Raw genomic sequence first — 54,380 nt, forward strand, 5'->3', positions numbered from 1 at the left:
CGGTGACGCGCGAGGCGAAGGGCTGGCAGCACTGCACCAGCTTGGTGGCGGCGCGGGCGTGCAGGCCGCGCTTGTTGGTGAGGGTCAGCTGGCGTTGCGGCACGCGTCAGTTTCCTTGCTTTCCCTGGCCGTCGGGCGCTTCCTCCGCCCCTCCGGAACGGCGGGCCAGGGTGTCGTGGATGCCCAGCTCGCGGTGGCGCAGCCGCACGTTGGGGTGGTGCTCGGCCAGGCGCGCCGCGAGGCGCTCGGCCAGGTAGACGGAGCGGTGCTGGCCGCCGGTGCAGCCGATGGCCACCGTCAGGTAGCTGCGGTGGCTGGCCCGGTAGGCCGGCAGCCAGCGCTCGACCCAGCCGAGGATGTCGTCGAGCATCTCGGCGACGATCGGGTAGCCCTCGAGGAAGGCGATGATATCGGGGTCGCGGCCGGTGGCGCTGCGCAGGCGCGGGTCCCAGTAGGGGTTGGGCAGGCAGCGGGCATCGAAGACGATGTCGGCATCCAGGGGCACGCCGCGCTTGAAGCCGAAGGACTCGATGGTCAGGGTCAGCTGTTCGGCACGGTGACGGGCCACCTGGTCGCTGATGCGTCCGCGCAGCTCGTGGACCGACAGGCGCGAGGTATCGATCACCAGGTCCGCCAGGTCGCGGATCTCGGCGAGCGCCTGCTCCTCGGAGTCGATGGCCTCGGCCAGGGTCATGTGGCTGTCCCGGGTCAGGGGATGGCGGCGGCGCGTGGCGGAGTAGCGCTCGAGCAGGATGCGGGCATCGGTGGTCAGGTAGATCACCTGGCAGTCGATGCCGCGGCTGCGTACCTCCTCGAGCAGGCTGGGGAAGCGCTGCAGGGCCTGGGGCAGGTTGCGCGCGTCGATGCTCACGGCAATCGACGAGCGCGGTGACTCCGCGCCCTTGAGCTCGTCGACCAGCGACCCGAGCAGCATGGCGGGGAGGTTGTCGATGGCGTAGTAGCCGAGGTCCTCGAGCGCCTGCAGCGCGATCGACTTGCCCGAGCCGGAACGGCCGCTGATGATCACGAGCTGCATGACGGGTCTCCTGGTCATTGAAGTGGCCGGGCGGCCCGCAGGGCTCAGGCCTGTCGTCGGATCGCCTCGATGAGTCGCTCGTGGAGCTCGCGCTGGCTCTCGCTGCGGCGCAGGGCGCTGCGGGTATCGGCATCGTTCATGATGCCGGCCACCTGGGCCAGCAGGGCCAGGTGGGCGTCGTCGGCCTCCTCCGGCACCAGCAGCACGAAGACCAGGTCGACGGGCTCGCCGTCGATGGCATCGAAGTCCACCGGCTCGGCCAGCTTGAGGAAGCCGGCGATCGGGGTCTTGCAGTGGGGGCTCCGGGCATGGGGAATCGCCACCCCGTTGCCGATGCCGGTGCTGCCCAGCCGCTCACGGCCGATCAGGCGGCTGAAGACTTCCTGGCTGTCGAGGCTGGGGGTGTTCTGGGCGATGAAGGTGCTGAAGAACTCCAGCACCCGCTTCTTGCTTCCCCCGGGCACACCGAACAGGGTGCGCTCGGGGGGCAGGATGGTTTCCAGTGTCATGGTGAATCAGCGGGCGCCGGCGCCCTGGGCGCGGGCCTGGGCCTTCTCCTTGTGCTTGACCAGCTGGCGGTCCACCTTGTCGGCCAGGGCATCGATGGCGGCGTACATGTCGCCGTCCTGGGCTTCGGCATGCAGATCGGCACCGGCGGCGTGCAGGGTGCAGGCGGCGAGCTGGCGCTCCTTCTCCACGGACAGGGTCACCTGGACATTGGTGATGTTGTCGTAGTGGCGCTCCACGCGAGCCAGTTTCTCGTTCACATAGCCACGCAGGGCATCGGTCAGTTCCACATGATGGCCGGTGATGTTGACTTGCATGACACGCTCCTTGCTCGTTGGTGGTGATTCGATTGTAACCCTTTTTCCTGCCTTGCATACCCCCCGCGCCGGCGTCGTCGAGCGGTGCGTTGACGCGGGTCAGCGAAGGCGCTTGCGCTCGCTGGAGGAGGGGATGCCCATGGCCTCGCGGATGACTGTGGAGAGCGCCACGGTGCGCCCGGATTCAACGCAGCCGCTTGCGCTCGCTGGAAGAGGGGATGCCCATGGCCTCGCGGATGACTCTCGAGAGCGCCACGGTCCGGCTTTACCTGAGCCGCTTGCGCTCGCTGGAGGAGGGGATGCCCATGGCCTCGCGGTACTTCGCCACGGTCCTGCGCGCCACCTGGATGCCGGCCTCGTCGAGCAGGGCGACCAGCTTGCTGTCGGAGAGCGGCTTGCGCGGGGGCTCCTCCTGGATCAGCTTGCGGATGCGGGCGCGAATGGCGGTGCTGGAGTGGGCGTCACCCTCGCCGTTGCCGCCGACATGGCTGGAGAAGAAGTACTTCAGCTCGAACACGCCCCGCGGGGTATGGATGTACTTCTGGGTGGTGACCCGGGAGATGGTCGACTCGTGCATCTCCACCGCCTGGGCGATGTCGGCCAGGATCAGCGGCTTCATCGCCTCCTCGCCCTGCTCGAGGAAGTCGAGCTGGCGGGCCATGATCTCGCGGCCGACCCGGAGCAGGGTGTCGTTGCGGCTGGAGAGGCTCTTGAGCAGCCAGCGCGCCTCCTGCAGGTGGTCCTTGAGGAACTGGTTGTCCTGGCTCTTGTCGGCGCGGCGGATCAGGGCGGCGTAATCGGGCTGGATCCGCAGCCGTGGCAGGGCGTCCGGGTTGAGCTCGATCTTCCAGCCGCGGCTGTCATGGCGGGCGACCAGGTCGGGGATCACGTAGTCGCTGTCCACGCTGGAGAAGGCGCTGCCGGGGCGCGGGTCGAGCGAGCGGACCAGGGCGATCACCGTCTCCAGGTCGTCGTCGTCGAGCCCCAGCCGCCGCTTGAGCAGGCGGCGGTCGTCGCCGGCCAGGGCCTCGAGGAACTGGCGCACCAGGCGGCGGGCCTGGGGCAGCAGGGGGGTGTCGTCGGGCAGGGTGGCGAGCTGCAGCATCAGGCATTCGCGCAGGTCGCGGGCGAAGACCCCGGTGGGCTCGAACTGCTGCAGGCGCAACAGCACCTGCTCCACCTCGCGGCTGCGCAGGCCGTCGAGGCCCTGGCGGCGCAGCCCGTCACGAATCTCGTCGAGGGGCTGGGCCAGGTAGCCGGCGTCGTCCACGGCATCGACCAGGCTCTCGGCGATCTGCTGCTGGCGAGGCTCGAGGTCGGTCATCGCCAGCTGCCAGGCGAGGTGGCCCCGCAGGCTCTGTCCCTCGGCCTGGCGCTCGAAGTCCGGCCCTTCCCCCCCGCCGGCGGGGGCGCCCAGGTCCTGGTAGGTGTCCGACCAGTCGCTGTCGGTGGAGAGTTCCGCGGGGATCTCGCTGGACCAGTCATCCTCGGGTGTCTCGGCGACCGCCTGCTCGCCGAACCCCTCCTCGAGCTCCAGCATCGGGTTGGACTCCATCGCCTGCTGGATCTCCTGGCGCAGGTCCAGGGTGGAGAGCTGCAGCAGGGCGATGGCCTGCTGCAGCTGGGGGGTCATGGTCAGCTGGGTGCCGACGCGCAGCTGAAGGGAGGCTTTCATGGCCATCGGTGAGGTCTGCTCTCTTCGCCGGAAAGCCTCACCCTAGTCCGCGGCCGGGCCCGATGCAAGCCTCCGGGAGAGGAAAAGGCAGCAATAAACGTGCCATGCGCAATCCTCATGCCGTCGCGATATAACGACATTTACATCAGCAACTTGTGGAAGATTTCGGCCTAGAGGCGGAAGTCCTCGCCCAGGTAGACCTCGCGCACCCGCTGGTTGGCGAGGATCGCGTCGGGGCTGCCCTCGGCGATGATCTTGCCGTCGCCGACGATGTAGGCGGTGTCGCAGATGTCGAGGGTCTCGCGGACGTTGTGGTCGGTGATCAGCACGCCGATGTCCCGGGCCTTGAGCTGGCGGATGATGCCCTTGATCTCCCCCACCGAGATGGGGTCGACGCCGGCGAAGGGCTCGTCGAGCAGGATGAAGGCGGGCTCGGTGGCCAGGGCCCGGGCGATCTCCACCCGGCGCCGTTCGCCCCCGGAAAGGCTCATGCCCAGGTTGTCGCGTATATGCGTCACGTGGAACTCCTCGAGCAGCTGCTCGAGGCGGGCGCGGCGGGCCGGGCGGTCGAGGTCCTTGCGGGTCTCGAGGATCGCCATGATGTTGTCGGCCACCGAGAGCTTGCGGAAGATCGAGGCCTCCTGGGGCAGGTAGCCGATCCCGGCCCGGGCGCGCTGGTGCATGGCGGCCCGGGAGAGGTCGAGCCCGTCGATGTGCACCTCGCCGGCATCGGCGCGCACCAGGCCCACGATCATGTAGAAGGAGGTGGTCTTGCCGGCGCCGTTGGGGCCGAGCAGGCCGACGATACGGCCCTGGTCGATGGAGAGGCTGATGTCCTGCACCACGCGGCGGCGCTTGTAGCTCTTGGCCAGGTGGCGGGCGTGAAGGGTCTTCATGGGGTCGCCTTACTGCTCGGGCTGGAGGGTCATGCGGATGCGCTGGCGTCCCTCGACGCCCTCGCCCTCGGCGCGGGCCTGGACCACGCGGCGGTCGAGGAAGTACTCGAGGTAGCCGCCGTCGAAGGTGTCGCCGCCCTGGTGCAGCTCGGCCCGGTCGATCAGCTCCACCCGGCGTTCGGCCACGTGGTAGATGATGGTGCGGCCCCAGCCCCGGACCACCGGCTCGGCCGGGTCGGGCTGCTGCTCGATATAGGCGCGCTCGCCGGTGGCGATGGCGCGGGAGAGCTCGCCGGCGGCGTTGCGGCGGATCTCCACCCGGTTGCCGGTGAGCTGCATGCTGCCCTGGCGGATGTCCACGTCGCCGGTGTAGACGGCGGTGCCGGCGCGGTCGTCCAGGTCGAGGCGGTCGGCCTCCACCTCGATGGGCGCGGAGGCATCTCCCTGCTGCGCCAGGGCCGGGGCGGTGGCCAGCGGCAGCAGCAGGCAGAGCAGCAGGGCGAAGGGGGGCTTCATGGCGGGGACTCCTCTCGGGTCTCGGGCGGATGGTGGCCGCGCACATTGTCGGTCAGCCGCGCCCGGTTGTCATGGATCCAGGCATCGAAGCGGTCGCCGCTCATGCGCTGGGGGGGCTGGCGCAGCAGGGCCGGGGTGTCGCTCCAGGCGTGGCCGGTATCGGCGTCGAAGTGCAGGACCTCGGTGTCGAGCTGCCAGCGCTCCTCGGGGGCGTGGAGCCGGGCGTCGCCGGAGAGCGTCAGCGGGTTGCCGCCGGGCCCCAGCACGCCGCTGTCGGCCTGGGCATACCAGACCCGGCCGGCGGTGTCGTGGAGCCGGGCGTCGGGGGTCTGCAGGCGCGTCACGTCGTCGTGGGGGGTATGCACCAGGCGTGGCGTGTCGAGGCGCTGGTGGGCCCGGCCCTCGGCGTCGAAGCGGGTCAGGCGGGCGCCCTCGAGGTAGTAGTCGGGCTCGCCCGCCTCGTCCCGGGGGACCGCCCCGTACTCCGGCCCGCCGCGCGGGTCGAGCAGGACGAGGGCACCGCCCAGGGCCAGCAGGATCAGCAGCAGCCAGACCCGGAAGGAGGGACGGGGCAGGGACCACGCCATGGGCTCAGTTGACCCCGTGGAGGTAGGTGTCGAGCACCGCGTCCCAGTGGCCCTGGGCCCTCAGCAGGGTGTCACAGATCTCGCGCACGGCGCCGTGGCCGCCGGCCCGTTCGGTCACCCAGTCGGCATGCTTCTGGATGTAGTCCGGGGCGGAGGGGACGCTGATGCCGATCCCGGCGCGCCGGATGGCGCCCACATCGGGCATGTCGTCGCCGCAGTAGGCCGCCTGGTCGAACTCGAGGCCGAGTCGGGTGCAGAGGTCGCGCAGCACCGGCAGCTTCTTCTCCACGCCCTGGAAGACGTGCTTGATGCCCAGGGCAGCGGCCCGCCGGCTCACCGTGGGGGAATCCCGGCCGGTGATCAGCGCCACCTCGATGCCGGCCCGCTTGAGCAGCTTGAGGCCGTGGCCGTCCATGACGTTGAAGGCCTTGATCTCGATGCCGTCGGCCTGGAAGTAGAGCTGGCCGTCGGTGAGGACGCCGTCCACGTCCAGGGCCAGCAGGCGGATCCGGCGCAGCCGGTCGACCAGGCGGGGGTCTTGCAGGGGAGAAACGTGGGTCATGGGGACTCCGGGAGGGTGGGGGATGGCATCAGATGACGCCGCTGGCCAGCAGGTCGTGCATGTGCAGGGCGCCGATCGGGCGGCCCTGGTCATCGACCACGGCCAGCGCCGAGATGCGGTGGTCTTCCATCAGGCGCACGGCCTCGGCGGCGAGCATCTCCGGGTGAGCGCGCTTGCCGGGGACGGTCATCACCTCGTCCACGGTCAGGGCGCCGAGGTCGCGGTGCTGGTCGAGGGTGCGGCGCAGGTCGCCGTCGGTGTAGACGCCGACCAGGCGGCCCGTGTCATCGACCACGCAGGTGAAGCCGAGCCCCTGGCGGGTGATCTCCAGCAGGGCGTCGCGCAGCGGGCTGCCCAGGGGCACCCGGGGCAGGCGGCTGCCCTGGTGCATCAGGTCGGCCACGCGCAGCAGCAGCCGCTTGCCCAGGCTGCCGCCCGGGTGGGAGCGGGCGAAGTCCTCGGCGGTGAAGCCGCGGGACTCCAGCAGTGCCACGGCCAGGGCGTCGCCCAGCGCCAGGGAGGCGGTGGTCGACGAGGTCGGGGCCAGGTCCAGCGGGCAGGCCTCGCGCTCGACCCCGGCATCCAGGTGGGCCTCGGCATGGCGGGCCAGGGTCGAGGTGGGCCGGCCGGTCATGCTGACCAGCGGCACCCCCATGCGCTTGAGCAGCGGCAGCAGGGCGGTGACCTCGGCGGTCTCGCCGGAATGGGAGAGGGCCAGCACCACGTCGCCGGGGGTGATCATGCCGAGGTCGCCGTGGCTGGCCTCGCCGGGATGCACGAAGAAGGCCGGCGTGCCGGTGCTGGCCAGGGTGGCGGCGATCTTGCCGGCGATGTGGCCGGACTTGCCCATGCCGGTGACGACCACCCGGCCTCGGCAGGCCAGGATCAGCTCGCAGGCACGGTCGAAATCGGCATCGAGGCGCTCGATCAGCGCGGCGATGGCCTGCTGCTCCAGCAGCAGGGTGCGGCGGGCGCTGTCGCGCAGTGTCGAGGGCGCGGGGCCCGGGGTGGCGTCTTGGGTCATGGCGATGATTGTTGCCTGTTGCGGGGTTTCACTCAAGCCGAGCGTCGGAGGAGATCGCGGCCGGCGCCGTTCAGCCGCTGATACTGGCCAGGCCGAGCCAGCCCAGGTAGCCGAGGTAGGCGAGCAGCAGCAGCATGCCCGGCAGCCGGCCCAGGCGGCCGCGGCGGTACCAGAGCAGCAGCATGCCCAGCGCCAGGGTGAGCAGCAGCATCACCGGGTAGTCGCGGCTGGCCGAGGCCGGGTCGGTGACGCCCGGGGCCAGCAGGCCGGGCACCGGCAGCACGGCGAGCAGGTTGAAGAGGTTGGAGCCGATCACGTTGCCGATGGCGATGTCGTGGTGGCGCTTCAGGGCGCTGGCCACGCAGGCCGCCAGCTCCGGCAGGCTGGTGCCGATGGCCACCACGCTCAGGCCGATGGCCAGCTCGCTGACCCCGAGCCCGCGGGCCAGTTCGCTGGCGCCCCAGACCAGGGCGCGGGAGCCGGCCACCATGACCGCCAGGGTGGCCACCAGCCAGAGCAGCGCCCGGGCCAGGCGCATGTCGGGGATGGTCCCGACCTCTGCCCCGGCCTCGGGGGCATCGGGGGTGTCGGCACGAAACAGCCACCACAGGCTGAACACCAGCAGCAGGAGCAGGAAGAGGGCGTCGAAGCGGCCGAGGACGCCGTTGGCCAGGGCGTAGCCGGCCAGGCCCGTGGCACCGAGCAGCAGGGGCAGCTCGCGGCGCACCAGGGAGAAGCGCACCGGGATCGGCGCCACCAGCGCGGTGACGCCGAGCACCAGGCCGATATTGGCGATGTTCGAGCCCAGCGCGTTGCCGATGGCCAGGTCGGGGATGCCGTCCAGCGAGGCCATCACCGAGACCACGATCTCCGGGGCGGAGGTGCCCAGGGCGACGATGGTCATGCCCACCAGCAGGGTGCTCATGCCGGCGCGATGGGCCGTTGCCGCGGCGGCACCGACGAAGCGCTCGGCGCTCCACAGCAGGGCAACGAGGCCGAGCAGCACGACGATCAGGGGAACCAGCATGGAGGGACCCTTCCTTGGTCGCGGGAAAGGGCGCCCATTAAACGGCCTGGGGGCGGCCGGTGCAAGCGGCAGGCTGCGTGGAGGTGGCGTTGCCGAGCCCGGTTAGGATACGATGTTCGATAATTCTTTGCTGGGATGACGAGCCGATGAGTGACACTCCCTTCGTGGTGGTGGAGGGGCTGCATTTCTCGCGGGGCGACACGGAGATCTTCCGTGGCGTCGACATGCGGATTCCGCGTGGCAGGATCACCGCCATCATGGGGCCCAGCGGCACCGGCAAGACCACCCTGCTCAAGCTGATCGGGGGGCAGCTCTCGCCCGACGCCGGCCGCGTGACGATCGACGGCGAGGAGGTGCACCGTCTGTCGCGCAAGGCGCTGTTTGCCCTGCGCCGCCGCATGGGCATGCTGTTCCAGAGCGGGGCGCTGTTCTCGGACCTGAGCGTGTTCGAGAACGTCGCCTTTCCGCTGCGGGTGCATACCGACCTGCCGGATGCCATGGTGCGCGACCTGGTGCTGATGAAGCTCGAGGCGGTGGGCCTGCGGGGCGCCCGGGAGCTGATGCCCGCGGAGCTCTCCGGCGGCATGGCGCGCCGGGTGGCGCTGGCCCGGGCGATCGCCCTGGACCCGGAGCTGATCCTCTATGACGAGCCCTTCGTGGGGCAGGACCCGATCTCCATGGGCGTGCTGGTGCAGCTGATCAAGCGGCTCAACCAGGCCCTCGGGCTCACCTCCATCGTGGTCTCCCACGACATCAAGGAGACCCTGACCATCGCCGACTACGTCTATGTGATCGCCGACGGCCAGGTAATGGCCCACGGCACCCCCGAGAGCCTCGACGTGGACCAGGACCCGCGGGTCAGCCAGTTCGTCCACGGCGAGCCGGACGGCCCCGTGCCCTTCCACTATCCGGCGGTGGACTACTTCAAGGACATCCTGAGTGCGGGGGGCGGGCGATGATCGCGCGGGTGATGCGCCTCGGGCGCCGCGGCTGCGACCTGCTCGAGGCCCTGGGCCGGGCCGGGATCTTCGTGGGCCAGTCCGCCGTCGGCGTGCCGTCCCGGGAGGGGTGGGCCCTCTGGTTGCGCCAGATGCACTTCGTCGGCGTGCTGTCGCTGGCCATCGTGCTGGTCTCGGGGCTGTTCATCGGCATGGTGCTGTCGCTGCAGGGTTACACCATCCTGGTCGATTTCGGCGCCGAGCAGGCGCTGGGCCAGATGGTGGCGCTGTCGCTGCTCCGCGAGCTGGCGCCGGTGGTGGCGGCGCTGCTGTTCGCCGGCCGGGCCGGGTCGGCGCTGACCGCCGAGATCGGCCTGATGAAGGCCACCGAGCAGCTCACCAGCATGGAGATGATCGGCGTGGACCCGCTGCGCCGGGTGGTGGCGCCGCGGCTCTGGGCGGGCTTCGTCTCCCTGCCGCTGCTGACCATCGGCTTCAGCGTGGTGGGCATCTACGGCGGCTACCTGGTGGGCGTCGAGTGGCTGGGGGTCTTCGAGGGCTCCTACTGGGGCAACATGCAGGCCAGCGTCGCGTTCATCGGCGACGTGGGCAACGGCATGGTCAAGAGCCTGGTCTTCGCGGTGGTGGTCACCTGGATCGCGGTGTTCCAGGGCTATGATCTGGTGCCCACCTCGGAAGGCATCTCGCGGGCCACGACCCGCACGGTGGTCTACTCCTCCCTGGCGGTGCTCGGTCTCGATTTCGTGCTGACCGCGGTGATGTTCGGGGGGCTCTCCTGATGCCTTCCACCCCTTTGTCTGGTCCCCCTGCGGTTGGCACGCTGCCTGTCGGTAGCGGGGCGTTGATGTTCGGAGAAACACGATGAAGCGCAGCAAGATGATGGAGCTCGGCGTCGGCCTGTTCATGCTGGCCGGCATCCTGGGCCTGGTGTTCCTCGGCCTGCGGGTCAGCGGGCTGACCTTCCAGGCCCCGGGAGACAGTTTTCGGCTGGAGGCGAACTTCGCCAATATCGGGGGGCTCAAGCCCCGCGCGCGGGTCACCATGGCCGGCGTCACCGTGGGTCGGGTGGCGGCGATCGAGCTCGACACCGACTGGTACGACGCCCGGGTGATCCTCGAGCTCGATGGCGACCTGGAGGGCAGGCTCTCCCGGGACACCACCGCGGCGATCCTCACCGCCGGCCTGCTCGGCGAGCAGTACATCGGGCTCTCGGTGGGCGGCGACCCCGAGACCCTGGCCGCGGGTGACACCATCCGCGATACCCAGTCGGCCATCGTGCTGGAAGAACTCATCCAGCAGTTCGTGTCCAACATGGTCAGCGATTGACGTGCGTGCGCGTCGATCTGGTTTGTCCCAAGGAGAGTTGACTGCATGAACCGTCTTTACCTTCCCCTCCGTTCGCTGCTGGCGGGCCTGCTGCTGGCCCTGTTCGCGCTGCCGGCCAGTGCCGCTCCCGAACGCACGCCCGAGCAGCTGATCCGCCAGAGCGTCGAGGAGCTCACCGGCCAGATCGAGGGGCGGCGCGACTACTTCGCCGACAACCTCGACGAGCTCAAGGCGCTGGTGGACGACAGCCTCGATGACATCGCCGACTTCCGCTACATCGGCGCCAGCGTGATGGGCCGCTACTTCCAGAACGCCTCCCCCCAGCAGCGCTCGCGCTTCGTGGAGACCTTCCGCCAGACCCTGATCGACACCTACACCCGGGGCCTGGTCACCTTCGACTACCGGGAACTGCGCGTGCTTGATGCCCAGCGCGCCCCGCGCCACGAGGACCAGGCCAGCGTCGACATGGAGGTGGTGGCCATGGACGGCACCGTCTACCCGGTCAGCTACTCGCTGCGCCTCTCCGGCGGCGAGTGGAAGGTCGTCAACGTGATCGTCAACGGCATCAACCTGGGGCTGACCTTCCGCAACCAGTTCGACCAGGCCATGCGTGACCAGGGCCGCGACTACGACGCGGTGATCGACGGCTGGTCGCCGGAACTGGCCGTCGAGGAGCTGGAGGAGGGCGGCGACGCATGAGCCTGCTGCTCGAGCATCGCGGGGCCCGGCTGGAGGCCACGGCCGAGGGCCTTCGGGTGAGCGGGCAGGTAGGGTTCGATGCCGCTGCCGCGCTGGCCGCCTCCGGCCGCGACTGGCTGGTCGGCCAGCCGGCGGGCACCCGGGTGGTCTTCGACCTGTGCGGCGTGGCGGGGGTCAGCAGCGCCGCGCTCAGCGTGGTGCTCGAGTGGATGCGCTGCACCCGGGCCGCGGGGCTCAAGCTGCGCACGGTGCGCCTCTCGGACTCCCTGCAGCGCCTCACCGAGGTGGCCGGGCTCGACCGCCTGCTGCCGGTGGAGCCGTCGGGCGCCTGAGGCGTCCCTGGCCGCCGGCATCGCCAAGCGCGGCGCTTTTCTTTACCATGTGTCCCTTGCTCGATCCGAGCCATCGGCCGCAGCGCGGCCGATGGCCTTCCCATCCCCAGCATCACAGGAGTGCCGGTTCATGCAACCCAGCGAAGTCAAGGCGCTGCTCGAGGCGCGCGTCGAGGGCTGCGAGTTCCATATCCAGGGCGAGGGCTGCAACTTCCAGGTCGTGGCCGTGGGCGAGGTCTTCGATGGCCTGTCGCCGGTCAAGCGGCAGCAGCTGATCTACGGCGCGCTGGCCGACGAGATCGCCAGCGGTGCCCTGCATGCGGTGAGCATCAAGACCTATACCCCGGCGCAGTGGGACAGCGCGCCGGAGAACGCCAGCGCCTGACGGGCGAACCTCCATGGACAAACTGATCATTACCGGCAACGGCCCCGTGGACGGCGAGGTGTGGGCCAGCGGGGCCAAGAACGCCGCGCTGCCCATCCTCTGCGCCACCCTGCTGGCCGAGGAGCCGGTAACCATCGGCAACCTGCCGCACCTGCAGGACATCACCACCACCCTCGAGCTGCTCGGCCACCTGGGCGTCGAGCCGGTGATGGGCGAGAAGATGACCATCCAGCTCGACGGCGCCCAGGTGAAGCACTGCGACGCCCCCTACGAGCTGGTCAAGAAGATGCGCGCCTCCATCCTGGTGCTGGGGCCGCTGCTGGCCCACTTCGGCCACGCCGACGTCTCGCTGCCCGGCGGCTGCGCCATCGGCTCGCGTCCGGTGGACCTGCACCTGCGCGGCCTCGAGGCCATGGGCGCCGAGATCCGCGTCGAGGGCGGCTATATCCGGGCGCGGGTGGAGGGTCGCCTGAAGGGCGCCACCATCTTCTTCGATACCGTGACGGTCACCGGCACCGAGAACCTGCTGATGGCGGCGACGCTGGCCGACGGCACCACGGTGCTGGAGAACGCCGCCCGGGAGCCGGAGGTGGTCGACCTGGCCGAGTGCCTGATCGCCATGGGGGCGAAGATCCGCGGCCACGGCAGCGATACCATCACCGTCGAGGGCGTCGAGCGCCTGCACGGTGCCTGCCACGATGTGATGCCGGACCGCATCGAGACCGGCACCTTCCTGGTGGCCGCGGCGCTGTCGCGGGGGCGGGTGCGGGTGCGCCGGACCCGCGCCGATATCCTCGAGGCGGTGCTGGCCAAGCTCGAGGAGGCGGGGGCCGAGATCACCACCGGCGACGACTGGATCGCGCTGGACATGCACGGCAAGCGTCCGAAGGCGGTCAACATCCGCACCGCGCCCTATCCGGCCTTTCCCACCGACATGCAGGCGCAGTTCGTGGCCATGAACGCGGTGGCCGAGGGCACCTCCCGGGTGGTGGAGACCATCTTCGAGAACCGCTTCATGCACGTCCAGGAGCTCAACCGCATGGGGGCGAAGATCGCCCTGGAGGGCAACACAGCGGTGATCGAAGGGGTCGAGCGCCTCTCCGGCGCCCCGGTGATGGCCACCGACCTGCGCGCCTCGGCCTCCCTGGTGATCGCGGCGATGATGGCCGAGGGCGAGACCCGGGTCGACCGCATCTACCACATCGACCGCGGCTACGAGTGCATCGAGGAGAAGCTGCAGCTGCTGGGCGCGCAGATCCGCCGCGTGCCGGGCTAAGGACGACCAAGGCGAGAGCATGAGCAAACAACTGATCCTGGCCCTCTCCAAGGGCCGCATCCTGGACGAGACCCTGCCGCTGCTGGCCGACGCCGGCATAGAGCCTGCCGAGGACCTGGGCAGGAGCCGCAAGCTGCTGTTCGACACCAACCTGCCCGACGTCAAGCTGGTGGTGATCCGCGCCACCGACGTGCCCACCTATGTGCAGCTGGGCGCCGCCGACCTGGGCGTGGCGGGCAAGGACGTGCTGCTCGAGCACGGCGCCGAGGGGCTCTACGAGCCGCTGGACCTGGAGATCGCCCGCTGCCGGCTGATGACCGCCGGCATCACCGGCGCCGAGCCGGCCCGCGCAAGGCGCCGCGTGGCCACCAAGTTCGTCGGCGTGGCCCGGCGCTGGTATGCCGAGCAGGGCATCCAGGCCGAGGTGATCAAGCTCTACGGGGCCATGGAGCTGGCGCCGCTGATGAACCTGGCCGACGAGATCGTCGACATCGTCGACACCGGGAATACCCTGCGCGCCAACGGCATGGAGCCCGGCGAGCTGATCGCCGACATCAGCACCCGGCTGGTGGTCAACAAGGCCGCCATGACCATGAAGCATGCGCGTATCAAGCCGCTGATCGAGCGCCTGGGCGAGGCCGTGGCGGCGCGCCGCGAGCCCGCCTCGGCCTGAGGCGACCTCGCCGATAGCGGCCCGCTCTTGATGCCATAGGGGCCCGCGGCTTGTTCGCGGCCCCATGGCGCGGCACAGTCTTCACGGATTCCCGTAATGGATGCCCACATGACCGACTCTCCCGTTTCCTCCGGCATCGCCCGGCTCGCCACCGCCGACGCGGGCTTCGAAGCGCGCCTGTCGTCCCTGCTCGCCTGGGAAGGCGTCTCCGACGCCGCGGTGCAGCAGCGCGTCGACGAGATCATCGAGGCGGTCAGGCGCCGCGGTGACGCGGCCCTGGTCGAGGCCAGCAACCGCTTCGATCGCCTCTCGGCGACGACCATGGCCGAGCTGACCCTCTCCGCCGAGCGCCTGCGCCAGGCCTATGACGGCCTGCCCGCCGCCCAGCGCGAGGCGCTGGCCCAGGCCGCCGAGCGGATCCGCCTCTACCACGAGCGTCAGAAGCCCGAGTCCTGGCACTACACCGAGGCCGACGGCTCCGTGCTGGGCCAGCAGGTGATGCCCCTGGACCGGGCCGGCATCTACGTGCCGGGCGGCAAGGCCGCCTATCCCTCCTCGGTGCTGATGAACGCCATCCCCGCCCACGTGGCCGGGGTGCGCGAGATCATCATGGTAGTGCCGACCCCGGATGGCGTGCTCAACGAGCTGGTGCTGGCGGCGGCCCACCTGGCGGGGGTCGACCGCGTCTTCACCGTGGGTGGCGCCCAGGCGGTGGCGGCGCTGGCCTACGGCACCGAGACGGTGCCGCGGGTCGACAAGATCGTCGGGCCCGGCAACATCTACGTGGCCACCGCCAAGCGGGCGGTGTTCGGCCAGGTGGGGATCGACATGATCGCCGGCCCCTCGGAGATCCTGGTGGTCTCCGACGGCGGCACCGCCCCCGAGTGGCTGGCCATGGACCTCTTCTCCCAGGCCGAGCATGACGAGGACGCCCAGGCGATCCTGGTGAGCTGGGATGCCGCTCACCTCGACGCCGTGGAGGCCGCCATCGACCGGCTGCTGCCGACCCTGGAGCGCGAGGCGATCGTGCGCGAGTCCCTGGCGCGCCGGGGGGCGCTGATCGAGTGCGCCAGCCGCGAGGAGGCGATGGCGCTGATCAACCGCATCGCCCCCGAGCACCTCGAGCTCTCGGTGGCCAACCCGGAGGGCTGGCTGCCGGAGATCCGCCATGCCGGGGCCATCTTCATGGGCCGCTACACCGCCGAGGCGCTGGGCGACTACTGCGCCGGCCCCAACCACGTGCTGCCCACCTCGGGCACCGCGCGCTTCTCCTCGCCGCTGGGGGTCTACGACTTCCAGAAGCGCTCCTCGATCATCCACTGCTCCGCCGAGGGGGCCTCGACGCTGGGCAAGGTGGCCTCCGTGCTGGCCCGCGGCGAGTCGCTGACCGCCCACGCGCGCAGCGCCGAGTACCGCATCAAGGAGTGAGCCCGGCCAACCGGACGGATTGGCCGATACGCAGGAGGCCCCGCCATGGCGGGGCCTCCTGCATTGCGGCGGACCGCGACGCGCGCGACAGGCTACTCCGGCCGGCGCAGCTCCGGTGCGGGTCGCTCGCCCACCTCCAGGGTGACCTGCAGCGTCTCGCCGCCACGCACCACGGTGAGGGGCAGCGTCTCGCCGGGTGCCACGGCGGCGATATCGGACATGGTTACCCGCGCATCGAGGATCGGCCGCCCGTCGATGGCCAGCAGCACGTCGCCCGGCTGGAGGCCGGCCTGGGCCGCCGGGCCGCCGGGCACGACGCCGGCGATCACCACGCCGCGGGGGGCCTGCAGGCCGAAGGAGGCGGCCAGCTCCGGGTTGAGCTCCTGGGCCTCGACGCCCAGCCAGCCGCGGATCACCCGGCCCTGGGTGACCAGCTCCTCGAGGATGTTGCGGGCCAGGTTGGCCGGGATGGCGAAGCCGATGCCCTGGGAGCCGCCGGAGCGCGAGAAGATGGCGGTGTTGATGCCCACCAGGGCGCCCTCGGGATTGATCAGGGCGCCGCCGGAGTTGCCGGGGTTGATGGCGGCGTCGGTCTGGATGAAGTCCTCGTAGGCGTTCAGCCCCAGGTGGCTGCGGCCGGTGGCGCTGATGATGCCCATGGTCACCGTCTGCCCGACGCCGAAGGGGTTGCCGATGGCCAGGGAGACATCGCCCACGGCCACCTGGGCGGAGTCGGCCAGCTCGATCACCGGCAGGTCGTCGAGGTCGATGCGCAGCACGGCCAGGTCGCTCTCCGGGTCGGTGCCGATCACCTCGGCCAGGGTCTCGCGGCCGTCGCGCAGGGCCACCTGGATCTGGTCGGCCCCGCCGATCACGTGGTGGTTGGTGAGCACATAGCCATCCTCGCTGACGATGACCCCGGAGCCGAGGCTCGAGAGCATGCGCTGGCGCGCCGGCATGTCGTCGCCGAAGAACTGGCGGAAGAAGGGGTCGGACATCAGCGGATGCTGGTCGCGCTCCACCACCCGGGAGGAGTAGATGTTGACCACGGCGGGGGCGGCGCGCTCCACGGCTGCGGCATAGCTCACCGGGCCCTGCTCGCGGCTGAGCGGCTGGGCCTGGCGAATCTCGGGCGCCGGCCGCGAGCCGGATTCCCGCGGCGCCTCGACCTGCGGCGAGACCGGCAGGGGCGGCGTGGCACCGGGTGACTGGAGCGTCGGCGGGGCGGCGGGCGGCGCCTGCCGCCCCGTCAGCTGCGGAAAGGCGTTGAGCAGCACCACGGCCAGCAGCACACCGATGAGGATCGGCAGCAGGAAGGGCAGCAGGGGGCGCAGGGGGCGGAACATGCGGTTGATCGTCCTTGTGGCGGGCGGTCGCGGGGGCAGGGGCCCCGCCGGTACAATGAGGGAATGGTAACATTCTCACCCAGTGGACGTATGGAGGTCCCGATGACGAATCGCGATGCGCTGGTGGCCGCCTGTGACCGGGAGCTGGCGCCGGAGCGCTTCAAGGACTACACGGTCAACGGCCTGCAGGTCGAGGGGCGCGACCGGGTGGCCCGGGTGATGAGCGGCGTGACGGCCTGCCAGGCGCTGGTCGACGAGGCGGTGGCCTGGCAGGCCGACCTGGTGCTGGTGCATCACGGCTACTTCTGGAAGAACGAGCCGGTGGCGATCACCGGCATGAAGCGCCGGCGCCTCCGGGCCCTGCTCGCCCACGACATCAGCCTGCTGGCCTACCACCTGCCGCTGGACGCCCATGCGGGCCTGGGCAACAACGCCGAACTGGGCCGGCGGCTCGACTTCGCGGTCGACGGCTGCGCCGACGGCGAGCTCGGCGAGGGGCTGGTGTGGCTGGGCACGCCGCCCGAGGGGCTCGACGCCCGGGGGCTCGCGCAGCACGTGGGGCAACGCCTGGCGCGCGAGCCGCAGCTGGTCGAGGCGCCGGGGGGTGGCGAGATCCGCCGGGTGGCGTGGTGCACCGGGGGCGCCCAGGACATGATCACGGCGGCCCGGGAGGCGGGGGCCGATGCCTTCATCTCGGGGGAGATCTCCGAGCGCACCACCCACCTGGCCCGGGAGCTGGGCATCCACTACCTGGCGGCGGGCCACCACGCCACCGAGCGTTACGGTGTCCAGGCGCTGGGGGAGTGGCTGGCCGGGCAGTTCGACATCGAGCACCGCTTCGTGGACATCGATAACCCCGCCTGAGGCCGGGGCAGGGCTATGGCCAATGGCGGCATCGCTAAAGGCTGTTCCGGCGAAAGGCCCCGGAGCGCCGGACCGACGAGGGGGCGCCATTAACCCCTCCCTGGGGGCTACCTAGACCATCCCTGGTCCACGGACCCCCTCTCCGGCCTTTCCCCGGCGCCTTTCGCTGACAAGATGCCGGTGACTGCGATAGCGCTGAAGGCCTTGGTGGTGAGGGGACGAGGTCAGTAGCGCGGCGGCTTCGGCGCCTCAGTAGCGCGGGGGCTGCGGTGCCCTGGCCTCGTCGTTCTTCAGGCCGAAATCCTCTGACAGGGTACCGCCGGTGCCGTCGGCGTAGTCGCGGGGGGTGGGCAGGGCCTCCTCGGTGTCGTTGGCGGCGGGGGCGGTCGTGACCTCCAGGCCCCGTGCCCGGGGCTTGCCGCCCAGGGCCTCGCTGTCCTGGGCCAGGCGTCGGGCCAGGGCCTCGCTGTCACGCTGCAGGGATTCAACGAGGGTGGACATCTCCCCGAAGTGGTCGCCCAGGCCCTCCTTCAGCGCGGCCAGCTCGCGGTCGCGCTCCGCGAGGCGCTGGCGCAGCCGCTGCTGGCCGGCGGCGCTGGCATTGAGCAGGTGATAGCCCAGTGCCCCGATGCCGATGCCGGCCAGCAGGCAGGCAATGGCCAGAATCCAGTTGATGTTGCTGTCGTCCACGTGTCTCTCCCTGCGGCTGTGGGACGATCCGGCGCGAAGCGGATCCGGAGTCCCGGGGCGGCTGGCCCCGGCAGCCCATTATAGGGCCGAGGTTGCGCGTCGGGTCAACGCGCCGGTGGCGATGCGAAGCGGCGGCGAGGGGCGTATAATGCGCTGCCTATCGAAGCCGCGACAGGCAGTCCCCTTCCATGAGTGCACCGTCGACCATGCCCGATTCCCGTGACGCACGCCTCACGCCCATGGCCCGCTACCGTGCCGACCTCGAGCGCGATGACTTCCAGTACGATGCCGCCCAGGAGCAGGCGGTGGCGCATCTCCAGCGTCTCTACGACGACCTGGTGGCCACGCCGCGGACGCGCCCCCGGGCGGTCCCCCCGGAGGGCGGTCTCAAGTCGCGCATGGCCGGGCTGTTCGGCAAGCGGGGCCGTCGCGAGTCCGCGCCGGCCCCGGCCCTTCCCGAGGTGACCGGGCTCTACTTCTGGGGCGGGGTAGGGCGCGGCAAGACCTACCTGGTGGATGCCTTCTTCGAGTCGCTGCCGTTCCCGGAGAAGATGCGCACCCACTTCCACCGCTTCATGCAGCGGGTGCACAACGAGCTCGAGCACTACAAGGGCGAGAAGAACCCGCTGCGGCTGATCGCCGCCAAGTTCGCCGACGAGGCGCGGGTGATCTGTTTCGACGAGTTCTTCGTCAAGGACATCACCGACGCGATGATCCTGGCCAACCTGCTCGAGGCGCTCTTCGAGCATGGCGTGGTGCTGGTGGCTACCTCGAATATCGTGCCCGATGACCTCTACCGGGACGGCCTGCAGCGGGCGCGCTTCCTGCCCGCCATCGAGCTGCTCAACCGCCACTGCGAGGTGGTCAACGTCGACTCGGGGATCGACTATCGGCTGAGGGCCCTGGAGCGTGCCGAGATCTTCCACGCCCCCCTGGACGAGGCGGCGGAGTCGGAGCTGGCGAGGAGCTTCCGCGAGATCGCCGGCCACGAGGGCGAGGCCGATGCGCCCATCGAGGTCAATCACCGCGTGCTGCACGCCCGCCGCCTGCATGACGACGTGGTGTGGTTCGAGTTCCGGGAGCTGTGCGACGGCCCGCGCAGCCAGAACGACTACATCGAACTGGCACGCGAGTTCCACAGCGTGCTGGTCTCCAACGTCACCCGCATGAGCGGGGCCACGGATGACCAGGCCAGGCGCTTCATCAACATGGTCGACGAGTTCTACGACCGGGGCGTCAAGCTGCTGATGTCCGCCGAGGTGCCGGCGGAGGCGCTCTACGCCGACGGGCGCCTGGAGTTCGAGTTCCAGCGCACCCTCTCGCGGCTGCAGGAGATGCAGTCCCACGAGTACCTGGCGCTGCCGCACAAGCCGTGAGCCGACCGTGCCGCCTCGGGCGTTCGCCAGGCGTTGCCCGTGCCGCGGCTCTCAGGTAGAATGCGCGCTCGCTCGACCGTTGACTCGCCTGCGGCCTGACCGCCGGGCGGGGCAACCAAGAAGAATAGGGATGGTTCCATGCCGGCTCGCCGGCGGCAGAACCCAATACACTGATCTCTGGTGATTCATCCATGAAGACGTTCACTGCAAAGCCGCAGTCCGTCCAGCGCGACTGGTACGTCGTCGACGCCACGGACAAGACGCTCGGCCGTCTGGCCACCGAAATTGCCCGCCGCCTGCGCGGCAAGCACAAGCCGGAATTCACCCCGCATGTCGATACCGGCGACTACATCGTCGTGATCAATGCCGAGAAGGTGAAGGTCACCGGCAACAAGGCCACGGCCAAGACCTACTACCGTCACACCGGCTATCCCGGTGGCCTGCGCTCCATGACCTTCGACAAGCTGCTCGACCATGCGCCGGAGCGCATCATCGAGTCCGCCGTCAAGGGCATGCTGCCGAAGGGTCCCCTGGGTCGTGCCATGTATTCCAAGCTCAAGGTCTATGCCGGCACCGAGCATCCGCACGCCGCCCAGCAGCCGCAAGAACTGAACATCTGAGGGAGTCTTCGCCATGACACAGCAGTATTACGGTACCGGGCGCCGCAAGACCTCTACCGCGCGCGTCTTCCTGAAGCCGGGCACCGGCAAGATCACCGTCAACAGCCGTGAGCTGGACCAGTACTTCGGTCGCGTCACCGGCCGCATGGTGGTGCGCCAGCCCCTCGAGCTGACCGATACCCTGAACCAGTTCGACGTCTTCGTCACCGTCAAGGGCGGCGGCGGTTCGGCCCAGGCCGGCGCCATCCGTCACGGCATCACCCGTGCCCTGATGGAGTACAACGAGGAGTTCCGCAGCCAGCTGCGCGAGGCCGGCTACGTGACCCGCGACGCCCGCAAGGTCGAGCGCAAGAAGGTCGGCCTGCGCAAGGCGCGCCGTCGTCCGCAGTTCTCCAAGCGCTGATCACCGGGTCAGCCTGCCAGCTGCGAGAGACACGCCCGAGTCGTTAGACTCGGGCGTTTTGTTTTTCGGATCAATGAATTGTCGGCGAGGTTCCACCTTGGTCAAGGGGTGTTGTCCTTGTATGGAACAGCGCATTTTCTTACTATAGAGCGCATTTGGTATCCGTGGTCGCGGGACGCTCTACTGCCCGTGATGGAACAGCGGGTAAGCTGATGGGAGAAACCTGAAATGGCAGATAACGGCGTAAACAAGGGTCGGCGCCGTTTCCTCGTTGGTGCCACCACCGTCGTGGGTGCGGTGGGTGCCGTCGGGGTTGCGGTCCCCTTTGTGGCTTCCTGGCAGCCCAGTGCCAGGGCAAGAGCGGCGGGTGCGCCCGTTCAGGCGGACGTGTCCAAGCTCGAACCGGGCCAGCGCATGACCGTCGAGTGGCGGGGGCGTCCGGTGTGGATCATCAACCGCACGCCGGAGATGATCGAGCGCACCGAAGGGTTCGACGGCTCGCGCCTCTCCGACCCCGAGTCCCAGGAACCGCAGCAGCCCGGCTACATCTCCGGCCCGCTGCGCTCCATCCGTCCCGAGATCGGCGTGCTGATCGGTATCTGCACCCACCTGGGCTGCTCGCCGCTCTTCCGTCCCGAACCCGATGCGGTGGACATGGACAACTGGCCGGGCGGCTTCTTCTGCCCCTGCCACGGCTCCTTCTTCGACCTGGCGGGTCGGGTGTTCCGCAATGTGCCGGCACCGACCAACCTGGAGGTTCCGCCCTATCGCTTCGAGACCGATGACATCATCATCATCGGTGAGGATGAGGAGACTGCCTGATGGCTAACCCGAACAAGGCGAGGGCGGAAAAGGGCCTGATGCGCTGGGTCGACGACCGCTTTCCCGCGACGCAGATGGTCCAGGACCACCTGACCAAGTACTACGCGCCCAAGAACTTCAACTTCTGGTACTTCTTCGGCTCGCTGGCCCTGCTGGTGCTGGTCAACCAGATCCTCACCGGCGTGTGGCTGACCATGAGCTACAACCCCTCCGCCGAGGGCGCCTTCGCCTCGGTCGAGTACATCATGCGCGACGTGGAGTGGGGCTGGCTGATCCGCTACATGCACTCCACCGGCGCATCGGCCTTCTTCGTGGTGATCTACCTGCACATGTTCCGCGGCCTGCTCTACGGCTCCTACAAGGCGCCTCGCGAGCTGGTGTGGATCTTCGGCATGACCATCTACCTGCTGCTCATGGCCGAGGCCTTCATGGGCTACCTGCTGCCCTGGGGCCAGATGTCCTACTGGGGCGCCCAGGTGATCATCTCGCTGTTCTCGGCGATTCCCGTGATCGGTCCCGACCTGGCCCAGTGGGTCCGCGGTGACTTCCTGATCTCCGGCATCACCCTGAACCGCTTCTTCGCCCTGCACGTGGTGGCGCTGCCCATCGTGATCCTGGCGCTGGTGGTGCTCCACCTGATCGCCCTGCACGAGGTCGGCTCCAACAACCCTGACGGCATCGACATCAAGGCCAAGAAGGACGAGACCGGCAAGCCCCTGGACGGCATCCCCTTCCACCCGTACTACACGGTGAAGGACATCGTCGGCGTGGCCGTGTTCCTGTTCGTCTTCGCGGTGGTGATCTTCTACTTCCCCGAGGGCGGCGGCTACTTCCTCGAGCGGCCCAACTTCGAGCCGGCGAACCCCATGGTGACCCCGGATCATATCGCCCCGGTGTGGTATTTCACGCCCTTCTACGCGATCCTGCGGGCGATCACCTTCGACCTGTTCGGCCTCGACGCCAAGTTCCTCGGCGTGCTGTTCATGGGTGGCGCCATCGCCGTGCTGTTCGTGCTGCCCTGGCTGGATCGCAGCCCGGTGCGCTCCATGCGCTACAAGGGCTGGATGTCCAAGGTGATGCTGGCCCTGTTCGCCGTCAGCTTCGTCATCCTGGGGATCCTGGGCGCGCTGCCGGCCACTCCGATGCGCACCCTGGTGGCCCAGCTGTGCACCGCGATCTACTTCGCCTTCTTCCTGCTGATGCCGCTCTACACAAGGCTGGAGAAGACCAAACCTGTTCCGGAAAGGGTGACTGGCTAATGAAAAAGCAACTGTTCGCACTGCTCTTCGCGCTGGTGCCCTTCACGGCCATGGCGGCGCCGGCGGCAGATGTTCCCTTCTCGATGACGCCTGACCTCAAGGACGAGGCCTCCCTGCAGCGGGGCATGCAGCTCTACGTGAACTACTGCATGGGCTGTCACACCCTGGAGCACCAGCGCTTCGCCCGGGCCGCCGAGGACTTCGGCATGCCCCAGGACCTGGTGGAGCAGAACCTGATCTTCTCCTCCGAGCTGGCCTACAACGACCAGATGCACAACGCCATGGGTCGTGAGGATGGCGCCAACTGGTTCGGGGCCGCGGCCCCGGACCTGACACTGCATGGCCGCCTGCGCGGCGGTGACTGGATCTACTCCTACCTGCTGAGCTTCTACCGGGATCCGAGCCGCCCGACCGGCGTGAACAACGCCGTGTTCGACCTGGTGGCCATGCCCAACGTGCTCGAGCCCCTGCAGGGCGTGCAGGAGAAGGTCTGCGCCGAGAGCGACCGTCCCATGGAGGGCGCCGAACTCGACCCGCTGACCGGCAAGTACCAGTCCTGCGACGTGCTGCAGGTCACCCGTCCGGGCGCCATGGAGCCGGACGAGTTCGAGGAGGCGGTCTATGACCTGACCAACTTCCTGGTCTATGTCGGCGAGCCTTCCAAGCTGCAGGCCCAGGCCCTGGCCCCCAAGGTGCTGATCTTCATCTTCATCTTCGGTGTCATCGGCTACCTGCTGAAGCGCGAGTACTGGCGCGACATCCACTGATCCGCCTCGGCGGAACAGACCGGGGGCGTATGGCCGCAGGCCATGCGCCCCCTGTGGTTTCTGCGCGGCCCGCGGCAAGCACCGGCCCTCACCGCTCCGGCTGTCGTGTTATCATTGCGGTTCGAACTGATGCGAGGATTGTTTCATGGGTGTAGTGGCCAAGCGGTCGTCGATGACCTTCTACTCCGGGGGAGCTGATCACTTCAGCCATCGCGTGCGTATCGTGCTCGCCGAAAAGGGCGTCGCGGTGGACATCGTCGAGGTCACCGATGAGCAGCGTCCCGAGGAGCTTGCCGACCTGAACCCCTACAACAGCGTGCCCACGCTGCTTGATCGGGACCTGGTGCTCTACGAGTCCAAGGTGATGATGGAGTACCTGGACGAGCGCTTCCCGCATCCCCCCCTGCTGCCGGTCTACCCGGTGGCGCGCGCCCAGAGCCGGCTGTGGATGCACCGGATCGAGCGCGAGTGGTGCCCGCTGGTCGAGCAGATCGAGCAGGGCCCCAAGAAGGAAGCCGAGAAGGCGCGCAAGGAGCTGCGCGAGAGCCTGATCGGCATCTCGCCGATCTTCGAGGACATGCCGTTCTTCATGAGCGACGAGTTCACTCTGGTGGACTGCTGCCTGGCCCCGATCCTCTGGCGCCTGCCGGCGCTGGGCATCGAGCTGCCGGAGAAGCAGGTCAAGCCGCTGCTCAGCTACATGGAGCGGGTGTTCGAGCGCGACGGCTTCAAGGCCTCGCTGAGCGAGAGCGAGCGCGAGATGCGCACCTGAACACTCTGCCGCCCTCGGCCCGTCCGGCGGGGGTGGCACCAGATCCAGGAGGGCCACACGATGCCATCCACTCGCCCCTACTCGAGTCGTCCCTATCTGGCCAGGGCCCTGTACCAGTGGCTGCTGGACAACGACCTCACGCCCTATATCGTCGTCGATGCCGAGCAGCCCGGGGTGGAGGTCCCCAGGCAGTTCGTACAGAACGGCCAGATCGTGCTGAACCTGGCGCCCACCGCGGTACGTGACCTGTTCCTGGAGAACGAGGCGATCGGCTTCGGGGCGCGATTCGGCGGCAAGCCGATGCAGGTGATGGTGCCGATCTCGGCGCTGGTCGCCATCTATGCCCGCGAGAACGGCGTCGGCATGGTGTTCGGCCATGAGCCGGTGATGCCCGAGGAGGCGCCGCCCCAGGAGGACGCGCCGACGCTCTCCAGCGTCGACGCGGCGCAGGAGGAGGCCGAGGCACCCGAGTCCGGCGCCGATGACGACGAAGCGCGCCCCCGCAAGGGCAAGCCGTCGCTGCGGGTCATCAAGTAGCCAACCCGGCTTTTTCGCGCCAGGAAGAAACGACACGGCAGGCCTTCGGGCCTGCCGTGTCGCGTTAGGTGCCGGGGTTGGGGCGCGGGCGGCTCAGTCGAGGTAGTCGAAGACCTTGACGATGCGCTGCATGCCGCCGACCCGGCCGACCGCATCGACGATGCGGTCGGCCTCGGCGCGGGTGACGATGCCCATCAGGTAGACGCTGGCATTCTCGGTCACCACGCGGATGCGGCTCGCATCGATGCGCTCGTTGGCCGCCAGGTTGGTGCGGATGCGGGTATTGAGCCAGGTGTCGGAGAGGCGCTGGCTGGCCGGCAGGTTGGCCGCCACGGCGAGCTCGTTGTGCACGTCGCGCACGTTGCGGACCTCGCGGGCGACCTCGCTGGCCGTCTCCTTGAGCTCTTCGCTGGGGACCTGGCCGGTGATCAGCACGATGCCGTTGTAGCTGTCGACGTTGATGCGCGCGTCGCCCAGGCGGGCATCGGTGCGGCGCAGGTTGTGGCTGATCTTGGTCTCGATGTTCTGGTCTTCGACCTGGGTGCCGGTGGTGCGCTTGCCGTAGTTCTCCTCGATGGTGCCGGGGTGGGTGACGCCGGTCACGGTGGTACAGGCCGCGAGGCCGAGGGAGAGGGTCAGCAGCAGTGGGGTGATCAGGGACTTCCGGGTCATGGGATTCACTCGCTTGTACCGAAGAGTTGTTCGTCGATCAGGTCGCACAGGCAGTGGATCACCAGCAGGTGGACCTCCTGGATGCGCGCCGTGGAGGTGGCGGGAACGCGGATCTCGCAGTCATCCTGGCCGAGCAGCGAGGCCATGTTGCCGCCGTCGCGGCCGGTCAGCGCCACTACCGTCATGTCGCGGTCATGGGCGGCCTGGATGGCCTGGATGACATTGGCCGAATTGCCGCTGGTGGAGATGGCCAGCAGGATGTCGCCGGGCTGGCCGAGGGCGCGGATCTGCTTGGAGAAGACCTCGTTGTAGCTGTAGTCGTTGGCAATGGAGGTCAGCGTCGAGGTGTCGGTGGTCAGGGCCAGCGCGGGCAGGCTCGGGCGCTCGCGCTCGAAGCGGTTGAGCAGCTCGGAGGAGAAGTGCTGGCTGTCGCCGGCGCTGCCGCCGTTGCCGCAGGCCAGGATCTTGCCCTCGCTCACCAGGCACTGGACCATCATCTGGCTGGCCACCTCGATGAAGGGGGGCAGCACCTCGCTGGCATAGGTCTTGGTGTCGATGCTGGCATTGAAGTGGCCGAGAATGCGCTGCTGGAAATCCATGCTGGGTTCCTGGTCCGGTTGCTTCCCTAGGGGCGGTTGGGGGTGGCCGCTCAGTGGGCATCGAAGGCGTTGTCCACCCACTCGAACTCGAGGGTGGGCGGATGCCCGGTGACGGCCAGCACATCGAAGCGGCACGGACATGATAGCCCGTTGCGCTGGAGATAAAAACGCGCCGCCCGGATCAGTCGGCGCTGCTTGGCGGGAGTGACGGTCTCCAGCGGGTGGCCGTGGCGGGTGTCGGCGCGGTGGCGGACCTCGACGAAGACCAGCACCTCGCCGTCGCGCATCACCAGGTCGATCTCGCCGCCCTTGGCATGCTGGTTGACCGCCTCCAGGACCAGGCCCCGCTCGACCAGCCAGGCCGCGGCGTGGCGCTCGATGGCCTCGCCGCGGGCGCGGGCATCACGGGGCCCGGTCATCGCCGAAGATCCCGGGAATCAGGATCGGCTGAGGCACGCCGTTGAGGAAGCGGGCCCAGGGCAGCTGGCGCTGGATGCGGCCATCCTCGCCGGCACGCAGGGTGCCGGTGGCGCCGAACAGCTCGCTGTCGGGCAGCGCCTGGAACTGTGGCAGGCGCAGGGCCAGCTCATAGGCGTCGACGCCCATGGCGCGCAGCCGGAAGAGTGTCGAGTCCTCCTCCTCGCGCAGCTGACGATAGCTGTCGCTGAAGGGCAGGGCGTCCACCCCGCCCACGGCGGCATCGGGGATCTGCCAGGGGATGTCGAGGAACTGGACGTCGTCCAGGTCGTGGTCGAGCTGCGGGTTGAGTCGGCCCTCGAAGAGGTGCGAGGTGGCGTAGACCGGCAGCTGGCTGGCGTCGTAGTAGTCCAGGGTCGGCGGCACCTGGCGGGCGTAGTCCGGCAGGCCCAGCAGGAACAGCATGTCGGGACGCGGGCTGGCGATGGCCCGGCGGGTGCTCTCGGTGGCCGGGGCCCCCGGGTTGTAGCGCACCGCGTTGGAGACCTCGCCGCCCTGGCCGTTCCACTCGTCCCAGAAGGCTTCCCCCACGCGCCGGCCCCAGTCGTTGTCGGGCACCAGCAGAGCCGCACGGCGATGGCCGTCTCCCCAGGCCCGGCGGGCCGCCTGGCGTGCCTCGTCCTCGGCGGAGAGGCCGAACTGGAAGAGGCCCTCGGCGCGGTTGCGCTCGCCGTGGCCGTAGTTGAGGGCCAGGGTGGGCAACGGCACGCTGTCGCGGCTCTCGAGCTCGGTGACCTGCTCCTTGTCGAGCGGGCCGACCACCACCTGGGCACCGCGGTTCTCGGCCTCGCGATAGAGGGCCGCCAGGTCGCCCCGGCTGGCGTCGAGGAAGCTCAGCTGGACACCGCTGGCACCGCTGCCGAGGGCGTCGCGGTGCCGGGTACGCATGCCGTCGGCGATGGCGCCGGCTACCCGGGCCAGGGGGCCGGACTCCGGCAGCAGCACGGCGACATGGCGCACCTCGAGACCACGCAGTTCGCGCAGGGCGAGGAGCTCGGCGGGCACCTGGCGGGCGGCGGGATGGCGCGGATTGCGCTCCCGCCAGTCATCTAGCCGGGCGAACAGGCGCTGGATGTCGCCGCCGCTGCTGCGGACCCGCTCCGCCAGGGCGACCCAGCCGCGGGTCAGCTCGTCGCCTTCGCGGCCCAGGGTGGAGAGCTCGCCGCCGTCCAGCCGGCCCAGCGAACGCCAGATCGGATCGTTGAGCGACACCTCGTCGGTGGCCGCCTGGACGGCCAGCAGGGCCTCGGCCGCCGCGCGGGGCTCGTCCACCTCGAGCAGCGCCAGACCGAGCTGCTCGCGAAGCCCCAGGGCCTCCTCGCGGCCCAGGTCCAGCTCGTCGAGACGCTGGGTCGCCTGGATCACCGCCCAGGGGTCCTCCTCGCGCTGCCCCAGGTCGGCCAGCAGCAGCGCCCAGTGGGTGAGGTCGCGGCCCTCGAGCCGGCTGTCGTCGATGTCGGTGGCGATCTCCAGTGCCTGGGTGGTCTGGCCCTGCCGTGCTAGGATGTCGGCCGCCTCCAGCCGGGTGCGGGCCGCCTGTTCCGGCGCCTGCTGCGCGGCCTGCTCGAGCAGGCGGGCGGGGTCGTCGTCGGGCAGGCGATCGACGCTGCCGGGCTGCATGGCGCAGCCTGCCAGCAGCGTCGCCACCAGCGCGGTGGCCAGCAGGCCGCGTGAGGGTGTCAGCATGAATCCATCCTTCGTCCGTTGTGTCAGGAGCTTGCCGTGGAGCCGCCAGTGTCAGACTCGAAGTCAGGTGTATTGTACGTGGTCGCCACGCCGATTGGGAATCTGGAGGACCTGAGCCCCCGGGCCGCCCGCCTGCTGGGTGAGGTGGCGCTGATCGCCGCCGAGGACACCCGCCATACTGCCGGGCTGCTTCGCCACCTGGGGCTCTCGGTGCCGATGCTGTCGCTGCACGAGCACAACGAGGCGGCCCGGGTGGAGCAGCTCGATGCCCGCCTGGCCGCCGGGGAGGCGCTGGCGCTGGTGTCCGATGCCGGCACGCCGCTGATCAGCGATCCCGGCTTCGTGCTGGTGCGCGAGCTGCGTGCCCGGGGGCGGCGGGTCGTGCCGGTGCCCGGCCCCTGTGCCCTGGTGGCGGCACTCTCGGCGGCCGGCCTGCCCACCGACCGCTTCGCCTTCCAGGGCTTCCTGCCGGCGAAGGGGGCGGGGCGTCGTGGCCGCCTGGAGACGCTGGCCGCGCGCGAGGAGACCCTGGTCTTCTACGAGTCCCCGCACCGCATCCGCGACACCCTGGCTGACCTGGCCACGGTGATGGGCGATCGCCGGGTCGTGCTGGCCCGGGAGCTGACCAAGACCTTCGAGACCTTCCTCGATGGCAGCGCCGAGGCGCTGCTCGCCCGCATGGAGGTCGACCCCGACCAGGCCCGCGGCGAGTTCGTGGTGATGGTGGCCGGCGCGCCGCCGCGCCAGGAGGACGAGGCGGCGGTGGTGGAGGGCGAGGCGCTGCTGGCGGCGCTGCTGGCCGAGGGCGTCGGCGTCAAGCAGGCGGCCTCGGTGGCCGCGCGGGTGCTGGGCGGCGCCAGGAAGGCCTGGTACGCCCGTGCCCAGGCCCTCAAGGATGCGGGTTGAGCCGCGATCAGGCATTGAGGGGCCTGCGGGGCGCTGTTATCCTTGCCGCGGGAGTCGGCCAGACAGTCGCCGCCGGAGTGATCCGGGGGAGGAAAGTCCGGGCTCCACAGGGCAGAGTGCCAGGTAACGCCTGGGCGGCGCGAGCCGACGGAAAGTGCAGCAGAGAGTAGACCGCCTACGTCTCCCTCGGGAGGCCGGCAAGGGTGAAAGGGTGCGGTAAGAGCGCACCGCGCGCCTGGCAACAGTGCGTGGCACGGCAAACCCCACTCGGAGCAAGACCAAATAGGAACCCCATGGCGTGGCCCGCGTCGGGTTCGGGTAGGTTGCTTGAGGGCCGCGGTGACGCGGCCCCTAGAGGAATGACTGTCCACGACAGAACCCGGCTTATCGGCCGGCTCCCCCCGATTTCCATCCCTGAGCGTCCGGCCCGGTGCCGTCCCGCCAGTCGCCGATCGAGAAGCGCATGACGTCATCCGCACCCGACACTCCCCCCCGCGGCTATCGCCATGCCAGCGTGCTGCTCGACGGTGCCGTCGAGGCCCTGATCCATGACCCCGACGGCGCCTACCTGGATGGCACCTTCGGCCGCGGTGGCCACTCCCGCGCGATCCTCGACCGCCTGGGGCAGGGCGGGCGGCTGCTGGCCATCGACCGCGACCCCCAGGCCATCGCCGAGGCGGCCGCCATCCATGACGATCGCTTCACCATCGAGCGGGCCGAGTTCGCCCGCCTCGGCGAGATCGCCGAGCGCCACGGCCTGCACGGCCGCCTGTCGGGCATCCTGCTCGACGTGGGGGTCTCCTCGCCGCAGCTCGACGACCCGGAGCGCGGCTTCAGCTTCCTGCGCGACGGCCCGCTGGACATGCGCATGGATCCCACCCAGGGCGAGAGCGCGGCGGCCTTCATCGCCCGGGCCGGTGAAGATGAGCTGGCCCGGGTCTTCAAGGAGTATGGCGAGGAGCGCTATGCCCGCCGGCTGGCCAGGGCCATCGTGGCGCGACGCAGTGAGCGACCCTTCGCGCGTACCGCCGACCTGGCCGAGGTGGTCAAGGCGGCACACCCTGCCTGGGAGAAGCACAAGCACCCGGCCACCCGGGTCTTCCAGGCGCTGCGCATCCGGGTCAACGGCGAACTCGAGCAGCTCGATGCGGCCCTGGAGGCCGCCCTCGAGGCCCTCGCCCCGGGCGGCCACCTGGTGGTGATTAGCTTCCACTCCCTGGAGGACCGGCGGGTCAAGCGCTTCATTCGCCACCACGTGCGCGGCGATACCCACCTGCCGCGCGGGGTGCCGATCCGCGACGACCAGCTCGAGCGGCGTCTCGAGGCACTGGGCAGGGCGCAGCGTCCGACCCCGCAGGAGGTCGACGAGAACCCGCGTGCGCGCAGTGCGGTGATGCGGGTGGCGCGCAAGCGGCACTGAAGGAGGCGACATGGTTCAGGGACGACCATCGACAACCGGCTTCGGGTGGCCGCCTGGCTTGCGGCCCGGTCCCCGTCTGGTGGTCGTGCTGGTGCTGCTGGCGGCCTGCCTGGCCAGTGCCCTGGCGGTGATCACCGCCAGCCACCTGACGCGCGAGCAGTACGGCCGCCTGCAGCAGCTGGAGCGCGAGCAGCAGCAGCTGCAGACCGAATGGGGCCAGCTGCTGCTGGAGGAGAGCGCCTGGTCCTCCCCGGCGCGCATCGAGCGGCTGGCCATGGAGCGCCTGGAGATGCGCCTGCCCGACGTCGATGAAGTCGAGGTGATCCGGCCATGAGCACCGAGGTCCGCAGCGGCGTGACGCCGCGCCGCCCACCGCCGATGGCGCCCATGGGCGGGCTGCGCTACGGCCTGATGCTGCTGATCGTGCTGCTGGCCCTCGGCCTGCTCGCCGGGCGCATCGTCACCCTGCACGTCCTCGACCGGCCCTTCCTGCAGGGGCAGGGCGATGCCCGCACGCTGCGCACCGATACCCTTCCCGCCCACCGCGGCATGATCGCCGACCGCCACGGCGAGCCCCTGGCCATCTCCACCCCGGTAGTGACCCTGTGGGCCAACCCCCAGGACGTTCCCGAGGACAGCATCCAGCGCCTCATGCTGGCCCGGGCCCTGAACCTCCCGCTGGAGGAGCTGGAGGCGCGCCTCGAGCGCTTCGCCTCGCGGGAGTTCATGTACCTGCGGCGGCAGATGACCCCCCAGGCGGCCCAGCAGGTGCTCGACCTGCGCGTCCCCGGGGTGTACGCCCAGAACGAGTACAAGCGCTACTACCCGTCGGGGGAGGTGGCCGCCCAGCTGCTCGGGGTCACCAACGTCGACGATACCGGCCAGGAGGGGCTGGAGCTCGCCTACCAGCCCTACCTGGCCGGCACCCCGGGGCAGCGGCGGGTGCTCAAGGATCGCCGCGGTCGCCTGGTGCGCGACCTCGAGGTCCTGCGCGATGCCCGGCCCGGCGGCGAGCTGACGCTGGCCATCGACCAGCGGCTGCAGTACATGGCCTACCGTGAGCTGAAGGCGGCGGTGGCCGAGCACGACGCCGATGGCGGCGTGGTGGTGATGATGGACGCCCGCAGCGGCGAGGTGCTGGCCATGGCCAACCAGCCCTCCTACAACCCCAACAACCGCGCCGGCCTCGACCCGCGGGGGCTGCGCAACCAGGCCATCGTCGATGTCTTCGAGCCCGGCTCGGTGATGAAGCCCCTGGCCATGGCGGCGATCATGGAGAGCGGCGAGTTCCCCCGCGACGTGGTGGTGGACACCTCGCCGGGGTGGATGCGCATCGACCGCTTCACCATCCGCGACATCCGCAACTATGGCGAGCTGGACCTGGCCGGGATCCTCGAGAAGTCCTCCAATATCGGCATGTCCAAGCTGGTGCTGGAACTCGACGACCCGCTGGTCCCCGACCTCTACCGCCGCCTGGGCTTCGGCCAGAGCCCCGAGACCGGCTTTCCCGGCGAGTCCACCGGCACCCTGCCGGCGCCGGTGCGCTGGTCGCGCAGCCAGTGGGCCGCGCTCTCCTACGGCTACGGCCTGTCGACCTCGGCGCTCCAGCTGGCCAGCGCCTATACCGCCCTGGCCAACGGCGGCGAACGACTGCCGCCGTCGCTGCTGCGGCTCGATGCGCCGCCGCCGGGCGAGCGGGTCATCGACCCGGCGGTGGCCCACGACCTGCTGCGGGTGATGGAGGCCTCGGTGCAGCCGGGCACCGGGGCGCGACGCGCCATGGTGCCCGGCTACCGTGTCGCCGGGAAGTCCGGCACGGTGCGCAAGACCGGCTCCGCCGGCTACGTGCAGGACGCCTACCGCAGCCTGTTCGCCGGGATCGCGCCGGTCTCCGACCCGCGCATCGTCACCGTGGTGATGATCGACCACCCCCGCGGCGACAGCTACTTCGGCGGGGCCGTGGCGGCTCCGGTCTTCTCGCGCGTCGTCGGCAGCGCCCTGCGCCTGCTCGACGTGCCCCCCGACCAGCGCAGCCGGTGAGGCCCGCCATGTTCCCTCGCCGCTGCCCTTGCCACGACAGGAGACGCCTTCCATGCAGGTGAGTGCATCGCACCTGGCCGCGACCCTCGAACGCCTCTGGCCCGGCGCCGCCGGGGAGCTCCCCGCGCTGCCGGCGGGGCCACTGACGCTGACGCTGGACAGCCGCCAGGCCGGCCCGGGACGCGTGTTCGTGGCCGTGCCCGGGGTCGCCGCCGACGGCCGCGACTTCATCGAGGCGGCCCTGGCCGCCGGCGCCTGCCTGGTGCTCTGCCACTCGGGCGACGCCCGGGCCCGCCCCGACGACCCGCGCGTGCTGGCGCTGGATGGCCTGCGCGAGCGCCTCGGCGAGCTGGGCCGCGCGCTCTTCGCCGTGCCCGAGTCCCTGGAGCTGATCGGCGTCACCGGCACCAACGGCAAGAGCTCGGTGACCCACTACATCGCCGAGCTGAGCCGGGCGCTGGGCGTCGAGGCGGGGCTGGTCGGCACCCTGGGCCACGGCCGCCCCGGCGCCCTGGCCGCCGGCGGGCTCACCACCCCGGGGCCGCTGGCGCTGCAGGCCATGCTGGGCGAGCTGGCGGGCGCGGGGGTGCGCCGGGTGGCCATGGAGGTCTCCTCCCACGCCCTGGAGCAGGGACGCCTCGACGGCTGCCGGGTGCGTGCCGCGGTGTTCACCAACCTGACCCGCGACCACCTGGACTACCACGGCAGCATGGCGGCCTATGCCGCGGCCAAGGCGAGGCTGTTCCGCCGCGACGAGCTCGAGCTCGCGGTGGTCAACGGCGATGACCCGCTGGCCCGGCTGATGCTGGCCGGCCTGCCGGGTGGCCAGGAGGGGCGGGTGCGGGTGCTGGCCACCGGGGAGGGCGAGGCGGTGACCTTCCGGGTCATCGACTGGCACCCCCACGCGACCGGCCAGCGCGCGCTGGTGGCCACCCCCGAGGGCGAGCGGGTGCTGGAGGCCGCCCTGCTCGGGCGCTTCAACCTGGATAACGTGCTGCTGGCCATCGCCACCCTCTACGGGCTGGGCCATCCCATCGACGCGCTGTTCACCGCCGCCGCCGGCCTGGCGCCGGTGCCGGGGCGCATGGAGCCGCTGGTGCGGCCCGGCGCGCCCACCGTGGTGATCGACTACGCCCATACGCCCGATGCCCTGGACAACGCCCTGGCCGCGCTGCGCGACCACCTGCCGCTGGACGGGCGGCTGTGGTGCCTGTTCGGCTGCGGCGGCGACCGCGACCCGGGCAAGCGACCGGAAATGGCCGCCGCCGCCGAGCGTCACGCCGACCGCCTGGTGGTGACCGATGACAACCCGCGCGGCGAGGCGCCGGGGCGGATCCGCGCGGCGGTGCTCGCCGGGCTCTCCGCGGCGGCGCGGGGGGCGGCCCTGGAGATCGACGGCCGGGGCGCGGCCATCGCCCGGGTGCTCGCCGCGGCCGGTGACGACGACGTGGTGCTGATCGCCGGCAAGGGGCACGAGACCTATCAGGAGGTGGCCGGCGTGCGCCACCCCTTCTCCGACCTCACCGAGGCCGAGCGGGCGCTGGAGCGACGCGCGACGGGGGAGGGGGCGTCATGAGCCGCTGCGGGCTGGCCACCCTGGCCGAGGTGGCCGAGGCGCTGGGCCTTGCCGCGCCGACGGAGGACCTGGCGATCGGCGAGATCGTCACCGATACCCGGCGGCTGGCCCCGGGCAGCCTGTTCGTGGCGCTCAAGGGCGAGCGCTTCGATGCCCACGACTTCCTGGGCCAGGCCCGGGAGGCCGGCGCCGTGGCGGCCCTCGTCGAACGCCCCGTGGACGACCCGCTGCCCCAGCTCGAGGTGGCCGATACCCGCCTGGCGCTGGGCCTGCTCGGCCGGGCGCGGCGGCGCGCCTGGGGCGGCCCCCTGGTGGCCGTCACCGGCAACAGCGGCAAGACCACGGTCAAGGAGCTGCTCGCCGCGCTGCTGTCGTGCCGCGGCGCCACCCTGGCCACCCGCGGCAACCTCAACAATGACTTCGGTGCGCCGCTGACCCTGCTCGAGCTCACGGTGGTGCACCGCCAGGCGGTGGTGGAGCTGGGGGCGAACCATCTCGGCGAGATCGCCTGGACCAGCGTGCTGGCCGAACCCCGGGTGGCGGTGATCACCAATGTCACCGGCGCCCACGTGGGGGAGTTCGGCGGCATGGGCCGGATTGCCCAGGCCAAGGGCGAGATCCTCGCCGGGCTGCCCGCCGACGGCGTCGCGGTGCTCAACCGCGACGATGCCTTCTTCGCCACCTGGTCACGGCTGGCGGCGCCCCGCGAGGTGCTCGACTTCGGCCTCGCGGACGGGGCGCGGGTCACGGCGTCGGCGCTGGCCTGCGACGACCTGGGGCGCTATGCTTTCACGCTTGTCGTCGACGGCCGCGAGCAGGGCCGGGTGCAGCTCGGGCTGCTGGGGCGCCACAACGTGGCCAATGCCCTGGCCGCCGCCGCCGCGGCGCTGGCCATGGGGCTGTCGCCCGCCGAGGTGCTGGCCGGCCTGGCCGGCGTGACGCCCCTGCCGGGACGCCTGTCAGCGGTGGCCGGCATCAACGGCTCGCGACTGCTGGATGATACCTACAATGCCAACCCCGGCGCGGTGAAGGCGGCGCTCGACCTGCTGGTCACGCTGCCCGGGCCGCACTGGTGCCTGCTGGGTGCCATGGGGGAACTGGGAGAGGCCTCCGACCGGCTGCATGCCGAGATCGGACGCTACGCGCAGGAACTGGGGATCGACTTCCTCGGCACCCTCGGCGAGGCGGCGACCGCCGCCAGCCGGGCCTTCGGCGAGGGCGGGTGCCATTTCAACGATCGGGAGGCGCTGACGCGCCACGTCCTCAACCATCTGCCGCCCGGCGCCAGCGTGCTGGTCAAGGGGTCGCGCAGTGCCGGCATGGAAAGGGTGGTAGCCGCACTGCGTACGGATGCATCAAGGTGAACGCGATACATGCTGCTTTATCTGGCTGATTTCCTGGCGCAGTTCTTCAGCGCCTTCAACGTCTTCAACTACCTGACCCTGCGCATGATCCTGGGCACGCTCACGGCCCTGGTGCTCTGCTTGTGGCTGGGGCCGGTGATGATCCGCCGGCTGGTCGAGCGCCAGATCGGCCAGGCGGTGCGCGACGACGGCCCCCAGTCACACCTCTCCAAGGCGGGAACGCCCACCATGGGCGGGGCGATGATCCTGATGGCCATCGCCGTCAGCACACTGCTCTGGGGCGATCTCGCCAACCACTACGTCTGGGTGGTGCTGGCCGTGACCCTGGGCTTCGGGGCGATCGGCTGGGTCGACGACTATCGCAAGGTGGTGGAGAAGAACCCCCGCGGCCTGCCGGCGCGCTGGAAGTACTTCTGGCAGTCGGTGATCGGCCTGGCCGCCGCCCTGCTGCTCTACGTCACGGCGGCCTCGCCGGTGGAGACCAGCCTGATCGTGCCGCTGTTCAAGGACGTGGTGCTGCCGCTGGGGGTCTTCTACGTGGTGCTGACCTACCTAGTGATCGTCGGCAGCTCCAATGCGGTCAACCTCACCGACGGCCTCGACGGCCTGGCGATCATGCCCACGGTGCTGGTGGCCATGGGCCTGGCGGTGTTCGCCTACGCCAGCGGCAACGGCGTCTTCGCCAGCTACCTGCAGATCCCCTTCATTCCCGGGGCGGGGGAGCTGGCGGTGTTCTGCGCCACCATCGCCGGCGCCGGGCTCGGCTTCCTGTGGTTCAACACCTACCCGGCCCAGGTGTTCATGGGCGACGTCGGGGCGCTGGCGCTGGGCGCCGCGCTGGGCGTGGTGGCGGTCATCGTGCGACAGGAGATCGTGCTGTTCATCATGGGCGGCATCTTCGTCATGGAGACCGTCTCGGTGATCCTCCAGGTGGGCTCCTACAAGCTGACCGGCCGGCGGATCTTCCGCATGGCGCCCCTGCACCACCACTACGAGCTCAAGGGGTGGCCCGAGCCGCGCGTCATCGTGCGCTTCTGGATCATCACCGTGGTGCTGGTGCTGATCGGCCTGGCCACCCTCAAGGTGCGCTGAACCTGGCACGTCGTCACGCCTCGGGCAAGGAGCTGTTCATGGTCAAGGTGCCGAAGGGCGTCACCCTGGTGGTCGGACTCGGGCTCTCCGGGCGGGCCATCTGCCGCCACCTGTCCCGCCAGGGGGTGCCCTACCTGGTGGCCGATACCCGCGCGGTGCCGCCCGGCAGGGACGACTTCCTGGCCGCCCACCCGGGCATCGAGCTCCACTGCGGGCCGCTCACCGACCTGGACCTCAGCGAGGTGGAGGAGGTGGTGCTGAGCCCGGGGATCGATCCGCAGACCCCGGGGCTGGCCGAACTGGCCGGCCGCACCCGCGAGGCCACCGGCGACCCCCTGCTGGTGGGCGAGATCGCCCTCTTCGTGCGCGCCTGCCATGCGCCGATCGCCGCCATCACCGGCTCCAACGCCAAGTCCACCGTGACCACGCTGGTCGGCGAGATGGCCCGCGAGGCGGGGGTGCGCGTGGCGGTAGGCGGCAACCTGGGCACGCCGGCCCTGGACCTGCTGGCCGATGCGCCCGACGCGGACCTCTACGTGCTGGAACTCTCCAGCTTCCAGCTCGAGACCACGCCGCGGCTTGGGGCCGAGACCGCGGCCTTCCTCAACCTCTCCGAGGACCACCTGGATCGGCATGGCGACATGGCCGGCTACCGCGCCGCCAAGCTCGGCATCTTCCGCGGCGCGCGCCACGGGGTGGTCAACGCCGAGGACCCAAACACCTGGCCCGAGGAGCGGCTGCCGGCCCAGGACCGCTTCACCACCCGGCCCCCGGAGGCGGGGGAGTGGGGCATCGGCCGCTACCGGGACGCCGACTGGCTGATGCACGGCGACGCGCCGCTGATGCCGGCGGCCGAGGTGCGCCTGGCCGGGCGCCACAACCAGGCCAACGCCCTGGCGGCGCTGGCCATGGGGCACCGGCTGGGCCTGCCGCTGCCGGCCATGTGCGCGGTGCTGAGGCGCTTCCCGGGCCTGCCCCACCGGGGCGAGCTGGTGGCCGAGGCCGGCGGGGTGCGCTGGATCAACGACTCCAAGGGCACCAACGTCGGGGCGACCCTGGCCGCCATCGCCGGGCTCGGTCCGACCCTCGAGGGCAAGCTGATCCTGCTGGCCGGCGGGGTCGGCAAGGGGGCCGACTTCCGCCCCCTGGCCGAGCCCCTGGCCCGCTACGGCCGCGAGGCGATCCTCTTCGGCGCCGATGCCGAGCGCCTCGCGCGGGCGCTACGCGGGCACCTGCCGCTCAGCGAGGTGGGGGAGCTCTCCGCGGCCATGGCCCGGGCGGCCCGGATCGCCGAGCCCGGTGACTGCGTGCTGCTGTCGCCGGCCTGTGCCAGCCTCGATCAGTTCGCCAACTACCAGGAGCGGGGCGAGGCGTTCCGCTCCTGGGTGCAGCGCCACGTGGCCCGGGAGGTGACATGAAGCGCCTGGCCCGCCTGCGCGAGCGCCTCTCCACCCGCGACCAGCCCTTCGACGGCTGGCTGCTGACGGCGGCCCTGGCGCTGATGCTGATCGGCTGGGTGATGGTCACCTCGGCCTCCTCGGAGGTGGCCGCCAGCCTGACCGGCAACGCCTGGTACTTCAGCATCCGCCACGGCATCTTTCTGGTGGCGGCCCTGGTGGCCGCCGCCCTGGCCCTGCGCGTGCCCCTGGTGTGGTGGAAGGTCAACGGCCCGCTGCTGCTGCTGGTGGGTATCGCCCTGCTGGTGCTGGTGCTGCTGGTGGGGCGCGAGATCAACGGCAGCAAGCGCTGGATCTCGATCCCCGGGGTGCCCTTCAACCTCCAGGCCTCCGAGGTGGTCAAGCTCTGCCTGATCGCCTATATGGCCGGCTACCTGGAGCGCTTCCTGCCCCAGGTGCGGCGCCAGTGGGGGGCCTTCCTGCGCCCGCTGCTGGTGATGGCGCTGATCGGGGTGCTGCTGATCCTCGAGCCCGACTACGGGGCCGTGGTGGTGATGACCGCCTGCGTGATGGGCATGCTGCTGATGGCCGGCGCCCCCTGGGGTCGCTTCCTGCTGCTGGCACTGCTGGTGGCGGCCGGCGGGGCCCTGCTGGCGATCGCCGAGCCCTACCGGCTGGCGCGCCTGGCCAGCTTCGCCGACCCCTGGGCGGACCAGTTCGCCAGCGGCTACCAGCTGACCCAGGCGCTGATCGCCTTCGGCCGCGGCAGCTGGCTGGGCATGGGCCTGGGCAACAGCGTGCAGAAGCTCTTCTACCTGCCCGAGGCCCATACCGACTTCGTCTTCGCGGTGCTCGCCGAGGAGCTCGGCCTGTTCGGTGCCATCGGCGTGGTGGGGCTCTTCGCCCTGCTGATCTGGCGCGCCATGGCGGTGGGGCGTCGCGCCGAGCTGGCCCGGCTGCCCTTCGCCGCCTACCTGAGCTATGGCATCGCCCTGGTGATCGGTGCCCAGGCCTTCATCAACATCGCGGTGAGCACCGGCATGCTGCCCACCAAGGGCCTGACCCTGCCGCTGCTCAGCTACGGCGGCTCGAGCCTGCTGGTGAGTGCGGTGATGATGGCCCTGCTGCTGCGGGCGGACATCGAGACCCGCCAGGCCGTGCGACGGGCGAGCCCCACCGCGCCGCGGGCCGGCGAGCGCCGTCCCGACACCCGACCCCAACCCCAAGGAGTCCCGAAGTGAGCCAGCATCCGCAACGTCGTGCCCTGATCATGGCCGGAGGCACCGGGGGCCACGTGATACCGGCCCTCTCGCTGGCCCGCGGCCTGGCCGCGGAAGGGGTGCGGGTGGAGTGGCTGGGCAGCCCCCGCGGCATCGAGAACCGCCTGGTGCCGGAGGCCGGCATCCCGCTGCACCGGATTCGCGTGGCCGGGCTGCGCGGCAATGGCCTGGCGGGCTGGCTGCTGGCGCCGATCAACCTCACCCGTGCCGTCTGGCAGGCGTGGCGGATCATCCGCGCCTACGACCCCCAGCTGGTGGTGGGCCTGGGCGGCTTCGCCAGCGGCCCCGGCGGCCTGGCGGCCTGGCTCGCCGGCCGGCCGCTGGTGATCCACGAGCAGAACGCCGTGGCGGGCCTGACCAACCGGGCCCTGTCGCGCCTGGCGCGACGGGTCTACGCGGCCTTCCCCCAGGCCTTTCCCGGCCGCGGCGAGGTGGTCGGCAACCCGGTGCGCGCCGAGATCGCGGCCCTGGGCGAGGCACCGCGGTTGGCCGAGGCGATGGCCGGGCGCCGGCTGCGCCTGCTGGTGGTGGGGGGCTCGCTGGGGGCCCAGGCCCTCAACGAGCGGCTGCCCGAGGCCCTGGCCCGACTGCCGGAGGCCGAGCGTCCCGAGGTGCGTCACCAGGCCGGTCGCGACAAGGACGCGGCGACCCGCGAGGGGTATCGTCGGCACGCGGTCGAGGCCGAGGTGACGGCCTTCATCGATGACATGGCCGGCGCCTACGGCTGGGCGGACCTGGTGGTGTGCCGTGCCGGGGCGCTGACCGTGGCGGAACTGGCCGCGGCGGCCAGGCCGGCACTGTTCGTGCCCTTCCCCCATGCGGTGGACGACCACCAGACCGCCAACGCCCGGGCGCTGGTGGAGGAGGGGGCGGCCGAGCTGCTGCCCCAGACAGAACTCAGCGCGGCGACGCTGGCCGACCGGCTGGCGGCGCTGCTCGATCCCGACACACTCGCCGCCATGGCCGCGCAGGCGCGGGCCTGCGCACACCTCGACGCCGTCGAGCGCCTGGTGGCCGGCTGCATGGAGACAGGTTTTGAGCGATAGCACGTCACGGCCGGTACCCGGCCAATCCCTCCCGGCGCGGCACGGCCGCGGGCTGGGCATGCGCCGCATCCGGCATATCCATTTCGTGGGCGTCGGCGGCGCCGGCATGTGCGGCATCGCCGAGGTGCTGGCCAACCAGGGCTACACGGTCAGCGGCAGCGACCTGCGCGAGTCGCCGGTGCTCACCCGGTTGCGGCAGTGCGGCATCACGGTGGCCATCGGCCACGGCGAGGAGAACGTCGCCGGGGCCGATGTGCTGGTCGTCTCCACCGCGGTGGACGAGACCAATCCCGAGATCCGCTGGGCCCACGAGCACCGCGTGCCGGTGGTGCGCCGCGCCGAGATGCTCGCCGAGCTGATGCGCTTCCGCCACGGCATTGCCGTGGCCGGGACCCATGGCAAGACCACCACCACCAGCCTGACCGCGACCCTGCTCGGCGAGGGCGGCCTCGACCCGACCTTCGTGATCGGCGGCCGGCTGACCAGCGCCGGTACCAACGCGCGCCTGGGGGAGGGCGACTACCTGGTGGCCGAGGCCGACGAGTCCGATGCCTCCTTCCTGCACCTGCAGCCCATGGTCGCCATCGTCACCAATATCGATGCAGACCACATGGCCACCTATGGGGGGGACTTCGAGAAGCTCAAGGCGACCTTCCTCGAGTTCCTGCACAACCTGCCGTTCTACGGCATGGCGATCCTCTGCCTGGATGACCCCAACGTGCGCGGACTGCTCGATCGGGTGCATCGCCAGTTCGTCACCTACGGCTTCAGCGAGGATGCCGACTACCGCATCGAGGGGTTCGTCCAGGCCGCCGGCGAGGTGCATTTCACCGCGCGCCGTCCGGCGGGCCTGGCCCCCCTCGAGGTGCGCCTGGCCATGCCCGGGCGCCACAACGCCCTCAATGCCCTGGCGGCCATCGCGGTGGCCAGCGATGCCGGCGTCGACGACGCCGCCATCCTGCGTGGCCTGTCCAGCTTCCAGGGGGTGGGGCGACGCTTCCAGGTGCATGGCCACTTCCCGGCGCCCCAGGGGGCCGGCGAGGTGATGCTGGTGGATGACTACGGGCACCATCCCCGCGAGGTGGAGATGGTGATCCAGGCGGTCCGCGCCGGCTGGCCCGAGCGGCGGCTGGTGATGGTCTACCAGCCCCATCGCTACACCCGGACCCGTGACCTCTACGAGGACTTCGTGCGCGTGCTGGCCGGCGTCGATACCCTGCTGCTGCTGGACGTCTACAGCGCCGGCGAGGCGCCGATCCCCGGGGCCGAGGGGCGCACCCTGGCGGGGTCGATCCGCCAGCGCGGCGAGGTGGACCCGATCTTCGTCCAGCACAAGAGCGAGCTGCCGGGACTGCTGGCGAGGGTGCTGCGCCCCGACGACATCCTGATCACCCAGGGCGCCGGAGACGTGGGCGGGATCGCCCTGAGCCTGGCCGAGGCGGCCCTGAAGCTCGACGAGGTGACCCTATGAGCCTGGTGAACGACCTGGGCCGCGTGGCCGTGATCTACGGCGGCCACTCCGCCGAACGCGAGGTCTCCCTGAAGAGCGGCGCCGCGGTGCTCGCGGCGCTGCAGCGGGCCGGGGTCGACGCCATCGGCTATGACCCCGCCGATGGCGGGCTGGTGGGGCTCGAGGCGCTGGCGCCGGACCGCGTGTTCATCGCCCTGCACGGCCGGGGCGGCGAGGATGGCACCCTGCAGGGGGCGCTGGAGCTGCTGGGCATCCCCTACACCGGCAGCGGCGTGCTGGCCTCGGCGCTGGGCATGGACAAGCAGCGCACCAAGCTGGTCTGGCAGGCGCTGCGGCTGCCCACGCCCGAGTCCGTCATGCTCGGCCCCGACGCCGACTGGCAGGCGGTGGTCGAGCGCCTGGGCCTGCCGCTGATCGTCAAGCCGGTCCACGAGGGCTCCACCCTGGGCATCAGCATCGTCGACAGCGCCGAGGCGCTGGCCGCGGCCTATCGCGAGGCGGCCCGCTTTGATGCCCGGGTGATGGCCGAGCGCTTCATCCAGGGGGAGGAGTACACGGTGTCGCTGCTCGGCGACGAGGTGCTGCCGGCGATCCGCGTCGAGGTGCCGGGCGGCTTCTACGACTACGACGCCAAGTACCTCTCCAACGACACCCGCTATCACCTGCCCTGCGGCCTCCCGGCCGCCGAGGAGGCCATGCTGGCCGAGCTGAGTCGCGAGGCCTTCCTGGCCATCGGCGCCGAGGGCTGGGGCCGGGTCGACGTGATGCGTGACGGCGCGGGGCGCTTCTGGCTGATCGAGGTCAACACCTCCCCCGGGATGACCGATCACAGCCTGGTCCCGCAGTCGGCGGCCCATGCGGGCATCGACTTCGAGGCCCTGGTGCTGCGCATCCTCGCCACTACCCTGGCGCCCCGCGAGGCATGAGCCGGCGCGGGGGGCTGATGGGCGTGCTGCTGCTGGCGCTGCTGGTGGGTGCCGGCGGACGGGCGCTCTGGCTGTGGCTCGACCGGCCCATCGAGCGAGTGTCGATCCGGGGCGAGCTGACCCACGTCAGCGCCGACTACCTGCGCAGCCAGCTGGCGCCGCTGATCCAGGGCGAGACCTGGCTGGCGGTCAGCCTCGCCGGACTGCGCGACGAGGCCCTGGCCATCGACTGGCTCGCCGAGGTGCGCGTCAGCCGCGAGTGGCCCAATGCCCTGACCTTCGAGCTGGTGGAACAGGTGCCGGTGGCGCGCTGGAACGACGACCAGCTGCTCAATCCCGAGGGCGAACCCTTCGCCTTCGGGCCGGTGTCGCCACCCGGCGACCTGCCGGACCTCGCCGGCCCCCCGGGCAGCGGGGCCGAGGTGCTGGCCTACCATGAACGCCTGGCCGCACGGTTCGCCGAGCTGGGGCTGTCGATGACCCAGCTGCGACTCGAGCCGCGCGGCGCCTGGCGCTTCCAGCTCGACGATGGCGTCTGGGTGATGCTGGGCCGCAACGACCGGGAAGCCCGGCTGTCTCGTCTCTCCGCCGCCTGGCAGCGTCAGCTCGGTTCCCAGGCGTCGCATATCCGCTACATCGACCTTCGATACCCCAACGGGGTGGCGGTGGCCTGGCACGGAGAAACCGAGCCCCTGGAGGACGACTCCGCGGAAGAAGGCTGAGGCCTTTTTTCGCGGGGAGGCGCGTCTCTCAGGGCATCGGCCTGTTTCTTTCGTGACAAAATCACCGTATCGTGAAGAGTGTTTTCCTTCCCGGGGTGGAGGATCAACCGAAGTTGTTCCTATAATTGGCCCCAGGTTCATTTCTTGTTTTGCAGGTCCGCCAAGCGGGCCAGGTTCGAGGAGACTCCCCGACTCATGGCAGGTCCATCCAATGCGTCCAATATGGTAGTCGGGCTGGATATCGGAACGTCCAAGGTCGTGGCGATCGTGGGTCAGCCCACCGACGATGGCAGCATCGAGATCGCCGGTATCGGCTCGCATCCTTCCCGCGGCATGAAGAAGGGAGTGGTGATCAACATCGAGTCCACCGTGCAGTCCATACAGCGCGCCGTGGAAGAGGCCGAGCTGATGGCCGGCTGTGATATCCACTCGGTCTATGTGGGCGTGGCCGGCAGCCACATCAGCTCCATGAATTCCGATGGCGTGGTGGCGATCAAGGAGCGTGAGGTCACCCCCTCCGACATCGATCGCGTCATCGATTCGGCCCGGGCCCGGGCCATCTCCGAGGGGCAGCGGGTGCTGCACGTGCTGCCCCAGGAATTCGCCATCGACACCCAGGGGGGCATCCGTGAACCCCTCGGGATGTCCGGCGTCAGGCTCGAGGCCCGCGTGCACCTGGTGACCGCGGCCCTCAATGCCGTGCAGAACATCGAGAAGTGCGTGCGCCGCTGCGGCCTCGAGGTCGACGCCATCATCCTCGAGCAGCTCGCCTCGAGCATGTCGGTACTCACCGAGGACGAGCGCGAGCTGGGGGTCTGCATGGTCGACATCGGTGGCGGCACCACCGACATCGCGGTCTTCACCGAGGGGGCCATTCGTCACACGGCGGTGATTCCCATCGCCGGCGACCAGGTCACCAACGACATCGCCATGGCCCTGCGCACGCCGACCCAGCATGCCGAGGAGATCAAGGTCAAGTATGCCTGCGCCCTCACCCAGCTGGCCGCCAGCGACGAGCTGATCAAGGTCCCCAGCGTCGGCGACCGCCCCGCCCGTGACCTCTCGCGCCAGTCCCTCGCCGAGGTGGTCGAGCCCCGCTACGAGGAGCTCTTCACCCTGGTCCGCGACGAGCTGCGCCGCAGCGGCTACGAGGACCTGGTGGCCGCCGGGGTGGTCCTGACCGGGGGAACCTCGCGGATGGAGGGGGTGGTGGAACTGGCCGAGGAGATCTTCCACATGCCGGTGCGCATCGCCTGTCCGCAGAACGTCAGGGGCCTGGCCGATGTGGTCCGCAACCCGATTTATTCGACCGGCGTCGGTTTGCTACATTACGCTTTGCAGGAGGCCCGGCAGGGGCACGGTCGACAGCAGGCACAGGGCAGCGTGATGCCGGTTCAGCCGAGGCGCGAAGACGCCTCCCGGCGCGGCTTCAGGGAAGGCATCCCGGCGCTGGATAGGCTGAAGGGCTGGTTGAAAGGAAATTTCTGACAGGATCGCCAGCGGCGGTCCAGGAGACGGGGCAAATGTTTGAACTGGTAGATAGCGCACCCTCAAGCAGCGCGGTCATCAAGGTGATCGGCGTCGGCGGCGGCGGCGGCAACGCCGTCAACCATATGGTCGAGAGCAGCATCGAGGGCGTGGAGTTCATCTGCGCCAATACCGATGCCCAGGCCCTCAAGCGAGTCGCGGCCAAGACCGTGCTCCAGCTCGGCAGCGAGATCACCAAGGGGCTCGGTGCCGGCGCCAATCCCGAGGTGGGCCGCCAGGCCGCCATGGAGGATCGCGAGCGCATCGCCGAGCTGCTCAACGGTGCCGACATGGTGTTCATCACCGCCGGCATGGGCGGCGGCACCGGCACCGGGGGCGCCCCGGTGGTGGCCCAGGTGGCCAAGGAGCTGGGCATCCTCACCGTGGCCGTGGTCACCCGTCCCTTCCCCTTCGAGGGGCCCAAGCGCATGCGCGCCGCCGAGGAGGGCATGAAGGAGCTCTCCGAGCACGTCGATTCCCTGATCACCATCCCCAACGAGAAGCTGCTCTCGGTGCTCGGCAAGAGCGCCAGCCTGCTGACCGCCTTCAGCGCCGCCAACGACGTGCTGCTGGGGGCGGTGCAGGGGATCGCCGAGCTGATCACCAGCCCGGGCATCATCAACGTCGACTTCGCCGACGTGCGCACCGTGATGTCCGAGATGGGCATGGCGATGATGGGCACCGGCGGTGCCACCGGCGAGAACCGCGCCCGGGAGGCCGCCGAGAAGGCGATCCGCAGTCCGCTGCTGGAGGACATCGACCTCCACGGCGCCCGCGGCATCCTGGTCAACATCACTGCGGGCCCCGACCTCTCCATCGGCGAGTTCAACGACGTGGGCGCCACCGTCCAGGAGTTCGCCTCCCAGGACGCCACCATCGTGGTGGGCACCTCCATCGACATGGAGATGACCGACGAGCTGCGGGTCACCGTGGTGGCCGCCGGCCTCGACGGCCGCCAGCAGCAGAAGTCGGCCGCCCGCGAGGGCGTGAAGCGCGCCGAGGGCGGCAGCGACTACCGCCAGCGCCAGGCGCAGCCGGCCATGCGCCAGCAGGCCGCCCGCGCCGCCGCCGAGCCGGAAGAGGCCGCCAAGCCCCGGGCCGAGAAGCGCCGCTCCCAGGAGCTCGACGACTACCTCGACATCCCGGCCTTCCTGCGCCGTCAGGCCGATTGAGTCGCGCTATCGAGCCAGTAGGACATGCCGGGCGAGGTTTCTTTGTTGAAACACTCGTTCGGTGTTATAGTGAACGGTGTTTGATAACCGATAAACAGCCTGGCCACCGCTCATGATCAGACAACGCACCCTGAAGAACGTCATCCGCGCCACTGGCGTCGGTCTGCACTCCGGCAAGAAGGTCTACATGACCCTGCGCCCGGCCCCCGTGGATACCGGCATCGTCTTCGTGCGTACCGATCTCGATCCCGAGGTGCAGATTCCGGCCCGTGCCGAGTACGTCACCGACACGACCCTGTGCACCGCGCTGACCCGCGACGGGGCCAAGGTTGCCACCGTCGAGCACCTGATGTCGGCCCTCGCCGGCCTGGGCATCGACAATGCCTATGTCGACCTGAGCGCCCCCGAGGTGCCGATCATGGACGGCAGTGCCGGCCCCTTCGTGTTCCTGATCCAGTCGGCCGGCATCAGCGAGCAGAATGCCCCGAAGAAGTTCATTCGCATCAAGCGCGAGGTCGTGGTGCGCGACGGCGACAAGGAGGCGATCTTCCTGCCCCATCGGGGCTTCAAGGTCTCCTTCTCCATCGACTTCGACCACCCCGTCTTCGAGGACCAGAAGCAGACCGCGGTGGTGGACTTCTCCACGACCTCCTTCGTCAAGGAAGTGTCGCGGGCGCGCACCTTCGGCTTCATGCGGGACCTGGAGTACCTGCGCTCCAACAACCTGGCCCTGGGCGGCAGCCTCGACAACGCGATCGTGGTGGACGACTACCGCATCGTCAACGAGGGCGGGCTGCGCTACGACGACGAGTTCGTCAAGCACAAGGTGCTGGACGCCATCGGCGACCTCTACCAGCTCGGCCACAGCCTGATCGGCGAGTTCCGTGGCGTGAAGTCCGGCCATGCACTCAACAACCAGCTGTGTCGTGCCTTGATGGCCCAGCCCGAGGCCTTCGAGCTGGTCACCTTCGAGGACGAGGCCGAGATCGCCCCGATCTCCTATGCGGCGCCGGCCATGGCCTGACGCCGTCCTCGAGCCAGGCATCGACGACGCCGCCCCCGGCAGGGGGCGGCGTCGTCGTGTCAGGGCTCAGTGGCGCTCGGCATGGGAGGCGAGGCGCTCCAGCGCGCGCTTCAGCCGCGGATCCTCCACGTCGGCGGCACAGCTGGCCAGCTCGTCGGCGGCGTGCAGGGGCAGGTCGCGCACCTGGCGCAGGGGCACCTTGACCGGGCGCACCGGGCGCACCTTGAACTGGAAGCCGTTGACCGCCTCGAAGCCGTGCAGCTGGTGCAGCAGGCCGAGCAGCCGACGCTGCTCGTAGCGCAGCCAGGTCAGCCATACGGCCCGGTCGGTGATCAGGGTGAGTCGCCCGTCACGGAAGCCGCCCACGTGGAGGTGCTCGCGCACCTCCTCGGGCAGATGGTCGCGCAGGTGCTGCTGGGCGCGCTCGATCATCCTGGCCGTGCGCATCAGCGACCCGAGCTCGCCGCGACCCTCCAGGAGTCGGGACATGGACTGGGCTCGCGCGCGCTTAACCTTTATACTCATGGGCTTGTTTCTCGGGGCTTTCGCCTGGGTTCGGCTCGGCCGGAGCCGGCATGGGCCTTGCCTTCTGGATCGAAAGCCTAGCACGCTCGGGAGTCCCTCGACAGCCATGCCCTGTGCCCCCCTCGACCGCCCGCTGGCCGATGCGCCCGGTGCCCCGTCGCAGCGCTCGACGCCGCGCCGGCCGGCGCGCTGGTGGCTGGCCGGGCTGCTGGTGGGTTGCCTGCTGCCGGCCGGCCTGGCCCACGCCGATGGGCTGCGCCATGCCGAGCGGATCGTGCAGATCTGCATTCTTGCCCCGGCGCTCATCCGCGCGAGCTCGCGCCTCCAGGCACGCCGGCGCGCCCTGGTGCGCTGGCCTGTCGGGCCCGTCTGCCTGGCGCCCCCCGCGCGCCTTCCCTTCCTGCCGTGGCCGCAGCGGCGGGCCACGGCCGCCCACGACGTGCTTACGCGTCGTGGCCCCCCTGCGTGGGCACGCTGAGCCATCCCCGAACTGAACGGCCGGCCGCCGCGGGCGCCGGCACGATGCCACACGCAGAAACTGGACCTTTCATGATCAACTCCCTGTTACGCAAGGTCGTCGGCTCCAAGAACGACCGTGAAGTCAAGCGCATGGGCCGCCAGGTCGACCGGGTCACGGCGTTGGAGAGCGAGCTCGAGGCGCTGGACGACGCCACCCTGCAGGCGCGCACCGCCGACTTCCGCGGCCGCCTGGAGGCCGGCGAGCCCCTCGACGGCCTGCTTCCCGAGGCCTTTGCCACCGTCCGCGAGGCCGGCAAGCGGGTGATGGGCATGCGCCACTTCGACGTGCAGATGGTCGGCGGCATGACGCTGCACAATGGCCGCATCGCCGAGATGAAGACCGGCGAGGGCAAGACCCTGGTGGCGACGCTCGCCGTCTACCTCAATGCCCTGCCGGGCAAGGGGGTCCACGTGGTCACGGTCAACGACTACCTGGCCCGTCGCGACGCCGAGTGGATGCGTCCCCTGTACGAGTTCCTCGGGCTCTCGGTGGGCATCATCTTCTCTGGCCAGACCTCCGAGGAGAAGCGCGCGGCCTACGCCTGCGACATCACCTACGGCACCAACAACGAGTTCGGCTTCGACTACCTGCGCGACAACATGGCCTTCTCCCTGGAGGACAAGGTGCAGCGCGGGCTCCACTACGCCATCGTCGACGAGGTGGACTCGATCCTGATCGACGAGGCGCGCACCCCGCTGATCATCTCCGGTGCCGTGGACGAGAACACCGAGCTCTACCGGGTGGTGGACCGCCTGGCGGCGCATCTTGTGCGGGGTGAGGTGTCGGAAGACGCCGACGCGCCGGTAGAAGGTGACTTCATCCTGGACGAGAAGCACAAGCAGGTGGAGATCACCGAGACCGGCCACAACAAGGTCGAGGAGCTGATGCGCGGCGAGGGGCTGCTGGGCGAGGAGGAGTCCCTCTACGCGGCCCAGAACCTCAACCTGCTGCACCACATGCACTCCGCGCTGCGCGCCCGCCACCTCTACCATCGTGACGTGGACTACATCGTCGCCGACGGCCAGGTGGTGATCGTCGACGAGCACACCGGCCGCACCATGCCGGGTCGCCGCTGGTCCGAGGGGCTCCACCAGGCGGTGGAGGCCAAGGAGGGCGTGACGGTCCAGCGCGAGAGCCAGACCCTGGCCTCGACCACCTTCCAGAACTACTTCCGCCTCTACGACAAGCTGGCCGGGATGACCGGCACCGCCGACACCGAGGCCTTCGAGTTCCGCCAGATCTACGGCCTCGACGTGGTGGTGATCCCCACCAACAGGCCGCTGGTCCGCCGTGACCTCAACGACCTGGTCTACCTCACCGCCGAGGAGAAGTTCGAGGCGATCATCAAGGACGTCCAGGCCGAGACCGAGGCCGGACGCCCGGTGCTGGTGGGCACCGCGTCCATCGAGACCTCGGAGTACCTGGCCAACCTGATGAAGCAGGCGGGGATGACGTTCAACGTGCTCAACGCCAAGCAGCACCAGAGCGAGGCGGAGATCATCGCCCAGGCCGGTCGCCCCGGGGCGATCACCATCGCCACCAACATGGCCGGCCGCGGCACCGATATCGTGCTGGGCGGCAACTGGGAGGCCGAGGCGGCCAAGCTGGACAACCCCGGCCCCGAGCAGATCGAGCGCCTCAAGGCCGAGTGGCAGGCGCGCCACGAGGCGGTGCTGGCCGCCGGCGGCCTGCACGTGGTCGGCTCCGAGCGCCACGAGTCGCGGCGCATCGACAACCAGCTGCGCGGCCGGGCCGGCCGCCAGGGGGACCCGGGCTCGACGCGCTTCTTCCTGTCGCTGGAGGACAGCCTGATGCGGCTGTTCGGCTCCGACCGGGTGCAGCGCATGATGAAGGCGCTGGGCCTGGAGCACGGCGAGGCGATCGAGCACAAGATGGTCTCCAACGCCGTGGAGCGGGCCCAGAAGAAGGTCGAGAGCCGCAACTTCGACATCCGCAAGCAGCTGCTCGAGTACGACGACGTGGCCAACGACCAGCGGCGGGTGATCTACGAGCAGCGCAACGAGATCCTCGCCGCCGAGGACGTCTCCGACGCCGTGATGGGGATCCGCGAGGAGGTCTTCGACCTGGCCATCAGCGACTACGTGCCCCCCCAGAGCCTGCCCGAGCAGTGGGACCTCGCGGGGCTGCAGGACCATCTCAAGGCCGAGTTCCACCTGGAGGCGCCGGTGGTGCAGTGGGCCGAGGAGGACGAGCGCTTCCACGAGGAGCAGCTGCGTGAGCGCCTGCAGGCGATGCACCGCGAGACCTACCAGGCCAAGGTGGAGGAGGCCGGTGCCGAGCTGATGCGCCGCTTCGAGAAGCAGGTGATGCTGCAGGTGCTCGACACCCGCTGGAAGGAGCACCTGCAGTCCATGGACCACCTGCGGCGCGGCATCCACCTGCGCGGCTATGCCCAGAAGAACCCCAAGCAGGAGTACAAGCGCGAGTCCTTCGAGCTGTTCCAGAGCCTGCTGGCCAACATCAAGTCCGATGTGACCCGCATCCTGAGCCATGTGCAGGTGCGGCGTCCCGAGGAGGTCGAGGAGCTCGAGCGCCAGCGGCGCGAGGCGCTGGAGCGCGAGAAGGCCAGCGCGGCGAGCCGCCACGACGAGCCCGCGGCGGCCGTCGGCGACACCGGCAACGAGGCGGCGGTACCGCCCGGCGCCGATGGTCGGCCGGTGCGCCGTGAGGGACCCAAGGTGGGGCGCAACGATCCCTGTCCCTGCGGCTCCGGCAAGAAGTACAAGCAGTGCTGCGGCAAGCTGAGCTGAACACGGCGCACGCCAACCAGACAGGAGACGAGACGATGGCAGTGGGTGACGCGAGCTTTCCGGCGATGCCGGTGATCGAGGGGCTGCGCCTGGGCACCGCCATGGCCGGCATCAAGAAGTCCGGCCGGCGCGACCTGGTGGTGATCGAGATACCCGAGGGCGCCAGGGTGGCAGGCAGCTTCACCCGCAACGCCTTCTGCGCGGCCCCGGTGACGGTGGCCCGCGAGCACCAGGCGGCCTGCGTGGCTCGGGGCGAGGGGGCGCGCTACCTGGTGGTCAATACCGGCAACGCCAACGCCGGCACCGGCGAGACGGGCCTGCGTGACGCCCGGGCCACCTGTGCCGAGCTGGCACGGCTGGCCGGGGTGGGGGAGCATGCCGTGCTGCCGTTCTCCACCGGGGTCATCGGCGAGCCGCTGCCCATGGACCGGCTGGTCGCCGGCCTGCCGGCGGCACTCCAGGCCCTGGACGACGGCCCCGAGGCGTGGCAGCTGGCCGGCGAGGGCATCCTGACCACCGACACCCGCCCCAAGGGGGCCAGCGTGACCCTGACCCTGGGCGACGAGACCGTGACCATCAACGGCATCAGCAAGGGCTCGGGGATGATCCAGCCCAACATGGCCACCATGCTGGCGTTCGTGGCCACCGATGCCACTATCGAGCAGGGGGTGCTCGACGCCCTGCTGCGCGAGACCGTGGACCGCTCCTTCAACTGCATCACGGTGGACGGCGACACCTCCACCAACGACGCCTGCATGCTGATCAGCACCGGCCGCGGGGCGGTCATCGCCGGGGAGGAGTCCCTGACGGTGTTCCGCAACGGGCTGCAGCGGGTGATGACCGAGCTGGCCCAGGCGATCATCCGCGACGGCGAGGGGGCGACCAAGTTCGTCACCCTGCAGGTCAACGCGGCGGCCAGCCGCCGCGAGGCGCTGGACGTGGCCTTCACCGTGGCCCACTCGCCGCTGGTCAAGACCGCCCTGTACGCCTCGGATGCCAACTGGGGACGCATCCTGGCCGCGGTGGGGCGTGCCCCGGTGGCGGATTTCGATGTGTCCCGGGTGACCATCGACCTCGGTGAGGTTCGCCTGGTGGAAGGGGGCGGGCGGGCGCCCGGCTATACCGAGGAGGCGGGCAGTGCGGTGATGGCCCGCGAGGAGATCGTCATCCGCATCGACCTGGCGCGGGGCGAGGAGAGTGCCACGGTGTGGACCTCGGACCTCTCCCACGAGTACGTGACCATCAACGCCGACTATCGCAGCTGATCGGGTGGCGGAGGCCGCCCATCGCCAGACAGAGAACCCCGCGCCGTCGGGCGCGGGCCAGTGGGAAAGGTGAATGAACGCAATGGTGAAGAGAAGGGTGCACGTGGCGGCCGCCGCCATCATCAGCGCCGACGGCGGCGAGGTGCTTATCGCGCGCCGGCCGTCCAATGTCGATCACGGCGGCCTGTGGGAGTTTCCCGGGGGCAAGCTGGCTCCCTACGAGACGGGCCTGGGCGGCCTCAAGCGCGAGCTCCACGAGGAGCTGGGCGTGGAGATCCAGCGCGCCCAGCCGCTGATCCGCATCCATCACGAGTATCCCGATAAGCACATCCTGCTCGATGTCTGGCAGGTCCACGACTTCTCCGGAGAGCCCTTCGGCCGCGAGGGGCAGGCGGTGCGCTGGGTACCGATGAAGGACCTGGTCAACTACCCGTTCCCGGCGGCCAACCTGCCGATCCTGAGAGCGGTGATGCTGCCCACCGAGTACCTGATCACCGCCGAGGAAGCGGACGAGGGGCTGTTCGCCCAGCGCCTGGAGCGTGCCTTGGTGGAGGATGGCGTGCGCCTGGTGCAGCTGCGTGCCAAGTCGCTGGACGAGGCGGCGTATGTTGCCCGGGCGGAGGCCTCGCTGGCGCTGTGTCGGCAGCATGGCGCGCGCCTGCTGCTCAACGGCGAGCCTGCGCTGCTGGAGCGGGTCGAGGCCGACGGCATCCACCTGACCAGCGACCGGCTGATGTCGCTGGAGCGCCGGCCCATCGCCGAGGGCAAGTGGCTCTCCGCCTCGACCCACGACCGGGCCCAGCTGGTGCAGGCCGGCCGCCTGGGCTGTGACTTCGTGACCCTCTCGCCGCTGCGTACCACCCCCTCGCACCCGGAGGTGCCGCCCATGGGCTGGCATGACTTCCAGGAGCTGGTCGAGCGAGCCGCCATGCCGGTCTTCGCGCTGGGCGGGATGACACGCTTCGATGCCAATCATGCCCGTGCCGTGGGCGCCCAGGGGATCGCCTCGATCCGCGATTTCTGGAAGTAACCCGCGCCGAGCGCCCGGCGCCCAGCTGCTCGGTGACGGGCAGCAGGTGTCGAGGCTGATAAACAGAAACCCCGTCAGTTCAAAACTGACGGGGTTTCTTCGTTGATACCAGAAATGCCGATGACATTATCCTGCTAGGCGCTAGGCGCTAGGCGCTAGGCGCTAGGCGCTAGGCGCTAGGCGCTAGGCGCTAGGCGCTAGGCGCTAGGCGCTGTCAGTCCCGATAGCGCCGCGTGAGATCCCCATAGGCGTCGATGCGGCGGTCCCGGAGGTACGGCCAGATGCGCCGGACCTGCTCGCCGCGGTCCATGTCCAGGGTCACCAGCAGGCGTTCGGCCTGGACGCCGGCGTGGGCCAGCAGCTCCCCCTGGGGGCCGCAGATGAAGCTGCCGCCCCAGAAGTCGATGCCGCGGCCCACGCCGGAGTGGTCCGGCTCGTGGCCGACCCGGTTGGCGACGATGACCGGCAGCCCGTTGGCCACGCCATGGCTGCGCTGGATCAGCGTCCAGGCGTCCTTCTGGCGCGTCTTCTCGGCGTCGTCGTCCGCCGGGTCCCAGCCGATGGCGGTGGGATAGAGCAGCAGCTCCGCCCCGGCCAGCGCCATCAGCCGCGCGCCCTCGGGGTACCACTGGTCCCAGCACACCAGCAGGCCGAGCCGGCCCACCGAGGTGTCGATGGGCGCAAAGCCCTGGCCGCGGGCCTCGTCGGCATCCCCGGGGGTGAAGTAGAACTTCTCGTAGAAGCCGGGATCGTCGGGGATGTGCATCTTGCGGTAGTGGCCCACGGCACCGAGCTTGCGGTCGTAGACCACCGCGGTGTTGTGGTAGAGGCCCGGCGCGCGGCGCTCGAACAGCGAGCCCACCAGCACGATGTCGAGCTCCGCGGCCAGTGCCGCCAGGCGCGTGCCGGTGGGGCCGTCCAGGGGCTCGGCCAGGTCGAACAGCTCGGTGTCCTCGTACTGGCAGAAGTAGTGGGTGGCATGCAGCTCCTGGAGCATGACCAGCTCGGCGCCGGCGGCGGCCAGCTCGCGGATGCCGGCCTCGCTCTCGGCGAGGCTTCGGGCCTTGTCGAGCCAGGCGGGCTGCTGGACCAGGCCGACCTTCAGATGGCGGGGCATGATGAATTCTCCTCGTGTGTCTCTTCTCGAGGCGGGTCCGGCGACAGGTCTCTGCGGGGGCGCTGTGGATACTT

The 54,380-nt window shown here is 70.2% G+C and carries 57 protein-coding genes and 1 other RNA gene (1 of these 58 only partly in view); 39 read left to right on the forward strand and 19 right to left on the reverse strand.

From position 1 onward, the window contains the following. The 11 genes from BDK63_RS04120 to BDK63_RS04170 all read right to left on the reverse strand — a co-directional run. Positions 1 to 103, reverse strand: the beginning of a protein-coding gene (locus BDK63_RS04120; protein ID WP_183330063.1) for an HPr family phosphocarrier protein. It extends 167 nt beyond the left edge of the window; the window shows 103 of its 270 coding nt (coding positions 1–103); it begins with the start codon at positions 101 to 103; the stop codon falls past the left edge of the window. A gap of 3 nt (positions 104 to 106) precedes the next feature. Further along, complete coding sequence (rapZ, locus tag BDK63_RS04125) at positions 107 to 1,036, reverse strand: RNase adapter RapZ (RefSeq protein ID WP_183330064.1); 930 nt, start codon at positions 1,034 to 1,036, stop codon at positions 107 to 109. 44 nt (positions 1,037 to 1,080) lie between these two features. Next, complete coding sequence (ptsN, locus tag BDK63_RS04130; protein WP_183330065.1) at positions 1,081 to 1,545, reverse strand: PTS IIA-like nitrogen regulatory protein PtsN; 465 nt, start codon at positions 1,543 to 1,545, stop codon at positions 1,081 to 1,083. Between the two features lie 6 nt (positions 1,546 to 1,551). After that, positions 1,552 to 1,860, reverse strand: coding sequence for a ribosome hibernation-promoting factor, HPF/YfiA family (gene hpf / locus BDK63_RS04135; protein WP_183330066.1), 309 nt, complete (start codon positions 1,858 to 1,860; stop codon positions 1,552 to 1,554). A 265-nt stretch (positions 1,861 to 2,125) separates the two neighbouring features. After that, complete coding sequence (locus tag BDK63_RS04140; RefSeq protein ID WP_183330067.1) at positions 2,126 to 3,541, reverse strand: RNA polymerase factor sigma-54; 1,416 nt, start codon at positions 3,539 to 3,541, stop codon at positions 2,126 to 2,128. A 164-nt stretch (positions 3,542 to 3,705) separates the two neighbouring features. Next, a complete protein-coding gene (gene lptB, locus BDK63_RS04145; RefSeq protein WP_183330068.1) occupies positions 3,706 to 4,431 on the reverse strand; it encodes an LPS export ABC transporter ATP-binding protein in 726 nt (241 codons plus the stop codon). Between the two features lie 9 nt (positions 4,432 to 4,440). Beyond that, entirely contained in the window at positions 4,441 to 4,947 is a 507-nt protein-coding gene (gene lptA, locus BDK63_RS04150; RefSeq protein ID WP_183330069.1) for a lipopolysaccharide transport periplasmic protein LptA, read from the reverse strand. Next, on the reverse strand, positions 4,944 to 5,534 hold the full coding sequence (gene lptC, locus BDK63_RS04155; RefSeq protein ID WP_183330070.1) for an LPS export ABC transporter periplasmic protein LptC: 591 nt from the start codon (positions 5,532 to 5,534) through the stop codon (positions 4,944 to 4,946). The genes lptA and lptC overlap by 4 nt, the downstream gene beginning before the upstream one ends. A gap of 4 nt (positions 5,535 to 5,538) precedes the next feature. Further along, a complete protein-coding gene (locus tag BDK63_RS04160) occupies positions 5,539 to 6,096 on the reverse strand; it encodes a KdsC family phosphatase (protein WP_183330071.1) in 558 nt (185 codons plus the stop codon). A gap of 28 nt (positions 6,097 to 6,124) precedes the next feature. Then, positions 6,125 to 7,120 (reverse strand): KpsF/GutQ family sugar-phosphate isomerase, encoded by a 996-nt coding sequence (locus tag BDK63_RS04165; protein WP_183330072.1) that lies wholly within the window; start codon positions 7,118 to 7,120, stop codon positions 6,125 to 6,127. Positions 7,121 to 7,190: 70 nt separating this feature from the next. Then, complete coding sequence (locus BDK63_RS04170) at positions 7,191 to 8,147, reverse strand: calcium/sodium antiporter (RefSeq protein WP_183330073.1); 957 nt, start codon at positions 8,145 to 8,147, stop codon at positions 7,191 to 7,193. Between the two features lie 146 nt (positions 8,148 to 8,293). On the opposite strand from BDK63_RS04170, the gene BDK63_RS04175 reads away from it, so the two are divergent. The 9 genes from BDK63_RS04175 (at position 8,294) to hisD (ending at position 15,225) form a co-directional block, all read left to right on the forward strand. Beyond that, positions 8,294 to 9,106 carry an ABC transporter ATP-binding protein gene (locus BDK63_RS04175; RefSeq protein WP_183330074.1) on the forward strand — a complete coding sequence of 271 codons (813 nt, stop codon included), beginning with the start codon at positions 8,294 to 8,296 and terminating at the stop codon, positions 9,104 to 9,106. After that, entirely contained in the window at positions 9,103 to 9,885 is a 783-nt protein-coding gene (mlaE, locus tag BDK63_RS04180) for a lipid asymmetry maintenance ABC transporter permease subunit MlaE (protein ID WP_183330075.1), read from the forward strand. The genes BDK63_RS04175 and mlaE overlap by 4 nt, the downstream gene beginning before the upstream one ends. Before the next feature lie 82 nt (positions 9,886 to 9,967). After that, positions 9,968 to 10,432: an outer membrane lipid asymmetry maintenance protein MlaD gene (gene mlaD / locus BDK63_RS04185; RefSeq protein ID WP_183330076.1), complete on the forward strand. Its 465-nt coding sequence runs from the start codon at positions 9,968 to 9,970 to the stop codon at positions 10,430 to 10,432. A gap of 45 nt (positions 10,433 to 10,477) precedes the next feature. Then, positions 10,478 to 11,131 carry an MlaC/ttg2D family ABC transporter substrate-binding protein gene (locus tag BDK63_RS04190; RefSeq protein WP_183330077.1) on the forward strand — a complete coding sequence of 218 codons (654 nt, stop codon included), beginning with the start codon at positions 10,478 to 10,480 and terminating at the stop codon, positions 11,129 to 11,131. After that, positions 11,128 to 11,463, forward strand: a complete 336-nt coding sequence (locus tag BDK63_RS04195) for an STAS domain-containing protein (RefSeq protein ID WP_183330078.1) — start codon at positions 11,128 to 11,130, stop codon at positions 11,461 to 11,463. The genes BDK63_RS04190 and BDK63_RS04195 overlap by 4 nt, the downstream gene beginning before the upstream one ends. A gap of 130 nt (positions 11,464 to 11,593) precedes the next feature. Further along, entirely contained in the window at positions 11,594 to 11,848 is a 255-nt protein-coding gene (locus BDK63_RS04200) for a BolA family protein (protein ID WP_183330079.1), read from the forward strand. A gap of 13 nt (positions 11,849 to 11,861) precedes the next feature. Beyond that, positions 11,862 to 13,124: a UDP-N-acetylglucosamine 1-carboxyvinyltransferase gene (murA, locus tag BDK63_RS04205; protein WP_183330080.1), complete on the forward strand. Its 1,263-nt coding sequence runs from the start codon at positions 11,862 to 11,864 to the stop codon at positions 13,122 to 13,124. 19 nt (positions 13,125 to 13,143) lie between these two features. After that, the gene (gene hisG / locus BDK63_RS04210) at positions 13,144 to 13,797 is read left to right on the forward strand and encodes an ATP phosphoribosyltransferase (RefSeq protein ID WP_183330081.1); all 654 of its coding nucleotides are present in this window, start codon (positions 13,144 to 13,146) and stop codon (positions 13,795 to 13,797) included. 108 nt (positions 13,798 to 13,905) lie between these two features. Beyond that, positions 13,906 to 15,225, forward strand: coding sequence for a histidinol dehydrogenase (hisD, locus tag BDK63_RS04215; protein WP_183330082.1), 1,320 nt, complete (start codon positions 13,906 to 13,908; stop codon positions 15,223 to 15,225). A 92-nt stretch (positions 15,226 to 15,317) separates the two neighbouring features. Here the strand turns inward: hisD and BDK63_RS04220 are convergent, their stop codons facing one another. Next, positions 15,318 to 16,571: a S1C family serine protease gene (locus BDK63_RS04220; RefSeq protein ID WP_183330083.1), complete on the reverse strand. Its 1,254-nt coding sequence runs from the start codon at positions 16,569 to 16,571 to the stop codon at positions 15,318 to 15,320. A 102-nt stretch (positions 16,572 to 16,673) separates the two neighbouring features. On the opposite strand from BDK63_RS04220, the gene BDK63_RS04225 reads away from it, so the two are divergent. Then, positions 16,674 to 17,435: a Nif3-like dinuclear metal center hexameric protein gene (locus BDK63_RS04225; RefSeq protein WP_183330084.1), complete on the forward strand. Its 762-nt coding sequence runs from the start codon at positions 16,674 to 16,676 to the stop codon at positions 17,433 to 17,435. Between the two features lie 249 nt (positions 17,436 to 17,684). Here the strand turns inward: BDK63_RS04225 and BDK63_RS04230 are convergent, their stop codons facing one another. Beyond that, entirely contained in the window at positions 17,685 to 18,125 is a 441-nt protein-coding gene (locus tag BDK63_RS04230) for a ZapG family protein (RefSeq protein ID WP_183330085.1), read from the reverse strand. A gap of 206 nt (positions 18,126 to 18,331) precedes the next feature. On the opposite strand from BDK63_RS04230, the gene zapE reads away from it, so the two are divergent. From zapE to BDK63_RS04270, 8 genes are all read left to right on the forward strand, one after another. Next, on the forward strand, positions 18,332 to 19,501 hold the full coding sequence (gene zapE, locus BDK63_RS04235) for a cell division protein ZapE (RefSeq protein ID WP_425485929.1): 1,170 nt from the start codon (positions 18,332 to 18,334) through the stop codon (positions 19,499 to 19,501). A gap of 191 nt (positions 19,502 to 19,692) precedes the next feature. Then, complete coding sequence (gene rplM, locus BDK63_RS04240; protein ID WP_183330087.1) at positions 19,693 to 20,121, forward strand: 50S ribosomal protein L13; 429 nt, start codon at positions 19,693 to 19,695, stop codon at positions 20,119 to 20,121. Between the two features lie 13 nt (positions 20,122 to 20,134). Beyond that, positions 20,135 to 20,524, forward strand: coding sequence for a 30S ribosomal protein S9 (rpsI, locus tag BDK63_RS04245; protein ID WP_183330088.1), 390 nt, complete (start codon positions 20,135 to 20,137; stop codon positions 20,522 to 20,524). A 228-nt stretch (positions 20,525 to 20,752) separates the two neighbouring features. Beyond that, positions 20,753 to 21,346: a ubiquinol-cytochrome c reductase iron-sulfur subunit gene (petA, locus tag BDK63_RS04250; RefSeq protein ID WP_183330089.1), complete on the forward strand. Its 594-nt coding sequence runs from the start codon at positions 20,753 to 20,755 to the stop codon at positions 21,344 to 21,346. Continuing rightward, complete coding sequence (locus tag BDK63_RS04255; protein WP_183330090.1) at positions 21,346 to 22,605, forward strand: cytochrome b; 1,260 nt, start codon at positions 21,346 to 21,348, stop codon at positions 22,603 to 22,605. The genes petA and BDK63_RS04255 overlap by 1 nt, the downstream gene beginning before the upstream one ends. Next, positions 22,605 to 23,372: a cytochrome c1 gene (locus BDK63_RS04260; RefSeq protein WP_183330091.1), complete on the forward strand. Its 768-nt coding sequence runs from the start codon at positions 22,605 to 22,607 to the stop codon at positions 23,370 to 23,372. Before BDK63_RS04255 ends, BDK63_RS04260 begins: the two co-directional genes overlap by 1 nt. Positions 23,373 to 23,517: 145 nt before the next feature. Continuing rightward, positions 23,518 to 24,144: a stringent starvation protein SspA gene (sspA, locus tag BDK63_RS04265; RefSeq protein WP_183330092.1), complete on the forward strand. Its 627-nt coding sequence runs from the start codon at positions 23,518 to 23,520 to the stop codon at positions 24,142 to 24,144. A gap of 60 nt (positions 24,145 to 24,204) precedes the next feature. After that, on the forward strand, positions 24,205 to 24,681 hold the full coding sequence (locus BDK63_RS04270; protein ID WP_183330093.1) for a ClpXP protease specificity-enhancing factor: 477 nt from the start codon (positions 24,205 to 24,207) through the stop codon (positions 24,679 to 24,681). Positions 24,682 to 24,774: 93 nt separating this feature from the next. Here BDK63_RS04270 and BDK63_RS04275 read toward each other — a convergent pair whose 3' ends face one another. From BDK63_RS04275 to BDK63_RS04290, 4 genes are read right to left on the reverse strand one after another with little or no spacing between them, the layout of a single operon-like run. Next, positions 24,775 to 25,353 (reverse strand): BON domain-containing protein, encoded by a 579-nt coding sequence (locus tag BDK63_RS04275; protein ID WP_183330094.1) that lies wholly within the window; start codon positions 25,351 to 25,353, stop codon positions 24,775 to 24,777. A gap of 5 nt (positions 25,354 to 25,358) precedes the next feature. Then, positions 25,359 to 25,952 carry a phosphoheptose isomerase gene (locus BDK63_RS04280; RefSeq protein WP_183330095.1) on the reverse strand — a complete coding sequence of 198 codons (594 nt, stop codon included), beginning with the start codon at positions 25,950 to 25,952 and terminating at the stop codon, positions 25,359 to 25,361. A 50-nt stretch (positions 25,953 to 26,002) separates the two neighbouring features. Further along, complete coding sequence (locus BDK63_RS04285; protein WP_183330096.1) at positions 26,003 to 26,371, reverse strand: YraN family protein; 369 nt, start codon at positions 26,369 to 26,371, stop codon at positions 26,003 to 26,005. Then, positions 26,355 to 28,115, reverse strand: coding sequence for a penicillin-binding protein activator (locus BDK63_RS04290; RefSeq protein WP_183330097.1), 1,761 nt, complete (start codon positions 28,113 to 28,115; stop codon positions 26,355 to 26,357). The genes BDK63_RS04285 and BDK63_RS04290 overlap by 17 nt, the downstream gene beginning before the upstream one ends. A gap of 72 nt (positions 28,116 to 28,187) precedes the next feature. On the opposite strand from BDK63_RS04290, the gene rsmI reads away from it, so the two are divergent. The 17 genes from rsmI to lpxC all read left to right on the forward strand — a co-directional run bounded on the left by rsmI (position 28,188) and on the right by lpxC (position 47,078). Further along, positions 28,188 to 29,021, forward strand: coding sequence for a 16S rRNA (cytidine(1402)-2'-O)-methyltransferase (gene rsmI, locus BDK63_RS04295; RefSeq protein ID WP_221202516.1), 834 nt, complete (start codon positions 28,188 to 28,190; stop codon positions 29,019 to 29,021). 50 nt (positions 29,022 to 29,071) lie between these two features. Continuing rightward, an RNA gene (gene rnpB, locus BDK63_RS04300) (RNase P RNA component class A) lies at positions 29,072 to 29,424 on the forward strand. A 60-nt stretch (positions 29,425 to 29,484) separates the two neighbouring features. After that, complete coding sequence (gene rsmH, locus BDK63_RS04305; RefSeq protein ID WP_183330099.1) at positions 29,485 to 30,441, forward strand: 16S rRNA (cytosine(1402)-N(4))-methyltransferase RsmH; 957 nt, start codon at positions 29,485 to 29,487, stop codon at positions 30,439 to 30,441. Between the two features lie 10 nt (positions 30,442 to 30,451). Then, entirely contained in the window at positions 30,452 to 30,775 is a 324-nt protein-coding gene (ftsL, locus tag BDK63_RS04310) for a cell division protein FtsL (RefSeq protein ID WP_183330100.1), read from the forward strand. Further along, positions 30,772 to 32,481, forward strand: coding sequence for a peptidoglycan D,D-transpeptidase FtsI family protein (locus BDK63_RS04315; protein WP_183330101.1), 1,710 nt, complete (start codon positions 30,772 to 30,774; stop codon positions 32,479 to 32,481). Before ftsL ends, BDK63_RS04315 begins: the two co-directional genes overlap by 4 nt. Positions 32,482 to 32,533: 52 nt before the next feature. Further along, entirely contained in the window at positions 32,534 to 34,057 is a 1,524-nt protein-coding gene (locus tag BDK63_RS04320; RefSeq protein ID WP_183330102.1) for a UDP-N-acetylmuramoyl-L-alanyl-D-glutamate--2,6-diaminopimelate ligase, read from the forward strand. Beyond that, entirely contained in the window at positions 34,054 to 35,421 is a 1,368-nt protein-coding gene (locus BDK63_RS04325) for a UDP-N-acetylmuramoyl-tripeptide--D-alanyl-D-alanine ligase (protein ID WP_183330103.1), read from the forward strand. The genes BDK63_RS04320 and BDK63_RS04325 overlap by 4 nt, the downstream gene beginning before the upstream one ends. A gap of 9 nt (positions 35,422 to 35,430) precedes the next feature. After that, entirely contained in the window at positions 35,431 to 36,513 is a 1,083-nt protein-coding gene (mraY, locus tag BDK63_RS04330; protein ID WP_183330105.1) for a phospho-N-acetylmuramoyl-pentapeptide-transferase, read from the forward strand. Positions 36,514 to 36,551: 38 nt separating this feature from the next. Then, the gene (gene murD / locus BDK63_RS04335; RefSeq protein WP_183330107.1) at positions 36,552 to 37,931 is read left to right on the forward strand and encodes a UDP-N-acetylmuramoyl-L-alanine--D-glutamate ligase; all 1,380 of its coding nucleotides are present in this window, start codon (positions 36,552 to 36,554) and stop codon (positions 37,929 to 37,931) included. Further along, entirely contained in the window at positions 37,928 to 39,151 is a 1,224-nt protein-coding gene (ftsW, locus tag BDK63_RS04340; protein ID WP_183330109.1) for a putative lipid II flippase FtsW, read from the forward strand. Before murD ends, ftsW begins: the two co-directional genes overlap by 4 nt. A gap of 29 nt (positions 39,152 to 39,180) precedes the next feature. Then, on the forward strand, positions 39,181 to 40,236 hold the full coding sequence (gene murG, locus BDK63_RS04345) for an undecaprenyldiphospho-muramoylpentapeptide beta-N-acetylglucosaminyltransferase (RefSeq protein WP_183330217.1): 1,056 nt from the start codon (positions 39,181 to 39,183) through the stop codon (positions 40,234 to 40,236). 58 nt (positions 40,237 to 40,294) lie between these two features. Next, the gene (gene murC / locus BDK63_RS04350; protein WP_183330216.1) at positions 40,295 to 41,707 is read left to right on the forward strand and encodes a UDP-N-acetylmuramate--L-alanine ligase; all 1,413 of its coding nucleotides are present in this window, start codon (positions 40,295 to 40,297) and stop codon (positions 41,705 to 41,707) included. Next, positions 41,704 to 42,633: a D-alanine--D-alanine ligase gene (locus BDK63_RS04355; protein ID WP_183330111.1), complete on the forward strand. Its 930-nt coding sequence runs from the start codon at positions 41,704 to 41,706 to the stop codon at positions 42,631 to 42,633. The genes murC and BDK63_RS04355 overlap by 4 nt, the downstream gene beginning before the upstream one ends. Beyond that, positions 42,630 to 43,355 carry a cell division protein FtsQ/DivIB gene (locus BDK63_RS04360; protein WP_183330113.1) on the forward strand — a complete coding sequence of 242 codons (726 nt, stop codon included), beginning with the start codon at positions 42,630 to 42,632 and terminating at the stop codon, positions 43,353 to 43,355. The genes BDK63_RS04355 and BDK63_RS04360 overlap by 4 nt, the downstream gene beginning before the upstream one ends. Positions 43,356 to 43,550: 195 nt before the next feature. Next, complete coding sequence (ftsA, locus tag BDK63_RS04365; RefSeq protein ID WP_183330115.1) at positions 43,551 to 44,843, forward strand: cell division protein FtsA; 1,293 nt, start codon at positions 43,551 to 43,553, stop codon at positions 44,841 to 44,843. A 35-nt stretch (positions 44,844 to 44,878) separates the two neighbouring features. Further along, positions 44,879 to 46,054: a cell division protein FtsZ gene (ftsZ, locus tag BDK63_RS04370; RefSeq protein WP_183330117.1), complete on the forward strand. Its 1,176-nt coding sequence runs from the start codon at positions 44,879 to 44,881 to the stop codon at positions 46,052 to 46,054. 112 nt (positions 46,055 to 46,166) lie between these two features. Next, the gene (gene lpxC, locus BDK63_RS04375; RefSeq protein WP_183330118.1) at positions 46,167 to 47,078 is read left to right on the forward strand and encodes a UDP-3-O-acyl-N-acetylglucosamine deacetylase; all 912 of its coding nucleotides are present in this window, start codon (positions 46,167 to 46,169) and stop codon (positions 47,076 to 47,078) included. A gap of 66 nt (positions 47,079 to 47,144) precedes the next feature. Here the strand turns inward: lpxC and BDK63_RS04380 are convergent, their stop codons facing one another. Further along, a complete protein-coding gene (locus tag BDK63_RS04380) occupies positions 47,145 to 47,567 on the reverse strand; it encodes a DUF721 domain-containing protein (protein ID WP_246385803.1) in 423 nt (140 codons plus the stop codon). Between the two features lie 142 nt (positions 47,568 to 47,709). Between BDK63_RS04380 and BDK63_RS04385 the strand changes: the two genes are divergently transcribed. The 4 genes from BDK63_RS04385 to BDK63_RS04400 all read left to right on the forward strand — a co-directional run bounded on the left by BDK63_RS04385 (position 47,710) and on the right by BDK63_RS04400 (position 53,189). Next, a complete protein-coding gene (locus BDK63_RS04385) occupies positions 47,710 to 48,081 on the forward strand; it encodes a hypothetical protein (protein ID WP_246385805.1) in 372 nt (123 codons plus the stop codon). Between the two features lie 71 nt (positions 48,082 to 48,152). Beyond that, entirely contained in the window at positions 48,153 to 50,894 is a 2,742-nt protein-coding gene (gene secA, locus BDK63_RS04390; RefSeq protein WP_183330122.1) for a preprotein translocase subunit SecA, read from the forward strand. A 35-nt stretch (positions 50,895 to 50,929) separates the two neighbouring features. Continuing rightward, complete coding sequence (gene argJ, locus BDK63_RS04395; protein ID WP_183330124.1) at positions 50,930 to 52,159, forward strand: bifunctional glutamate N-acetyltransferase/amino-acid acetyltransferase ArgJ; 1,230 nt, start codon at positions 50,930 to 50,932, stop codon at positions 52,157 to 52,159. 82 nt (positions 52,160 to 52,241) lie between these two features. Next, positions 52,242 to 53,189 carry a Nudix family hydrolase gene (locus BDK63_RS04400; protein ID WP_183330219.1) on the forward strand — a complete coding sequence of 316 codons (948 nt, stop codon included), beginning with the start codon at positions 52,242 to 52,244 and terminating at the stop codon, positions 53,187 to 53,189. Positions 53,190 to 53,403: 214 nt separating this feature from the next. Here the strand turns inward: BDK63_RS04400 and BDK63_RS04405 are convergent, their stop codons facing one another. Continuing rightward, on the reverse strand, positions 53,404 to 54,306 hold the full coding sequence (locus tag BDK63_RS04405; protein ID WP_183330125.1) for a carbon-nitrogen hydrolase: 903 nt from the start codon (positions 54,304 to 54,306) through the stop codon (positions 53,404 to 53,406). Positions 54,307 to 54,380 lie beyond the last annotated feature (74 nt).

It is taken from the genome of Halomonas campaniensis, from assembly GCF_014193375.1.
GTDB classification, from domain to species: Bacteria; Pseudomonadota; Gammaproteobacteria; order Pseudomonadales; family Halomonadaceae; genus Halomonas; species Halomonas campaniensis.

Bases quoted from the DNA above. Each gene is read 5' to 3' on its own strand.
- hisG (WP_183330081.1), top strand. From the start codon at position 13,144: ATGAGCAAACAACTGATCCTGGCCCTCTCCAAGGGCCGCATCCTGGAC.
- hpf (WP_183330066.1), bottom strand. From the start codon at position 1,860: ATGCAAGTCAACATCACCGGCCATCATGTGGAACTGACCGATGCCCTG.
- petA (WP_183330089.1), top strand. From the start codon at position 20,753: ATGGCAGATAACGGCGTAAACAAGGGTCGGCGCCGTTTCCTCGTTGGT.
- rsmH (WP_183330099.1), top strand. From the start codon at position 29,485: ATGACGTCATCCGCACCCGACACTCCCCCCCGCGGCTATCGCCATGCC.
- BDK63_RS04315 (WP_183330101.1), top strand. From the start codon at position 30,772: ATGAGCACCGAGGTCCGCAGCGGCGTGACGCCGCGCCGCCCACCGCCG.
- BDK63_RS04325 (WP_183330103.1), top strand. From the start codon at position 34,054: ATGAGCCGCTGCGGGCTGGCCACCCTGGCCGAGGTGGCCGAGGCGCTG.
- rpsI (WP_183330088.1), top strand. From the start codon at position 20,135: ATGACACAGCAGTATTACGGTACCGGGCGCCGCAAGACCTCTACCGCG.
- BDK63_RS04200 (WP_183330079.1), top strand. From the start codon at position 11,594: ATGCAACCCAGCGAAGTCAAGGCGCTGCTCGAGGCGCGCGTCGAGGGC.
- BDK63_RS04165 (WP_183330072.1), bottom strand. From the start codon at position 7,120: ATGACCCAAGACGCCACCCCGGGCCCCGCGCCCTCGACACTGCGCGAC.
- hisD (WP_183330082.1), top strand. From the start codon at position 13,906: ATGACCGACTCTCCCGTTTCCTCCGGCATCGCCCGGCTCGCCACCGCC.
- ftsL (WP_183330100.1), top strand. From the start codon at position 30,452: ATGGTTCAGGGACGACCATCGACAACCGGCTTCGGGTGGCCGCCTGGC.
- BDK63_RS04170 (WP_183330073.1), bottom strand. From the start codon at position 8,147: ATGCTGGTTCCCCTGATCGTCGTGCTGCTCGGCCTCGTTGCCCTGCTG.
- ftsZ (WP_183330117.1), top strand. From the start codon at position 44,879: ATGTTTGAACTGGTAGATAGCGCACCCTCAAGCAGCGCGGTCATCAAG.
- BDK63_RS04400 (WP_183330219.1), top strand. From the start codon at position 52,242: ATGGTGAAGAGAAGGGTGCACGTGGCGGCCGCCGCCATCATCAGCGCC.
- BDK63_RS04225 (WP_183330084.1), top strand. From the start codon at position 16,674: ATGACGAATCGCGATGCGCTGGTGGCCGCCTGTGACCGGGAGCTGGCG.
- BDK63_RS04290 (WP_183330097.1), bottom strand. From the start codon at position 28,115: ATGCTGACACCCTCACGCGGCCTGCTGGCCACCGCGCTGGTGGCGACG.
- lptB (WP_183330068.1), bottom strand. From the start codon at position 4,431: ATGAAGACCCTTCACGCCCGCCACCTGGCCAAGAGCTACAAGCGCCGC.
- BDK63_RS04380 (WP_246385803.1), bottom strand. From the start codon at position 47,567: ATGTCCCGACTCCTGGAGGGTCGCGGCGAGCTCGGGTCGCTGATGCGC.
- lptC (WP_183330070.1), bottom strand. From the start codon at position 5,534: ATGGCGTGGTCCCTGCCCCGTCCCTCCTTCCGGGTCTGGCTGCTGCTG.
- sspA (WP_183330092.1), top strand. From the start codon at position 23,518: ATGGGTGTAGTGGCCAAGCGGTCGTCGATGACCTTCTACTCCGGGGGA.
- zapE (WP_425485929.1), top strand. From the start codon at position 18,332: ATGCCCGATTCCCGTGACGCACGCCTCACGCCCATGGCCCGCTACCGT.
- BDK63_RS04270 (WP_183330093.1), top strand. From the start codon at position 24,205: ATGCCATCCACTCGCCCCTACTCGAGTCGTCCCTATCTGGCCAGGGCC.
- BDK63_RS04160 (WP_183330071.1), bottom strand. From the start codon at position 6,096: ATGACCCACGTTTCTCCCCTGCAAGACCCCCGCCTGGTCGACCGGCTG.
- rplM (WP_183330087.1), top strand. From the start codon at position 19,693: ATGAAGACGTTCACTGCAAAGCCGCAGTCCGTCCAGCGCGACTGGTAC.
- secA (WP_183330122.1), top strand. From the start codon at position 48,153: ATGATCAACTCCCTGTTACGCAAGGTCGTCGGCTCCAAGAACGACCGT.
- BDK63_RS04255 (WP_183330090.1), top strand. From the start codon at position 21,346: ATGGCTAACCCGAACAAGGCGAGGGCGGAAAAGGGCCTGATGCGCTGG.
- BDK63_RS04275 (WP_183330094.1), bottom strand. From the start codon at position 25,353: ATGACCCGGAAGTCCCTGATCACCCCACTGCTGCTGACCCTCTCCCTC.
- murA (WP_183330080.1), top strand. From the start codon at position 11,862: ATGGACAAACTGATCATTACCGGCAACGGCCCCGTGGACGGCGAGGTG.
- mraY (WP_183330105.1), top strand. From the start codon at position 35,431: ATGCTGCTTTATCTGGCTGATTTCCTGGCGCAGTTCTTCAGCGCCTTC.
- mlaE (WP_183330075.1), top strand. From the start codon at position 9,103: ATGATCGCGCGGGTGATGCGCCTCGGGCGCCGCGGCTGCGACCTGCTC.
- ftsW (WP_183330109.1), top strand. From the start codon at position 37,928: ATGAAGCGCCTGGCCCGCCTGCGCGAGCGCCTCTCCACCCGCGACCAG.
- BDK63_RS04220 (WP_183330083.1), bottom strand. From the start codon at position 16,571: ATGTTCCGCCCCCTGCGCCCCCTGCTGCCCTTCCTGCTGCCGATCCTC.
- BDK63_RS04355 (WP_183330111.1), top strand. From the start codon at position 41,704: ATGAGCCTGGTGAACGACCTGGGCCGCGTGGCCGTGATCTACGGCGGC.
- argJ (WP_183330124.1), top strand. From the start codon at position 50,930: ATGGCAGTGGGTGACGCGAGCTTTCCGGCGATGCCGGTGATCGAGGGG.
- murC (WP_183330216.1), top strand. From the start codon at position 40,295: ATGCGCCGCATCCGGCATATCCATTTCGTGGGCGTCGGCGGCGCCGGC.
- BDK63_RS04385 (WP_246385805.1), top strand. From the start codon at position 47,710: ATGCCCTGTGCCCCCCTCGACCGCCCGCTGGCCGATGCGCCCGGTGCC.
- BDK63_RS04285 (WP_183330096.1), bottom strand. From the start codon at position 26,371: ATGACCGGGCCCCGTGATGCCCGCGCCCGCGGCGAGGCCATCGAGCGC.
- BDK63_RS04190 (WP_183330077.1), top strand. From the start codon at position 10,478: ATGAACCGTCTTTACCTTCCCCTCCGTTCGCTGCTGGCGGGCCTGCTG.
- lptA (WP_183330069.1), bottom strand. From the start codon at position 4,947: ATGAAGCCCCCCTTCGCCCTGCTGCTCTGCCTGCTGCTGCCGCTGGCC.
- BDK63_RS04320 (WP_183330102.1), top strand. From the start codon at position 32,534: ATGCAGGTGAGTGCATCGCACCTGGCCGCGACCCTCGAACGCCTCTGG.
- BDK63_RS04140 (WP_183330067.1), bottom strand. From the start codon at position 3,541: ATGGCCATGAAAGCCTCCCTTCAGCTGCGCGTCGGCACCCAGCTGACC.
- lpxC (WP_183330118.1), top strand. From the start codon at position 46,167: ATGATCAGACAACGCACCCTGAAGAACGTCATCCGCGCCACTGGCGTC.
- mlaD (WP_183330076.1), top strand. From the start codon at position 9,968: ATGAAGCGCAGCAAGATGATGGAGCTCGGCGTCGGCCTGTTCATGCTG.
- BDK63_RS04175 (WP_183330074.1), top strand. From the start codon at position 8,294: ATGAGTGACACTCCCTTCGTGGTGGTGGAGGGGCTGCATTTCTCGCGG.
- ptsN (WP_183330065.1), bottom strand. From the start codon at position 1,545: ATGACACTGGAAACCATCCTGCCCCCCGAGCGCACCCTGTTCGGTGTG.
- BDK63_RS04280 (WP_183330095.1), bottom strand. From the start codon at position 25,952: ATGGATTTCCAGCAGCGCATTCTCGGCCACTTCAATGCCAGCATCGAC.
- BDK63_RS04405 (WP_183330125.1), bottom strand. From the start codon at position 54,306: ATGCCCCGCCATCTGAAGGTCGGCCTGGTCCAGCAGCCCGCCTGGCTC.
- BDK63_RS04195 (WP_183330078.1), top strand. From the start codon at position 11,128: ATGAGCCTGCTGCTCGAGCATCGCGGGGCCCGGCTGGAGGCCACGGCC.
- murG (WP_183330217.1), top strand. From the start codon at position 39,181: ATGGCCGGAGGCACCGGGGGCCACGTGATACCGGCCCTCTCGCTGGCC.
- rapZ (WP_183330064.1), bottom strand. From the start codon at position 1,036: ATGCAGCTCGTGATCATCAGCGGCCGTTCCGGCTCGGGCAAGTCGATC.
- BDK63_RS04360 (WP_183330113.1), top strand. From the start codon at position 42,630: ATGAGCCGGCGCGGGGGGCTGATGGGCGTGCTGCTGCTGGCGCTGCTG.
- BDK63_RS04260 (WP_183330091.1), top strand. From the start codon at position 22,605: ATGAAAAAGCAACTGTTCGCACTGCTCTTCGCGCTGGTGCCCTTCACG.
- murD (WP_183330107.1), top strand. From the start codon at position 36,552: ATGGTCAAGGTGCCGAAGGGCGTCACCCTGGTGGTCGGACTCGGGCTC.
- ftsA (WP_183330115.1), top strand. From the start codon at position 43,551: ATGGCAGGTCCATCCAATGCGTCCAATATGGTAGTCGGGCTGGATATC.